Genomic DNA, 57,671 nt, shown 5'->3' on the forward strand with positions numbered 1-57,671 from the left:
ATTCCCGCCATTGATGTGCATCAGGTGTTGAATATTAGTAACGACTATTTTTTGTAACTGACGGCGCGAAAGCGCCGTTTTTACAAAAATAACAATAATGATCAACCAGGTAACCATAATGAATAACCAGAAATTATCGGTGGTAGAAAAAGTCGGCTTTGGTGCCGGCGACATGGCGATCAATATCATGATTGCCGCCATGTTTTACTTTATGCAGTATTTCTATACCGATATTTTCGGTTTGAAACCGGCGCACGTCGGTACGCTGTTTCTGGTTGCCCGGTTACTGGATGCCATCACCGATCCGGTGATGGGTTTGATCACCGATAAAGTGAAATTTCGCGGTGGTCGCTTCCGCCCCTGGTTTGCTTACATGGCAATTCCTTACGGCTTCGCGGTGTTCTTATTGTTTACCACACCGGATTTTTCCTACAACGCCAAACTGGTATGGGCGTATGTTACCTACCTGTTTGCGATGCTGATGTTTACCGGTATTGCGATTCCCTATATCTCCTACATCGGCGTGCTTACCTCTGATCCGCAAGAGCGCTTGTCTGCCAACGGCTACCGGATGTTTTTTGCCAAAATAGCCAACGTTGCCATTATTGCTTCCATTCCTACGCTGGCGGCCCTGTGGGGCGACGGTAATCCGGGCAAGGGTTATCAATTGGCGATGGGCTTTATGGCGTTTATTGGTGTGTTGCTGTTGTACTTTTGCTATTTCTCCACCCATGAACGCGTTGAGCATCAGGTGGATAAAAAACCTTTGTCGGTGCAGTTCCAGTTATTAATGAAAAATGATCAATGGCTGGTGCTCTGCGCGTGTTGTGTGCTGGGTACGCTGGGTTACGCGTTGCGTGGCAGCGTGGCTTTTTATTACGCCATTTATTATCTCGGCGGTACTGAATCGCTCGCCGCCAGTTTTACCAGCGCCGGTATTGCGGCGTCCATTGTTTCGATGGTGGCATCTACCTGGATTACCAAACGTTTTTGTAAGGTCAATTTATTCCGCTGGTCGCAGTTGCTGGTGGGCGTGCTCAGCGTGTTGATGTTTTTTGCGGTTGAGCCTGGCAATATTTTCCTCGCCTTCGCTATTTATATTCTGTTGTCTTTTGTGGTGGATTTGCATGCGCCGATTTTCTGGTCTGCTATTGCTGAAGCTGTGGACTACGGTGAAGTGAAAAATGGCAAACGTGTTTCCGGTTTGGCTTTCGGTGGTATTTCTTTTTGCCAGAAAGCCGGGGCCGGCCTGGCCGGTTTTATCACCGGTATGTTGTTAACCTGGTTTGGTTATCAGGCCGGTGAAAATCAAACGGAACTGGCGCTTACCGGTATTGCATTAATGCTGACCATTATTCCCGGTTTCTTCCACGCGCTGATGGGGCTGGTGATGTTCAAGTACCGCATTACCGACAAGTTTTACCACGACATGCAGGCGAAAAAAGTGGTGTAGCCACTACTGTTTTATGATGTACAAATCTGGAGATACCCAAGTGACGACTTTATTAACCCCGTTAATTGAACAGCGTGCTGATCCGTTCATCTACAAGCACACCGACGGTTACTATTATTTTACTGCTTCGGTACCTGCTTACGATCGTATCGAACTGCGTCGTGCAACAACCATTGCTGGCCTTGCAACCGCTGAAACCGTGGATGCCTGGCACAAACCGGATACCGGCCCTTACAGCGAGCTGGTATGGGCGCCGGAGATTCATTTCAATCAGGGTGCCTGGTACGTTTACTTTGCCGCTGCGCCCAGTCGCGAGATCAAATTCAACCTGTTCCAGCATCGCATGTATGCGATTCGCAACACCTCTGCCAACCCGCTGGACGGTGAATGGGAATTTATGGGGCAGGTGGATAGCGGTATTGATACCTTCTGTCTGGATGCCACCACCTTTACTCACAAAGGTGTTCTCTATTATTTGTGGGCGCAAAAAGACAATGCCATTGAGGGCAACTCCAACCTTTACATTGCTCCAATGAGCACGCCCTGGCAGTTGGCCGGCGAACCGGTCATGTTGACCAAACCGGAACTGGATTGGGAGATTCGCGGCTTTTGGGTGAATGAAGGACCGTCGGTATTGCAGAAAAATGGGCGTATTTTTATCAGCTATTCGGCCAGCGCCACTGACGAAAACTACGCAATGGGCTTGTTGTGGGCCGACGAAGATGCCGATGTGATGGACCCGGCAAGCTGGACCAAGTCACCGCAACCGGTGCTGCAAACCTGTTACGAGCACGGCATTTACGGCCCGGGCCATAACAGCTTCACCTACGGCGAAGACGGCGAGACGGTGATGCTGGTTTACCATGCCCGCACCTACACCGAAATTGAAGGCGACCCGCTGTGGAATCCGGACCGTCATACCTTCGTGAAACCTCTGAAATGGGACGACCAGGGGATGCCGGTATTCGGCAAACCTTCTCTCATTGACTGATCTTTACCAAATTATTGCTGTTTCCGGCTAAGGAGTTTTCTCGCGCCGCCGATACTGTTTACAGGAAGCGTAAACAGTATCGGAATCAACACCTCTCCCCTCGCTGTTTACCCCCCTTCGCTGCGCTACTTTCCGTCCCACTTTACGTGTGAAGGATAAGTCACGCTTATTTCTGTTTGTTTTTTGAACAATTTTATAGCGTATTGTCATGGAAAGTTGCAAAAAGGGACGACAAGTTATAAAAATATAAAAAATTCTCAATAGTTGAATAATACGCCATAAAAGGCGTGCAAAATATCATCGGTCTGCTAGGCTACTCACCAAGAATGCAATTTAATACGCCATAACGTATGGTTGCACGACAAAATAAAGAGGTTTGTGTGAACAATTTATCACTTAAATGGAAAATTCTTCTCAGCGTCACATTGACCTGTGTGGCTGCCGTCATCGTCACCACTATCGTGACTGTTCGCTCCGGTCTGGTAACAACCGAAGAAACCATTCTCAACGACACGCGCACTCTGGCGCAGGTATTGGGCGGTGCCAGTGTGGGCGCCATGACCTTTGATGACAGCGCTACCGTCACCGCTTCCCTCAGCGCGCTGGGCGTAAGCCCGCGGGTAATGAACGCGGTGATTTATAACGGCAGCACACCCTTCGCGTGGTATGTGCGCGGCAGCCAAAGTAGTGAGTTGCCGGCCGATATTCCATCAAGCCCCAGAGAGCCGGGGTTGGCAGTTGTGGGCGGTGCTGTGGTGGTAACCGAGGCGATTGAATCGGAAGGTACGCGCATCGGCACTATTTCCATGCGCCTGGATATGACCGAGCTGGCCACCATTGTTGATGAAGCCATTTTGCACGCTCTTATCGTGGTGTTGATTATCAGCATTATTGCCGCCTCACTGGCTTACGCAGTGCAGTTGAGTATTGTGCGGCCGGTAAAAAATGTCGTCGCGGCACTGCGTGATATTGCCGAAGGTGAGGGGGATTTGACCCGCCGTCTGCCGATTAGCGGTAACGATGAAATTGCCGAGTTGTCGCGCTGCTTCAACACCTTTGTGGAGCGCTTGCACACCATCATTACCAGTGTTGCCGGCACCGCTCAGGAAGTGAGCAGTAACGCCGCGATGTTGTCGCGTCTGTCTCAGGAAAACGAGCGCGAAATCAAAACCCAGCAAGCTGAAATTCAGCAGGTTGTGGTGGCCGTGAAAGAAATGGCCAGTGTGGTACAGGACGTGACTTACAGCGTGACTGAAACTGCTGAAAAATCCTTGCAGGCCGATGACGCCGCTACGTCCGGTAAAACCCTGGTAGTCAATACCATGGAGCAAATCAAAAGCCTCTCCGGTGAAATCAAAACGGCCGCTGATGTTATTGATCGCCTGCGTAAGGAAACCGTCAGCATCGGTTCGGTGCTGGATGTTATTCGCGGTATTGCCGAGCAAACCAACCTGCTGGCATTGAACGCGGCTATTGAAGCGGCACGCGCCGGTGAACAGGGTCGCGGTTTTGCGGTAGTTGCCGATGAAGTACGCACCCTGGCTTCAAAAACCCAGAGTTCTACCACTGAAATTCGCGAGATGATCGAGCGTCTGCAATCCGGCTCCCACGAAGCGGTGGAGATGATGTCTTCCGGTACCAGCCAGGCCAACAGCGCGGTGGTACAAGCCAGTGATGCCAGCAGCGCCATTGAGCATATTACCGGTGTGGTCAGCGTAATTCGCGACCGTACCAACCAGATTGCTGCCGCCTCGGAGCAGCAAAGCGCAGCAACCCGTCAAATTGAAAACAATATTGACCGTATCTCGTCCGTCGCTACCAATACCGCGGAGAGTTCAAGTCGTATCACCAGTAATACCGGCAACCTTGCGGACATGGCAGCACGCATGGCTGAGCTGGTTGGCCGTTTCAGAATTTAACCCCGTTTATTTTTTTGTTGGAGGATGTAACATGAAAAAATTAGTGATGGCAGTGGCGGTAAGTTCTGCATGTTTGTTTTCCGGTGCGGCAATGGCCTGTACCAAACCAGATAACAAGCCGGACATTCCGGATGCGGCAACGGTAGTTACCGCGCAAATGGTTAAAGCCAACAACGATATGAAAGCCTACGTAAAAGCGGTTGAAGAATACGTAAAGTGCGCCAAGTTATCTCGTGCTGATGAAAAGCGTGAAGTGGATGACCTGAAAAAATTCGCTGAAGATTTCAACGTAGTCGTTCGTGCATTTAAAGCCAGAAGTGCGGGCTGATTACCAAGCCGCCAATAATATCGCAATGGTGTTTTACACGCGGTTGTGTAGACAAACGCGTTAGAAAAAGATGTGTTGTGATGGTTAAATAAAAAACCGGCCTTCGAAAGAAGCGCCGGTTTTTTATGGTTTCAATAAGGTTCAGCTTGTACGCAGCGGGCGCAAAAAATGCAGGCGGTTGGCATTCATCACCACTGTTACTGACGACAGTGCCATGGCCGCACCGGCAAACACCGGGCTTAACAAACTGCCGGTAAAGGGATAAAGCAAACCGGCGGCGATGGGAATACCAATCACGTTATAAATAAAGGCACCGAACAAATTTTGTTTGATGTTGGTCATGGTTGCCCGGGATACGTGAATCGCCTCCAGCAGCCCTTGCAGTTTGGTGGTTAGAAGGGTGACATCGGCACTTTCAATCGCGATGGCGGTACCAGCACCGATGGCAATACCTACGTCTGCCTGTGCCAATGCCGGGGCATCGTTGATACCGTCGCCCACCATGGCGGTTAGTCCCTGTTGCTGGTAGTGGCGAATGATATCCAGCTTTTGTTGTGGCAAGGCATCGCCGTGCACTTCGGTAATCCCCAATTGGCTGGCGATGTGATTAACCGTCAAGCGGTTGTCGCCGCTCAGCATAACGACCTGAATGCCCTGTTGTTGCAATTGCTGTACGGTTGCGGCGGCATCGTCTTTCAGGGTATCGGCAATCACCATCCAGCCGAGCAACTCTACCGGTTGCGCTGCCGTTTGTGCGGCAATAAAAACAACCGTTGCGCCACCTTGTTGGATTGTTTCAATGTGGCTTTGTTGTTCGGCAGATAAGGTCACACCCGTCTCGGCCATAAAGCTGCGGTTGCCAATAATAATCAACTCGCCATGCAGTGTTGCGCTTACGCCCTTGCCGGAGACTTCATCAAAATTGCTAACCGCCGGTGCATCAATCGCACGGGCTTTGGCGGCTTCTGCAATAGCCCAGGCAATATGATGCGCTGAACCTTTTTCCAGCGCGTAAGCGATAGCGAGTAATTCGTCTTCGGTTTTTTGCGAAACGGAATGCAACGACTGTAACGCCGGTTTACCGCGAGTCAGGGTGCCGGTTTTATCAAACACAACAGTCTTCAAGGTGGCCAGATGCTGCAAGGCATCGCCGTTGCGAATCAGTAAACCCGCTTGCGCCGCTTTGCCAACGCCGACCATTACCGACATCGGTGTGGCCAGCCCCAGTGCGCAGGGGCAAGCAATAATCAGCACCGTCATACCGCTCACCAGGGTGTAAGCAATACGCGGCTCGGGGCCGACAAAAAACCACAGGGTTGCTGCCAGCAGGGCAATCACAATCACCGTTGGCACAAACCAGGCGGCGATATTGTCGGCCATGCGCGCAATGGGTAATTTTGCCCCTTGCGCGGTTTGCACGGATTGAATAATGGCTGCGAGTAATGTGTTTTCACCCACTTGTGTGGCGATGTACCAGCCGCTGCCATTCTGATTCAAAGTACCGGCACTCAGAGCACTTCCCGGTTGTTTTTTTACCGGCATTGGCTCGCCGGTTAACATGGATTCATCAACCAGGGTTTCGCCTTCCTGTAATTCACCATCCACGACAAAGGCCTCGCCCGGGCGAATACGAATCAGGTCGCCAGTCACCAGATGTTCAACCGGAATTTCCAATTCCTTGCCGTTGCGTTTCACCCAGGCATTCGCCGGTTGCAGTGCTAATAACTTTTCAATGGCCTGGCTGGTGTTGCCACGCGCGCGCACTTCCAAAAAACGGCCGAGGTTAACGAAGCCGATGATCATCAAACTCGCTTCGTAATAAACGTGTCTGGCCGCATGAGGAAAGAGATCAGGAACCAGCACCACGATGGAAGAATACAGCCAGGCCGCACCGGTACCCAATGCGATCAGGCTATCCATATTGGCGTCTTTGTTTTTTGCCAGGCGCCAGGCGTTGATAAAGAAATGTCGTCCGGCAACGACCATCAGTGCCAGAGTCACTATGCCGATGCCGCCCCAGATGATTCGGTCTTGCTGGTCATGAATCATCATGTCCGCTAACACCATGCCGTAAAGCATCACCAGTGCACCGGGAACCAGCGCTATCAGGGTTTGCTGCATCAGTTGACGCAGTTCCTGCTGGCGCAACTGCGCATTTTTTTTCTGTTGTGCTTTGAGATCGACAATGACGGTAGCGCCGTAACCGACATCCAGCACCGCTTTGACCAGTTGCTCACCGGTAACGCTGCCACTGACCTGCGCAGTGCGGTCGGCGAAGTTGACGTTGGCTTGTTCCACCCCGAGCACCTGGTTCAGCGCACCTTCCACTTTGCGAACACAACCGGCGCAGGTAATACCGGTCAATTGCAAACGTATGTCAGACATGAAAAAAACTCCGGATCGCGGGAAATAATCCCCGAGTCTACTCCCTGTTACAAGTTCGCTGTCAAGGTATGGCCGGGCCGGGTGGAATCGGTGCGGCGCCGGTTGCGCAGGGTGAAAAGAAGTGCAGGCCAGGTATTTGCTCGGTAGCGCGAACAGCATCGCCTTTTTCATATTTCGAAAAGCCAATGGCGCATGGTACTTCCTGGCAGACTTTACTCCCCGGGAAGAGTATGACAGTATTTGAAGATAGTATTATTGTATTACATATTAATTCGGTAATACCTATAACGGCAATGCTTCGGTACAGGCTCCTGTGATCAGGTGGTGGTTGTGCCGGTCGAGCCGGACTCTGCGAATAATTAATAACAATACTGAGGATACATTCACATGAACCTAGCGAGCCTTGCGCTTGCCATGGGTGGTCTGCTCATTTTGAGCGGCTGCGGTGGCAGTAGCGACAACAAACAATCGTCTTCTTTTTCATCGGCCCTGTCGTCTTCCTCTTCTTCATCGAATTCTTCATCGGAACCGCCGGTGCAAAGCCCGCCGGAATTATCAGAGACTATTCCCTTCGATGGCGAGGGGCGTATTGCCTGGCAGGACATTGGCGTACACGATCCCTCTGTGGTGAAAGCCGGTGACCATTATTATATTTTCGGTTCGCATCTGGCCGCGGCCAAATCGGCAGACTTGCTGAACTGGGAATATATTTCCGTACTGTCGGCCAACGACCGCGTTGACGAAAGCCCGCTGTTCAATACTTACACCACTGAAATTGCTGAAGGCATTGCCTGGACGGATGGTTTTACCGGTAACTGGGCGGCCGATGTTATTCAGGCTCCTGATGGAAAATTCCGTTTTTACTACAACCATTGCGCACAAACCGAAGCAGATAATGGCGGCTGCTGGAATCGCTCTTACCTCGGCCTGGCAGAAGCCGATTCGGTAGAAGGCCCTTATGTCAACAAAGGGGTATTTTTACGCAGCGGGTATCGCACACCTGCCGAATTTGTCGCGCATCCGTTGGATAACGGCCAGACAAGCTGGAATGGTGCGGTTGATCCCAATGCCATTGACCCGGCTGCATTTTTTGATAAAAGCGGTGAACAGTGGATGGTTTACGGCTCTTATTCCGGCGGCATTTTTGTGCTGGCGATGGATAAAAATACCGGCATGCCGCAGCCGGGGCAGGGTTACGGCACCCGACTTTTAGGTGGCGACTTCCGGGCCATTGAAGGGGCGTATGTCATCTACAGCCCGGTGAGTGACTATTACTACCTGTTCTATTCGGTTGCCGGTTTTGCGGCGAACGACGGCTACAACATTCGCATCGCCCGTTCCAAAACACCACAAGGGCCTTATTATGACCCGGCAGGTAATGATGTCGCCGGCATTGGCGGTTTGGAAATCGGCGGCAAGCTGATGGGCGGGTTTGAGTTCACCCGCGAAGTGGGCGAAACGTCACCCGCCTGGGGGTATCAGGCACCGGGGCACAACTCGGCCTATTACGATGCTGTTAATGGTCGGCACTTGCTGATTACTCACACCCGCTTTCCGGTAAGCGCCACGCCGTATCCGGGCAATGCCGAAGCGCATGCTGTGCGCACCCATGAAATGTTTGTGAATAATCAGGGGTGGCTGGTTGCATCCCCGCAGCGCTATGTGCCGCTTGACGGCGAAAATCGGGTCGCGGTTGATCAAATTCCCGGTTATTACAAATTTATCAACCACGGCAAAGGCGTTAACAACACCGCGATAAAATCCGGCCATATTGCGCTTAATACCAATCGCACCGTAACCGGCTCGGAAACGGGTTCGTGGACGAGTGAAAACGATGACGCCATCAAATTGGAATTGGAATCCGGTGTTTATCATGGCGTGGTCAAATGGCAGTGGGATGACGGTTCGAAATCTCTCGTGCCCACTTTCTCTGCCATGTCGATGGCCGGTGAAACCGTCTGGGGCTCACGCACAACGGCTGCCAGTGCCACTTCCGAATCGCTCGCTGCTGTGATGGATGCACTGGAGATCAAAACGGAATTAACCGTGCTCGATGAAGAATATTCGCTGCCCACCGTTGGTAAAGATGGCACCGTCATTAGCTGGCAAAGCAGTGATGAATATTTTATTGCCGAAGATGGTTCGATATTTATTCCCACCCCGGATCTTGGTGACCGCACTGTCACGCTGACCGCCAATCTCTCTCTGAATGGAGCCACCGCCAGCAAAACCTTTACCGTTACGTTGAAAGCGCGCCCGGCCTTTCGCAATGCGATAGCCCATTATCGTTTTGATGGATCACTGATCGACTCGCTGGGTAATCACGGGGTGGCATTACCTACTGATAATAATTTGCTGAACGTCAATGCAACCGCTCCGGTTTACACCGCGGGTTATGCTGGCCAGGCCTTTGATTTTACCGGCGCTAATGGTATTCGTTTGCCCAATGACATTATCAAGTCCGGCGAATACACTGTGGCTTTCTGGATGAAAGCCGAATCGCTGACCGGTTACACACCGGCATTTTTCAGTGCTGCTGCTACCGACCAGTGGATCAGTTATCTACCGGGTAGTGCACCTCACTTTACCTCCACCTCGCTGGTATGGAGCAATGTGGCGGAGAACTGGGGGCAAATTATTCACAGCGCAACCGCGCCGTTGAATCAGTGGCAACATGTGGCGATTACTTACAGCAATGGCACCATGCGCCTGTATGTTGATGGCGCGCTCTCCGGCTCCATGCCGCGCCCTGATCTGTTCAGTAATGCCGAAGGGGTGTTTGCGCTCGGGGTTAATTACGGTTGGGATGTGCCGTTCAATGGTCAGATTGACGAGTTTATTGTGTACGACTATGCGCTCGGCAATCTCGATATTAATGGTGCGGTCATCAATAATCTGACTGATCCTGCACACTTCTCAAGCTTTATCAAAAACGCGCTGCAGCTGGGCGATGTTTCTGCGGTGCGTGAAAACTTTACCCTGCCGCGCGTCGGGCCGTTTGTCTCCGGAATCAGCTGGAGTTCGGATAACGAAGCCGTCCTGAAACCGGTCAATGGTACGGCGGTCGTTACCCAGCCGAGTGCGCAGGACGGTGATCAGATCGTCACACTTACCGCGACTATCGTCTACCAGGGTGTGGTCGATACCAAAACCTTTGACGTAACCGTGCGATCACTGGCGCCGGTCGAGTACAGTTTTGAAGGCAACCTTGCAGAACTGAAAGACGCTTACGGTGCGGGCACTATCACCGGCAATCGTATTGTGAACACCGGCGGTCATGTGAGTTATGTAGACGGTATTAAAGGTCTGGCGGTTCATCTCGATGGTACATCGGGTGTTCGTTTGCCGAATAATCTGGTGACAACCAACAGTTACGCCATTTCGCTGTGGTTGAAGCCTGATGCCTTTACCGATTACAGCACGGCTTTTTTTGCCGGTGCCAGCGCCGATGCCTGGATCAGTCTGGTTCCCTCCATGGCGGGCAGTAACAGAACGCGTTTATGGGCAAACATGGGCGCGTTTTATGATAACGGCGAACTGGGTTATCGAATTGCACCGCAGCAATGGACGCATATCGTGATGACCGTCGACGCTGATGCCAACGACACGCTCAGGATCTATATCAACGGTGAGTTGGCGTTAACCGCCGCAGGCGTACCGCGTGTATTTACGGTGGCAGGTGAAACGAATGAATTTGCGCTGGGGGTGAATTACTGGGATACACCCTTTGCCGGTGCCATTGATGAACTGAAAATTTTCGGCAGTGTTATTAATGCGCAAACGATCAGCGATTTATACCAGGAAGGTGCTGCTCTGGTGGAATAAAATGCCGGATTTCACTTTCGGATGTTCAGTCATTGCATGGTAAAAAGCGAGCCTCCCTGGAGACTCGCTTTTTGGTTTTCATAATATGCTATTTAAAAAAGGTTGTATTCATCAGTTTCTGCAATTTCCCGCTTTGCGAAAGCCCTGTTGCTGGGCGGCTTTTTCGCTGTCAAATACAACAATATTGCTTTCTTTCATGCTGTTGTAACCGGGGCAACCTGTGGCCAGGTGGTAAACTTTCGAATTCTTGTTGCCGCGAATTTTTCCGGCAGAAACTGTCGCGGGTGAATCCTTTTTGGTCGCCGTTTGCTTTGGTGAGACGACCGTTTTCAAACCTTCGCCCGATGGTTTGTAATCGCGCTGCCAGACTTTTTTGCCACTCACAAAACCATTTTCAATACCGGTAATGGCCATAATTTTTTCATGGCGCTGATGCTCGGCTTCCGATACCGGGTACATTTTGTCCCATGCCATAAACAATTGTTCCTGTTGCCGGCTCAGGTTGATGTTGTAGCGGTCATACATGTAAAAATTGATGCGGGCAATTTCACCGCGGATGGCTTCGCGGGGCTGAATAGCGCGTTGCTGAAAGTCAATGCGTACATCACAGACGCCGTATTGCGAGGGAGTGTCGGGCAACATGGCAAAACGGAAATTGGAGCGGTCGCCATTCACTTCACCGATGCTGGGCACCAGGTTGTGCATATCCGCTTCCATGATACGAAACACCGGGTCATTGGCGGTGCAGTTGGAGCGTCCGCCACTGCGCCAGCAGGCGCGTTGCTGACCAAAGGTATGCGCGGGGACAACGTGCTCCCACTCAATACGATTGGCGCGCTCACTGTTTTTGCGCACCTGATAGCCGCATTGTTTTAATTGCGGTGTGCCGGCGCTACCGCTGCGCCAACTGATTGCACAGTCACAATAAAAAGTGCGGGCGTCGTGATCGTATACCTGGCGTAACAGCGACTTGGCGTGGTTAAAACTGTTAGGGGGTTGGGCAACCGCAAGACAGGAAAAAACAACAAAAAAACATAACAGCAGAGCGCGGCCAAAGCCGCTGCGACGAGCAAAAAACATACAGCGATATCACAATACAGCAGGTGCAATCAGCCGTTACCGGTCATTCCATAATTGATCGCAACACCATGTGTCAGATAATTTCCGTTAAACCCTCAGCGGAAATTCAAGCGGGCATATTGAACGTTCTTGATACCAACAAGCAACCCCGGCATTAAGAGATGCCGGAAAATTTGCATCGTGTTAGTCACATTTTGAAGAATCTGCCGCAGTCTTTCGTTAGCTGTCACCTTGCTGACCCGGTATATCCTGGCGACTTCCGCAGGCGTCTTGAATGCCGGGCCAATTAATATCACAGGTGTCCCGATCCGAGCTGCCATAAGCGGGTTACAGCCGCTATACCGACGAATAGCTTGTTCTCCTCCACCTATCAGGATACGCATCGGGCCTCATGTCGAGAGGTGGCTTGGAAAAATTCTACTTGCCAACATATATGAAAATACATATATTCGATAAATCATATATGCAGGTTGATTTAACTTATGTTTGAGTTCACGCCCGATTCCCTCTGTAAAAGCCTCGCTGACCCGACTCGCACGCGCATTGCACTGCTGGTTGCACTTGAGGCAGAGCTGTGTGTGTGCGAACTCACCTGCGCGCTTGATGAAACCCAACCGAAAATTTCCCGCCACCTGGCGCTGCTGCGCCAGTCAGGTTTATTGGCCGACTACCGTAAAGGGCAGTGGGTGTATTACCGTTTGCATCCGGAGCTGCCAGGGTGGGTGATAAAAATCCTGAAAGTTATGCTGGCGGCCAATCAGGATTGGTTGGCAGAAAATCAGCTGCGTTTGGCCAGGATGGAAGACCGGCCGAACCGCTGCTGTTAACCCTGAGGGTCGAACCGGAATTTTTATTTTTATGCACCAGCACCAACCCTATATCAAAAAACGCTGAAAATTAAGCGGAGCCTATCTTTATGAAAAAAATCAAAGTTGGAATCAACGGTTTTGGTCGTATCGGACGCCTGGCGTTGCGTGCAAGCTGGAGTTGGCCGGAATTGGAGTTTGTAAAGCTCAATGACCCCTCGGGCGATGCAGCCACTTTTGCACATTTGTTGAAATTTGATTCGGTTCAAGGCACCTGGATACATGCTGTAGCTGCCACTGAAAATACATTATTGATTGATGAAAGAGCGATTGCTTTTACAAGCAACAAAACCATTGCCGATACTGATTGGTCTGCCTGTGACGTGGTCATTGAAGCCAGCGGGAAAATGAAAACGGTCGCTCTTCTGCAAGCTTATCGTGATCAGGGTGTTAAACATGTAGTGGTGAGCGCGCCTGTCAAAGAGGCGGGGGCGCTGAATATTGTGATGGGTGTTAATCAGCATTTATTTGATCCTGCCGAGCACTTTATTGTAACCGCCGCATCTTGCACCACTAATTGTTTGGCGCCTGTGGTTAAAGTGATTCACGAGAAAATAGGCATTAAACACGGGGCTATTACCACGATTCATAACCTCACCAACACCCAGTCTATTTTGGACCATCCGCATAAGGATCTGCGTCGCGCGCGTTCGTCCGGCTCCAATTTAATCCCGACCTCAACCGGCTCGGCTACCGCTATTGCGGAAATTTTCCCGGAACTGCGTGGCAAACTGAATGGTCATGCTGTGCGGGTACCGCTCGCCAATGCATCACTCACTGATTGCGTATTTGAAGTAAGTCGCGCAACCAGCGTGCAAGAGGTGAACGCATTGTTAAAGGTTGCAAGTGAGAATGAGCTAAAAGATATTCTCGGTTATGAAGAGCGCCCATTGGTTTCCACTGATTATTGCGGAGACCCGCGTTCATCCATTATTGATGCGTTGTCTACCATGGTGATTAATAACACTCAGGTAAAAATTTACGCCTGGTATGACAACGAATGGGGTTATGCCAACCGCACGGTTGAGTTGGCGAAGCTGGTCGGTTCAGCTGATTAAGGAAAGGCATGATGACAACAAGCATTCCCCAGCAAGGGTTAAGCTCGGACATACAGCAATACCTCGTTGTTACGGGTAATTATTGGGCGTTTACCTTAACTGACGGGGCGTTACGTATGCTGGTGGTGCTGCATTTTCACCAGCTGGGTTATACGCCGCTGCAAATTGCCGGGCTGTTTTTGTTTTATGAAATTTTTGGCGTAATCACGAATTTGGTGGGTGGCTACCTGGGCGCGCGTATTGGCCTGAACCGCACCATGAATATTGGGCTTGCCTTGCAAATTGCGGCCCTGTTTATGTTAGCTGTACCCGCCGACATGTTGAGTGTCGTTTGGGTAATGGGCGCGCAAGCGCTTTCCGGTATCGCCAAAGATCTGAATAAAATGAGTGCTAAAAGCTCTATTAAATTACTGGTGCCCTCCGATCAGCAAGGTCAACTGTATAAATGGGTGGCGATACTTACCGGCTCAAAGAACGCTTTAAAAGGTGTCGGTTTTTTTCTTGGTGGTGTGCTACTTGCGTTGCTTGAGTTTAAAGGGGCAGTTATCGCGATGGGCGCTGCGCTAACAGTTATTTGGCTGGCGAGTTTATGGTTGCTAAAAAAAGATTTGGGAAAAGCTGAAAATAAACCAAAATTCAATGAGCTGCTTTCAAAAAGCCGGGCAATCAATGTTCTATCGGCAGCGCGCCTGTTCTTATTTGGTGCTCGTGATGTGTGGTTTGTCATTGCCTTACCGGTATTTTTACGTAGCCAGCTCGGCTGGGATTTCTGGACGGTAGGTAGTTTTTTGGCGGCATGGATAATTGCTTATGGTGTGATTCAATCCATAGCGCCACTTGTTACCGGTAAGAGCGTGAGCAGCGCGCCAGGCCGACAAACTTTTATCTGGGCGTCGCTGCTCACCGGTATTCCGGCAATTATCGCTCTCGGGATAAGTTCCGGTAGCTCTACAGCAACACCGGTGTTAATCGGCGGATTGCTGGTATTCGGGGCGGTCTTTGCAATCAATTCTTCGCTACACAGTTATTTGATAGTGCGTTATGCAAAGTCTGATGGGGTTTCACTTGATGTAGGTTTTTATTACATGGCCAATGCGATGGGACGCTTGATCGGAACATTGCTGTCGGGCTGGGTTTATCAGACGGCAGGGCTTGAAGCCTGCCTGTGGGTGTCGAGCACCTTTATTGCTGTAGCGGCGTTAATCTCTCTGCGGTTGACGAATCCTTCTGACAAACGCTGCTCGATTTAATGCCGCGTAGCTTTGGCACCGGCGCGTCGATAACGCCCCGGTGCGCTGCAAAAATATCAGGCGGGCAAGGGGGCGTTTTCGGCAATCAGGCCCTGGCGCACCGCTTCGGTCCAGAATTCACGGGGAACGGTTTTGCGCATCGATTCTGCGTTCTCAATAGACTGGCGGCGATTTCTTGCACCGGGAATAATCGCAGAAACTACATCCGGCGCGTTACAAAAGTGCAAGGCGGCAGTGCGTAAATCGGTTTTGTGCTGGTAAGCCAGCTGGCTCAATTTTGCCCGTTTTTCGATGGCTCCATCGGGAATGGTGCCGGAGTAATTGTAGCGATCGCGCCCCGCGAGAAAACCATTGTTCAGCGGTGATCCCACCAGTATTGAGGCGTTGCGCGCGCGACACAGTGGAAACAAACGATCAACCGTATCCTTGTGATCAATCAACGAATATTTACAGGCCTGCAACACAATATCCGGGTCGGCCACTTCAAATGCCTTGATCGACGGCTCCAGGGTATTCACGCCCATGCCCCAGGCTTTGATGATGCCTTCTTCGCGCATGCGGGTAAGTTCCGGCATGGCACCTTTGACGGCCTGCTCAAAATATTCCGTCCAGCGCTCTCCCATATCCCCATTATCCGGAGAGAGGTCATGGATAAAAACAACATCAATATGGGTTAGCCCGAGACGCTGCAAGCTCTCTTCAATGGAACGACGGGTGCCGGAGGCGCTGAAGTCGTATTCATGGCGAAATTGCGGCGCGTTTTCCCATGAGCGGGGTTTTATGCTGGCGTCCGGGTGTAGCAGGCGGCCAATTTTCGTGGAGAGCACAAAATCTTCTCGCGGCATACCGTGCAAGGCCACACCGAGACGGCGCTCGCCAAGCCCCAGGTTGTACCAGGGAGAGGTATCAAATAAACGCACACCGGATTGCCAGGCCGCTTCTACGGCGTCAATCACCTGAGCATTGGGGCGCGTGGGGCCAGCATGAGCGATGGGCGCACACCCCATCCCTACCCGAACCGGCGGGCGATAGCGGGAATAATTGCCGGTGTTGCGCGGCAAGCTGTCCGGCGCATGAAGATTAATCGGGCCGGGCAGTGACTCTTCCGCGTAACTGCGACTGGCGACCAGCGCACCTGCAGCAATCAATGCGGCAGACCCGGTGAGAAAACGGCGACGATCTGTCATAACAAAACTCCTTTCATGTTGTTGAAATGATGTAGTAAAAAGTTGAATAGGGTTGCGATTGTCAAAACGGACGTGAGTTCCTGAGGTTTTGCCCGAATACCCGGCGGGCTTTCCAGGTTGTGGCACCCGTAGCATTTTGTGATGGACTTCGAAGAAGTGAGCCCTTGCCGCAAGCGGGTTTGCGGTTGCAATCTGGCGGACAAGTAGAAAGAGCGGGGGAGAAAATAATTGCCGGGCAGGGCGCCCGGGTTGTACGTAAAAAGCCGACGCTTTGCAGGCGCCGGCTTTACCGGGAAGGAAAGAGTGCTACGGGGCTTCCGGTTGGTTTTTTAATATTTCATACGCCTTGCCTAAAAAGGTCGGGTACAAGGGATCGCGTTGGTACATGTTCAAGTAAAACAGAGCAATCATGTTGTTTTCAGGGTCAATAATAAAATCGGTTCCCATCATACCGCCCCAGGCGTAAGCCGTATTGGATACCGCGGGTGTCGGCTTTTTGCCATCATGATACAGCTCGAAGCCGAGGCCGAATTGTAGCTGGTCGCCATCCGGGCCGGCCGGTGGCAAGCGGTTGATGGTGGTCATCAACTCGACCGTTTCCGGCTTGAGAATAAGGTGGCCGTTAAAGGTGCCTTTGTTCAATAGCATCTGACAAAATTTTGCATAATCTTCAATCGGGCCGTTGAGGCCAATCGCGCCTTCTGCATAGGTCTGTTGTGCGCTGACTGTGCCCCGACTGTAAACATCGGAACCGGCAACCAGTTCACCGTCAACGAGGCTATAGGGTTTTACGAAACGGCTAAAGGCATCTGCTTCATAAAACCAATCGGTGTCATCCATGCCAAGCGGTTGCAGCACATTTTGTTTTACATAATCACGCAACGGTTGGCCGGAAATTCGCTCAATCAGGTAGGCCAGCATATTGGTGCTGATGTGATAATTCCATTGCGCACCCGGGTCAAACCCTAGCGGATATTTGGCAAGCGCCAACATTTCTTCTTCCAAATAGGCTGCGTGGTAATTACCGCCGCCCGTATGTTGGCCACTGGGTTGAATTTCCTGTTGCTGGCTGCCAAATCCCAGTGGCGTGCCACTGCCGGATTTTTTCCGACGCGCTTCACCGGCAAGACCGGCACCCAGGCCTGAGGTGTGCGCCATCAGGTGAACAAAGGTCATCGGGGTTTTCACCGGGCGGGTTTCATAACTGCCATCGTCGTTGATCTTGACCAATACCTGATCGGATATTTCCGGAAAGTATTTGGCAACCGGATCATTGATATCCACCAGCCCTTTTTCCACCAGCGTCATGAATGCAACGGTGGTTATCGCTTTGGTCTGGCTGAACAAAACATAGTAATCGTTCAGTGATGCAGGAATCTGATTTTCAATGTCTTTCCAGCCGAATGCATTGGCATACACAACCTTGCCATCTTTTGCGATAAACGCAGCAAGACTGGCTGCCTTTTTATCGTCTACAAAAGCTTTTAGTAATGTGTCCATTTGTGTCAATTGCTGCGGATCAACACCCGCGGCTTGAGGCCCACCTGAATAATCAAATGTTTGCGGTGTTGTATCTACTGCTTGTTGGGTAGTGCAGCTGACGGCGAGTAAGGCCAGGGCGATGGTGCTAATAAAACGTTTCATCAATGGAAGGCTCCTGCATTTTTTATGGTTTTTTGTATTTTTCGCATTATTATTTTCCTTCTTTGCATTTCCCATTTGCAACAAAAGCGGAATACCTTTCGATACTCCGCTTTTGTTTTTATGGCTCAAACTTTCTATCAGAAAGAGTAGCGAGCACCCAGGGCAAAGGTTCTGCTGTACAGCGATGAACCAAAGCTGTGAGTTCTTGCGTTACCTTCACCGTAATAACTCTGATAAATCTCTTCGGTCAGGTTGGTACCGTCGAGAGTAATCATGAGCGCGTCGTTAACCTGATAGCTGATCTGTAAATCAAGTGTTTGCTCAGGCGCTCTCCAAACCTCACGAGGGTTGGCAAACAAGGCCGCCTCATAATTGTTGAAGAACTCTTTACGCCAGGTATACGACAAACGAGCACCCAGTTTCTCTTTTTCGTAAGCCAGTACCACGGAGTAAGAGCTATCCGATACGCCACCCATATTGGTTTTGTTGTAACCAATAATATTGCCTTCGTCATCGGTATCAGGGGTGGTCAGTGATGAATCCAGCATGGTGTAGCTTGCCTGGATACCAAAGCCATCAAGAACTCTCGGTAAATTTTCCGGGAACCAGATGGCGCCGATTTCCAAACCTTCAAGATTGCCATCACTACCATTAGCCGGCTGGGTAAGAATGAAGGTGCCAGGAGTACCATCCAATTTTGGCCCGGTGATTTGACGGCGCATGTCGACAACCAGACCTTCGATGTCGCGCTTGAACAGGGTTCCGTAGAGTGAGCTGCCTTCCGCGAAGTACCACTCCAATGATAAGTCGTAGTTGACCGACTCTACCGGTGCCAGACTCGGGTTACCGCCTGTTGCAGTACCATAACCTACGCCGGAAACATCCTGGTTGTAGATAATTTGCGAATTAAGAGACGCAAATGCCGGACGGCGCAAGGTTTGTGTATAGGCGAAGCGCGCTAATAAATCGTCCGTTAACGCATAACGCAGTGTCAGGCTTGGTAATACCTTGGAGGTATCGGCTTTTGCGGTGTATCTATCCAGATTTGCAGAAGACGAATCAAAGAATGTCATATCGGTATCATAGGCCGCATAACGAAGACCTATTTCACCATCCAGTATCCGACCGGCAACCTCTGTCTCAAAGTTGGCACTAACATACAAGGCAGTAGACAGCTCGCTGATCTCGAACGAAGGATCGAGAGACAACCTGTCGAGATTATATAAACCTCTGTACTCGTCTATATTACCGCGCAAATAATGACCATCTGCAACCGCCCAGGTGGTTGGCACATCGGAATTTCCATCAAAGAAATTCCGATTGATATAGGTCATTTCCGGCGTAATGGCGATGGAATTATTAAAGCCTTCCTGACGGCTGAAATATTCAGCCGCTGAGCGATCATCAACGCGAATACCGGCCCGGAAAGTATTAAAAATGCCGATAGATTCCTCCCAGGTTAAATCCGAGGTGAAGGTTATCGAGTCGCCCGTGTTACGGTTTGCGTTGTCGTACAGTTGTGCGGTTGTCCAGTTTTTGATATCAGCTACGTTCGCTTCATCAAGATCCGCTGTGGCCGGGTTATCAATAAATCCGAAGGAAGGAAGACCACCTCCAGAGTTAAAGTCGACATTGACACCGTGGCGACCGCCTTCATAGCGCATAGCAACGAAGTCAGTGTTGTACTTACTGTCCTGATAAACAATCTCGGATTTAAGCTTCAGATTGTTAGCCAAATCCCACTCTCCGCCAAAGGCGTATAAGTAGCTATCGGTTTTTCCAGTGGCCAAATCGCCGCTGGTGAATGAGAAGTTATTACTGACACTGCGGGATTTAACAATATTTGTACCCGGGAACAGAACAACATTGGCATCCTGTACGGCAGTGGGGCTATTGGCGTAATCGCCCCACCAGTCTGCAAACGAAAACAGTAAGGAGTTAAATGACTCATTACGGTAGCTGTTATAGAAAGCTTCGAAGGTGTAAACAGACGCATCATTGGGCGCATATTGCAAAGACAGGTTTACACCATTTCTTTCACGCTCGCCGGTGAAGTCACTGGCGAAAATAGCGTCACGGCCCAGGATATATTCCATCGGCGTGCCGTTCACATCAAGCGTTGATCCTGGTGCTGACGGCAGCCCGGAGATCAACCCCGGTTGCCAGATGGGGTTTTCCGAAACACCGCCGCGATCCAGGAATATCCTTTCATAATTACCAAAGGGCGCAACCGGGTTTTCAGTCGCGAAAGGTACCATGGCACCGGCGGTTACGCTCTGGTCGCGGTAATTGGTTTTCGCCAGGGAGAAGTTTAAAAGCGCACCAAATTCGCCGCCGCCAACTTCCCAGCGATTGCTCAACAAGGCACTGAAATGAGGATCAGTTTTGTCAGCCTGCTCTTGATGGATCGCTCTTGCAGCGACTAAAACCTTGCTGCCATCAAAGTCGAGAGGGCGTTGGGTTTTAACGTCGATCGAACCGGCAATACCTGTTTCGATTTGAGACGCCGAGCGTGTTTTATACACGTCCACCTGTTTTAAAAGGCTGGCAGGAATGTCTTGCAAGGCGACAGACAGCCCGGAGGAGGTGAAGATACTTCTGCCGTTTACCGTGGTGGTCACATCGGTTAAACCACGAATCGACACACCGGCAATTTCGCCGGCACCACGGTTGGTAACCTGTACACCCGAAATGCGTTGCATGGCTTCCACAACGTTGTTGTCAGGGAACTTGCCAATGTCTTCCGCAACGATCGCATCAACGACGGAAAAGTTCTCCCGCTTGATATCAACGGATTTCGCCAAACTCGCACGGATACCGGTAACAACGATTTCCTCAATCGCTGCATCGTCATTTTCCTGGGCAAGAAGGGATTGGCTTGAAAGGGCCACGGCCAGCGCGATGCTGGTGCTTAACATGGAGCGAGTAAACATGTGATAACTCCCGCGAAGTTTGGATAGCAGTCTCGAGGGCATTTATTGTTAAGGCGGCCACATCGAAACTATTGTTTTTATTTAATGGAGCGAAAGCATAGTATTGTAATATAAAAAGATAATCAATCGCCGTCTGCTGTCTTTACGTTTCTGCCTGCTCGTCTCTTTTTGGCGGTCTATTCTCTCTGCTTATTTGTCTTATTAATAAGGTCGGTGCCTGTAATAGGTAAGTGCTTGAATGCTCATGTATGGCGGGTTTTCGGTGTTTTAACACCGCTTGCGCGCATTGACTCCTGTCGTAAAACCTTCTATTTTAGTCATATAATATGTGAATAATAGGAAGTTAAAGCCGGCCTTATTCAAGGCAGCGGGTCGCCGGAATTCAGCATATTTATAATATAAATTGATTCAGTCAAAGTGTACCAACCGTTTTTGGTTCCGGCAGAACCAAAGTTCTCGGGAGTTTCATCCATGTTGCAGAAAAAAATATTGAGCCTGTCTATCGCTCTGGCGGTGGGTGCTGTGGCCAATTATGGCTATGCCCAAAGCGAAAGCGCTGGTGTAGTAGAAGAGGTTTTGGTTCGTGGTGTGAAAAGCAGTGTGGCCGGTGCCATTGCTGTTAAACAGGAAGCCCAGCAAATTGTGGATTCCATCGTTTCGGAAGATATCGGCAAGTTGCCGGATAACAGTGTGGCGGCTGCCTTGCAACGGGTGACCGGTGTCCAGATTACCCGCTTGAATGGTGAAGCGTCAGGCGTGATGGTGCGCGGTTTGCCCAACGTTGTGACTACCCTGAATGGCCGCAATATATTTACTACCACGGGTCGTGGTATCTCCATGGCCGATATTCCTGCCGACCTGCTGCAACGTGTAGATGTTAAAAAATCCTCTACCGCCGACGACCTGGAAGGTGGCATCGCCGGTCTGGTCGATGTTCGTTTGCGTCGTCCTTTTGACTTTGATGAAGGTCTGACAGTTGCTGGCGCCGTGCGCGGTGAGTACAGCGACCGCGCCGAAAAAACCGACCCTGCCGGTAGCCTTACGGTGAACAATACCTGGAATACCGGTGCCGGTGAATTTGGCGCGATGTTCAGCCTGTCTTATCAGGATCGCCGTTTTATGGACCAGGTGAATTTCAACACCGCTCCCGGTGCTGAAATCATTAACCATCCGTTGTCGGTCGCGAACCCGGCCGGCACTGCCGAGTCGCTGATTCCCGGTGTTATCGGTTCCTACTATCGCTATGGCGATCGCAACCGCACCTCCGGTAACCTGGCTTTGCAATGGCGTCCGAATGACAGCGCCGAATATTATTTCGAAGGCTTCATGGTCGATTACGATCAGGACTCGGAAATGAATTTCTGGGTGCCGCTGCCCTCCTGGGGTGGTTTTGATGGGTATGTGACCGAGTACAAACCCGGCACCAACGTTGTGAAATCCTTTGTCAGAGACAATGCGCCCGGTACTATTTCCAGTAACCAGGCGTTTGCCAATGCCTCCAAAACCTCACAGTTTGCGATTGGCGGTAAGTGGGATTTGAGTAGCACTGTGCGCTTAAGCTCCGATTTGGCTTACACCAAAAGTGAGGCAAACAGCCGCGGCTTTATTCTCGATCTGGTTTTCTTTGCCCCGCGTGTTGCCTATGACTTCTCAAAAAATAACAGCGGTGTTTCGGACGTTACTATTACCAATGCCGATGGTTCTCCGTTTGATTTGTCGAACCCCGACCATTATTTGCTGAACCAATTCTTTGATCAGCGCAGTCAGCAGGAAGGTGATGAAGTTTCCTGGAATGCCGATGCGACTTTTGAATTGGCAGACACCGGTATTACCTCGCTGGATATAGGTGCGCGCACCAGTTGGCGCACGGCCTTTAACCAGGAAGCCGATACCGGTGGCCGTCCGAACATCAGTGGTCGTGATGTGCGCATGACTGAATTTCCCGGTATGGAAAGCATGACACCGAACAACTTCCTGGAAGGGGTCGCGTCATTAAATACCAAACAATGGCTGACGCCATCTCGCGATTATATTTACGCCAACCGCGTCGATATTCGTCAGACGATGGGTTATGGCCCGGAAGATCCATCCTTTATTCCCGCCCGTTTCTTCGATAACGATGAAGACAGCTATGCCGTTTATGCCAAGGCGAACTATGCACTGGAGCTGGCCGGTATGCCGTTGGATGGCCAATTCGGTGTGCGGGTGCTGCGCCTCGATTCAAGCCTGAGCGGTATCAATATTATTGATGGCTCGATTGAAGAACCGATCACCATTTCTTCATCGGATAACAAAGTGTTGCCAAGCCTCAGTGCACGCCTCGGCTTGCGCGATGATCTGTTCCTGCGTTTTGCCTACGGTGAAACTATTTCCCGCCCAGGCTTTGCTGACCTGAACCCGGCAACCGCTTACTTCCAGCCAACACCCACCATGCCGGATAACGGCACAGGTACCGGTGGTAACCCATCGCTCAAAGCGATTGAATCGTCCAGCTTTGACGTATCGCTGGAATGGTATTTCAGTGATGTAAGTTCGCTTACCGGTACACTTTTCTACCGCGATATTGACGGCTATATTCAATTTTACGCCGCCGAAGAAATGCGTGATGGCGTTCCTTATCGGGTAACCCGTCCGCAAAATACCGGTTCCGGTTCGCTGGAAGGTGTTGAATTGGCGTATACCCATTTCTTCGACTTCCTGCCGGGTATCTGGTCCGGGTTTGGTGTGCAGTTAAACGGTACCTATATTGATGGTGAAGCCTTATCGCCTACCGGTGTTATGCAGCCACTGCAAAACGTTTCCGACAAGTCATACAACGCGGTGCTGTTGTATGAATACAACAAGTTGTCGGCGCGTTTGGCTTACAACTGGCGTAGCGAATACTACGGCAGCTTTAATGAAGGCGGTGCGCAGCCAGGTAAATCGCTGGTGGTGAAAGACTCCGACTCGTTGGACTTGTCGGTCAGCTATGACATCAACGACAACCTGACGTTGTCTTTCGATGCCACCAACCTCACCGACTCGGTTTACGGCGATTACTTCGGTGGTCACTCATCGGCGGATGCCTATCTCTACCCGCGCGATACTTATGCGCGTGACAAGACTTACGCGGTGGGTGTGCGTTTCCGTTATTAATGGGCGAATGTTCATCGAATTTTCTTCTGTACCTCCCGTTATCGGGAGGTTTTTTTATCAGGAGAGCGTGTTTTTAAACAGGAGAATAAAATGCATAAAACCTGGATCTGTACCTTGTTGTTGCTAATGCCGCTCGCGGTTTTCGCGGCAAAAAAAGATGCACCTATTGAGTTGTTTCCACTGGCGGATGTTCGCTTGCTGGACAGCCCTTTCAAAAAAGCAGAACAGAAAAACCTGCAATATCTGCTATCGCTTAACCCGGATCGTTTATTGGCGCCTTACTGGCGTGAAGCCGGCTTGCCGGTAAAAACACCGAGCTACGGTAACTGGGAATCGACCGGCCTCGATGGTCATATTGGTGGACACTATGTGAGTGCGCTGGCGTTAATGGTTGCCGCGACCGGTAATGAAGAGGTTAGCTACCGCCTGAACTACATGATGGCCGAATGGAAAAAAGTTCAGGAAAAAAACGGTAATGGTTACATCGGCGGTATTCCCGACGGCGATGAAGCCTGGCAAGCCCTGGCAAAAGGCGTAATTGATGTTGATAATTTTTCGCTGAATGGAAAGTGGGTGCCCTGGTACAACATTCATAAAGTCTACAGCGGCCTGCGCGATGCGCACCTTTATGCCCATCACCCGGATGCTTTACCGATGTTGGTTAAATTGTCCGAATGGGCCTTGCGTACCACGGGTAATTTGACCGATGCACAAATGGAAACCATGTTGCGCGGTGAATACGGCGGTATGAATGAAATCTTTGTCGATGTGGCCGAGCTCACCGGAGATGATAAATATTTAACCCTGGCGCGCCGCTTCTCCCATCATCTGCTGCTCGACCCCTTGCTGGAAAAGCGCGATGTGCTAACCGGCATGCATGCCAATACCCAAATTCCCAAAGTGATTGGCTACAAGCGCATCGCCGATGTGACCGGTGATAAACAGTGGGACGAAGCCTCCCGTTTTTTCTGGGAAACGCTGGTAGAAAATCGCAGTGTCTCCATTGGTGGCAACAGTGTGCGTGAGCACTTTCATGAGTTGAATAACTTTGAAACCATGATCTCCGATATCGAAGGGCCGGAAACCTGCAACACCTATAATATGTTGAAGCTTTCCAACCTGTTTTATCAGTCAACGGGGGAGCTGAAGTTTATCGATTTTTACGAGCGCGGAATGTACAACCACATTCTCTCGTCGCAGCACCCGCAAACCGGTGGCCTGGTGTACTTCACACCCATGCGCCCCAACCACTACCGGGTTTACTCCCAGGTGCACGACGGCATGTGGTGTTGTGTGGGTTCAGGGCTGGAGAACCACGGTAAGTACGCGGAACTGATTTACGCGCACCGTAAAGACCAGTTATTTGTGAATCTCTATATTCCTTCTACCTTGCAATGGAAAGAAAAAAATATTGCGATCACCCAGCAAACCGCATTTCCCGATGAAGGGCGTAGCGTTATTCGTATCGATAGCAAAGGCCGCTTTGGCTTGAACTTGCGTTACCCTTCCTGGGTTGCCGCTGGTGCGATGAAAGTAAGCGTTAATGGCAAGGCGATAAACATCAAATCCTCTCCCGGTGAATATGTGACCATAAAACGCCGCTGGAACGCGGGTGATGAAGTGCGCGTGGAATTGCCAATGACCACACGGCTGGAGTCGCTGCCGGATAAAAGCCACTTCTATTCTGTTGTGCATGGCCCGATTGTGCTGGCCGCAAAAACATCCCCGATTGCCAACGAAACACTGAAACAATTTGGTGACGACAGCCGCATGGGGCATATCGCCAGTGGTGCACTCTGTCCTATTGATCAGGCGCCGGTGTTTGTTACCGAAGATGATGAGTTTGCATCCAAAATCCAGGCGGTCAGCGGCAAATCGCTAACATTCTCTGCGCCCGTTGTAGAGAATGGCAAAGCAAAAACCGTTGAGCTGATTCCATTTTTTCGCCTGCATGACTCGCGCTATATGATCTATTGGCCAATGTCCTCCCGCCAGCAACTGCAAGACATGCAGCAAAAAACAGCACTGGAAGAAGCTGCCCGGCTGGCACTGGCTAAACGCACTATTGATCAAATCAACCCGGGCCAACAACAACCCGAGTCGGATCATTTTCTGAAGTTTGGCAACAGTGAAATGGGAATTCATCAAGGACGGCATTGGCGTCATGCCAGCGACTGGTTCAGCTATTTAATGAATGATCCGCAACAAAAAGCGGTTGCCTTGCAGCTCACTTTCTTTGCTGGCGATGCCGGACGTGAATTCGAGTTGTGGGTAAATGGCAAGAAAACAACCGACATCAAATTGCAGCCACAATCCAATGACAGTTTCTACTCCATGGATTATAAAATTCCGGCAGATGTACTGGCGTTACATAAAGACGGTAAACACGAAGTGAAGTTTGTTGCCAAACCGGGTTCTGTTGCGGGCGGGCTTTACTATGTGAGATTGCTTAATTCGTTGTAGTAAATATTTTTTCAGAACGGAAAACCAATCCCGCAATGGATTGGCTTTCTGCGTTCAGGTTCCGGAATTTTTATCACAAGCGCTTTAAAAAATGGATCGAACGGTTGATATCCCGGAGGTAGTAAACCAGGTCTTTCCGACTGACTGAAAAACCCCGGATCGGCACAATGGGAGTTTGGCGTTAGGGGTCTTTGTTCTAAAACTGTCGAGTCATGGACGACTCGACAGAGCTACATGGATGTATTTATGCGTTTTTGGAACAAAGACCCCTAATGACGAACGCGCAGAGTGGCACTTGCTTGCTTTATTTGAAAAAAATTATTCCACCCGCTTGCTAACAAATGTATCCAGCTCCTGCGGATCTACAACCGGCCAACCCTCTTTATTCCAGGTCATCTCCAGCATTTTAAACTTCTGCTTGTAATTATCAGCCGCTTCATAAGCATGCACCACCAGATAATCCTTGCCCTTAAAGGTATAAGCACTGTTATGACCAACGCCCGGCCATCTCTCATTGCCCTCAATTAAAAGGCTGCCGCCGCCGTGGTTAAGATCAACGCCTTCCTTATCCAAATAAGGGCCGGTCACCGTTTTCGCGCGACCCACCACAACCTTGTAATCGCTATCCTTGCCCTGGCAGCACTTATCCCAGGACACAAACAAATAATAAAACTCACCCTTTTTAAAAATAAACGGTGCTTCCAGCGCGGCAGGTGCTGCAGAAGCATCCGCTGCGGTAAAGGGGCGCTCGCGCTTGGCAATGGAATACCACTCTTCGGGTTGGGCAATGCTGAGCATATCCGCAGACAGTTTGAATATTTTCAAACCGGACCAGAAAGAACCGAAGCTCATCCAGGGCGTACCGTCTTCATCAATAATCACCGCCGGGTCAATGGCGTTCCACAAATCGCGGCCCGGTACTGATTGCACCACAATGCCCTTATCTTCCCAGGCGTAATCCGGCGAGGATGAATCCAGCGTTTTATTAACCGTTACGCCAATTGCAGAGGTATTTTTACCGAAGGCCGAAACGGAATAGTAAAGATAGTAGAGGCCATTGTGGTGAACGATATCCGGCGCCCACAAATGACCATTGAAAGTCGCAGATACCGATTTTGCCCATTCCGGTTCGGTAGCAAAGGCGCGGCCATCGGGCGTCCAGTTCACCAGGTCGGGTGACGAATAAATAGTGATGCCGGGGCCGGTGCTGAACAGATACCAGGTATCGCCTTGTTGTGCCATTACCGGATCGTGTACATCCACCTGGCGAGCGTCAGCGGTGCAAGCCGTCAGGATGACGCCGCTTACAAGGGCGACCAGCGGTTTCATAAAAGTACGCATGGGGTTCTCCATCAGTTTTTATTGATCGTTTTCGGGCGAGCCATCGCTACAGGCGGACGGGTAGCGTCATAATGAGAATAATTGTATTATAATAATACTCGTATTTTAAATAAAAATAACACGACCGGCCCGGCAGGTGTTGGTTTTTGAGGTCACTTGTTATGCACATTCACCGGCCAGGGTTATTTGGCGGAAACATGAAGGCCGCCCCTTAAGCATTAGTATCCGGGCGCCAGCGTTACATTACACTGGCTGAAGATGGCGAAACCGTGTTAATGATTTATCATGCCCGCGACTATAAAGGTTTGCAGGGCACGCCGTTAACCGACCCCAATCGCCATATCTATGTAAGAAGGTTGCATGGGACGGCCGATGGTATGCCGGACTCCGGCAGCATCACAGTGACAGAAACACCTTTCCGGATTAATTGACCCGATCCGCTTATCAGGGCGGATTTCTTTTTGGAATTTTTATGGCTACAGCATCGGTAACCCAGCGTTATTTTGATACCACCCCGACAGGGGAGGTGGTCACCCTATTTTGTCTCGACAACGGCAAGGGTATGTCGGTTGATATAATTAACTTTGGCGGCATTATCACCTCCATCCGCGTGCCGGATCGGGATGGCCAGCTGGCGGATGTCGCGCTGGGTTTTGACACGCTTGAACCCTACCTTGGCGCGGCGCCTTATTTCGGCGCCCTGATTGGTCGTTTTGGTAATCGTATTGCTGATGGCCGTTTTGAGCTGGATGGCCAGGTGTTTCAGCTGGACGTAAATAACGCACCCAATCATTTGCATGGCGGTGTGACCGGTTTCGATAAGGTGATCTGGTATCCCACGCCTTTTGTTACCGAAGACGATGCCGGTTTGAAATTGTTTTATTTCAGTCGCAATGGCGATCAGGGCTATCCCGGCAACTTGCAGGTTACCGTTACCTACCGGTTAAGCCGCAATAACGAATTGCTGGTCGACTACCATGCAACGACCGACGCCGCCACGCCGATCAACCTTACCCAGCACAGTTATTTCAATTTGTCTGGCGCTGGCGACATTCTCGGTCATGAAATGTGGATTGATGCGGATGCGATTACTCCGGTGAACGCCAACCTGATTCCTACCGGCGAACTGATGCCGGTAGCGGGCAGCGTTTTCGATTTCAAATCGCCCAAACCGGTAGGGCAGGATATTGATGCCGATCACGAACAGCTGGCGTTTGCCGGCGGTTATGACCACAACTATGTGTTGAAAAAGCCGCAACACGGTCTTTTAACTCTGGCGGCGCGCGTTACTGAACCGGTATCCGGCCGCGTGTTGGAAGTGCTGACGGAAGAGCCTGCGGTACAGTTTTATGCCGGTAATTTTCTGGATGGTTCGCTGGCTGCTCGCGGCAATGTGTATTCACGCCGCAGCGGTTTGTGCCTGGAACCGCAACACTTTCCGGATTCACCCAATCAGCCGAATTTCCCGTCGGTTATTTTGCAACCGGGCGATGAATATACCACCCGCACTATTTTCCGCTTCTCCGTAGACGCCTGATGTTTGCTGCGGCGCCATTATCCCGGTAATGGCGCTTTTATCACTGTTAACCTCCCCGGATTCTTAATTTCGCCATAGGTTTTCCTGCCTGACGCGGTTATTATTTGTTCGTCTTTTTGTAAGACAATATTACTTAATAATAACGTTAATAACAGGTGATTCTATGTTGCATTCCGTTCGGGCCCGTGCGGCCAAATGTTGCTCCCTGCTGTTGTTGGGCTTCTCTCTGACCAGTGTCTTGCCAGCCACGGCGCTGGACTTGACCGGCCTGGTAAATTCTCATGATCCCGGCGCCATTGTGCGCGATGGCGATACCTTGTTTCATTTCACCACCGGCCACGGGGTGTGGTATTCCACGTCTACCAACCTTACGCATTGGACCGGCGCTCCCTCCACGGTATTCGGTAGCAGTTGGCCGTCCTGGATCAACAGCGCCGTTCCCGGGTTTGACGGCCACTTCTGGGCGCCCGATGTGATTCAGATGGGCAATTATTACTATCTGTATTATTCGGCCTCTACCTTTGGTTCATCCACCTCGGCCATCGGCGTGGCGCGTTCGCCATCGCTGAAAAATCCCGCCTGGCAGGATTTGGGTGTGGTGGTGCAGTCCTACGGTGGTTTTACCGAAATGAATGCGATTGACCCGGCCTTGTTCCGCGATTACGACGGCAAGGTGTACATGAGTTACGGGTCGTTCTTTGGCGGTATTGGTATTGCCGAAATCAACCAGAGCACCGGTAAGTTGGCCAGCAGCGTCAGCCATATTTATGGCGGTGGTCACCAGGATATTGAAGCGCCTTACATTACCCGCGATGGTGATTACTACTACCTGTTTGTGAACCGGGGTAGCTGTTGTCAGGGCGCAAACAGCAGTTATTACGTGCAGGTATCACGCTCCACCAGTATTTACGGGCCCTGGTCGGGCACGCGCACCATCCTTGGTAATGTCAGCGGTAAATACAAAGGGCCGGGGCATATTGGTTTGCTGAAAGAAAATGGCTGTAACTATGTCTCGACCCATTACTACGACCTGAATGACAACGGCAATGCCAAGCTGGATATTCTGCGCATGACCTATTCCGGCGGCTGGCCGGTACTGACGCGCAATTTTTCTTCTGTCAGCAGTTGCGGTGGTGTAAGTGACGGCATTTATTCGTTAACGGCTCGCCACAGCAACCGCGCCCTTGCGGTCGATAACGCCTCCACCGCCAATGGGGCTTTTGTTGAGCAATACGGTTATTCCGGTGCGGCTAATCAGAAGTGGTACGTCATTGGCCAGAACGCCGGCAATTACAGCCTGATTAACGTTAACAGCCTGAAGAGTCTGGATGTGTGGGAGCTTTCAACTGCGCCGGGTGCGCGCATTGCCCAGTGGGATTATTGGGGGGGCGATGGGCAGAAATGGAAGCTGGACGCGTCTGGCAGTCACTTTGTGGTTCGCTCTGTGTTGAGCGGCCTGGCGCTGGATGTACTCAATATGAGCACTGCCAATGATGCCCAGGTTATTCAATGGAATCTTACCGGCGCAACCAACCAGCAATGGTCGATGATTCGCCGTTAATCATAAAGCCCTTCGCCGACAACCGGTGAAGGGCTTTTTCGCCTCCGGCTTGTGCGGGTAAACCCCGGGTTTCGGCTGCCAGGGTGAGCGCTGATTTACCCCGGGGTGGCTGGTATTGTCCGGGCAATCCTTATAGACTATAAAATATAATATGATAAATAGGGCCTCTCATGAAAATTCTACTTGCTTGTCTGCTGGTATTGGCATTGACGGGTTGTACGCGTCAGGATGATATCGAAATATCCAGCCCCGATAGCCGCATTAAAGTCAGCGTATCGCTGGATAAACAAAACACAGCGCACTACACCCTTTCGATAGATAACCAAACGGTCTTGCAATCCTCCCGGTTGGGGATTGCGCTGAATGATGCCGATTTTTTGCAAGGTCTTTCTGTTCAATCGGTATCGGCAATAACACCGGTTCAGGAAAGTTACGAATTATGGACCGGTAAAAAAAGCCACATTACCTATGCCGCCAATGAGCAATCGATGGTTTTTCATAACCGCGAAAAGCAGCCTCTGCAAATAGACTTTCGCGTTTCCAATGATGGCCTTGCGTTTCGCTATGTATTTCCGGGTAGCTCCACTGACATAAAAACCGTGACCCACGAAGCAACGTCTTTCAAATTTCCTGCTGATGCCAAAGCCTGGTTACAGCAAGTGGCTGTTGCGCAAACCGGCTGGAAAAATACCAACCCTTCTTACGAAGAGTTTTATGAAACGGAAATTCCGGTGGGGCAATCATCACCGACAGAAGCCGGTTGGGTTTTTCCAGCCCTGTTTCAAAGCAATAACCATTGGTTGCTGATTACCGAAGCTGGCATGGATGGCAAATTTCATGCGTCCCGCCTGCAGCAACACGCAGAAGGTGGCGAATATAAAATCGGCTTTCCCATGGCGGCAGAAGTCTATACCGATGGTGCTTTGATGGCGCAATCGGCACTGCCATTTGCATCACCCTGGCGAGTCATTGCCGCGGGGTCGCTGGCGACCATTATTGAATCTACCCTGGGTACCGATCTGGCTGCCCCGGCGATTGAAATGGATACCGACTTTATCAAGCCGGGCATTGCATCGTGGAGTTGGGGGTTATTAAAAGACGAATCAATTGTTTACGACATACAAAAAGCGTTTATTGATTATTCCGCTGATATGCAATGGCCCTATACGCTGATCGATGTTAACTGGGATCAGAATATCGGTTACGACCGCTTGCAGGAACTGGTGGCTTACGCGGCAGAAAAAAATGTCGGCATTCTGGTTTGGTATAACTCATCAGGTGCATGGAACGAAACCGAGTATAGTCCCAAAAATGCGTTGCTCACCCGCGATCAGCGCTTGCAGGAGTTTGCGCGTCTGAAAGACATCGGTGTTAAAGGATTGAAGATTGATTTCTTCTCCGGTGACGGCCAGTCGATGATGGCTTATTACAACGATATTCTGATCGACGCTGCACAATTTGATCTGTTAATCAATTATCACGGCTCATCGCTGCCGCGCGGTTTGCAGCGCACCTATCCACACATGATGACGATGGAATCGGTAAAAGGTTTTGAGATGATTTCTTTCGACCAAAAAGTGGCGGATCAGGAAGGTGAACACGTCAATATGTTGCCTTACACCCGTAACGCTTTTGATCCGATGGATTTCACCCCGACAGTGTTTTTTGAAATCCCCAATATTGAACGAAAAACCAGTAACGGTTTTCAGCTGGCGCTGCCGATTATTATGCTTTCCGGTATTCAACATATTGTAGAAACGCCGGATGGTATGGCCAGCGTGCCTTATTTTGTTAAAGATTTTATGCGCAAGGTTCCCGCTCGCTGGGATGCGGTGAAATTTATTGACGGCTATCCAGGCAAATACACCATCATCGCCAGAAAAGCGGGTGATCATTGGTATGTTGCCGGTATCAACGGTGAGCAGAATGAAAAATCACTGCAACTGGATTTAAGTTTTATCGGTGATAGCCAGGGTTTCATTATTGAAGATGGCCCTACGCCCTTGTCTTTTGTAAAAAGCCCGCTGCGCGCCACCGCTAACACCGATGTTCGTGTCGCAGCGAATAGCGGTTTTGTTATGGTTTTCAGCGTTGAGTAAAAACCTGCTAACCACTGCCATCTGTTGGACAGTGGTTCACATAGCCTGGCAGCAAGAAAAAATTGATTGCTGCGCATGAGAAGGTAACGCTGTTTTCGAGGCGGTTCATCGTGCGCAGGTGCTGTTTTAAATCCGAGGAAATTTTCATGAAACGATTGAGTCAGAAATGGGCACGGCAACTTGCGGTGCCTGTAATCGGTTTGTGCGCTGTATTGAGCGGCTGTGCAACCACAGAAAACACGGTTAACGCTGGCAATATTGACCCCACCAAGCCTACCCATTTTACCAATCCATTATTTGAAAATGGTGCCGATCCCTGGCTGGAATTTCACGAGGGTAATTATTACCTGACGACCACGACCTGGACATCCCAGCTGGTGATGCGCAAATCGCCTACGCTTGCCGGGTTATCAACGGCGACGCCGGTGAATATCTGGTCGTTCAGTGAATTTGAACGCTGCTGCAATTTTTGGGCATTTGAGTTTCATCGCTTAAATGGCCCTAACGGCTGGCGCTGGTATTTGATGTTTACGTCCGGCCGTGAAGGCACGCTGGATCATCAGCATCTCAGTGTGGTTGAAAGTGCCGGTGATGATCCTATGGGACCCTACGAATACAAAGGTTCCATGATGCCTGACACCTGGAATATTGACGGCACTTATCTTGAGCACAATGGCAAACTTTATTTGTTGTGGTCTGAATGGGTGGGTGATGAGCAACGTAATTTTATTTCAGAAATGAGCAATCCCTGGACGCTGGTCGGTGAAAGAATGTTATTGACCCGTCCGGTGCTGGAATGGGAAACCAGCGGTCGCAAAGTGACAGAGGCACCGCAAATTCTCAAGCGCGATGGCCGCACCTTTATGATTTATTCTGCCAGCTATTGCGATACACCGGACTACAAACTCGGGCAACTGGAGCTGGTTGGTAATGATCCGATGAAAGCTGAATCCTGGCTGAAAAATCCCGAGCCGGTTTTCCAGCGTGGTAATGGTGTTTTTGCGCCTGGCCACAATGGCTTTTTTGTATCACCGGACGGTCAGGAAAACTGGCTGGTGTATCACGGCAATTCATCCGAGCAACACGGTTGCGGTGCAACCCGCTCGGTGCGTGCGCAAAAATTTACCTGGCATGACGATGGCACGCCCAACTTCGGCGTTCCTGTTCCTGAAGGTACACCGGTGGCTTTACCTTCCGGCGAAAATGGTCCGTTGCAAACATCTATCATGGGTGCAGCCTATCAATTGGTTAATCGCAATACCTCACAATGCCTGGCTCGCAATCAGGGCGGTAATTTGAATGGGCGCTGTGAAGGTGATGCGGCTGCCTGGGTGGTTGATTACACCACAGACGGCTATTTCCGTTTTGCCAACAATGCCAGTGGCCAATTCCTGGGCACCTGTGAGGCAGGCGCGCTGGCACAAACGCCGTGGATCAATCATTCCTGCCAGGAGTGGAAGCCGGTTCATACTGAAAACGGCTGGTGGTCATGGCAGAACCGTCAAACCGGAAAGCTGCTCGGCGCCGAACAATGTCAGGGCGCCAACTGCGACCAGTGGCGAGTGCAGCCGGTAGGACCTTTGGCAATTACCAGTGTGCAAAGTGGCAAGGTGTTAGCCGCTGATCATTGTGCAGTGGGCGGTAATGTGGAGCAGCAGGAATGGAAAAACACCGCCTGTCAGGCGTGGAATTTCAAATCGGTTGAAGATGGCTTTTTCCATATCACGCCGACCGGGCAAGATAATCTCTGCCTGACCGTAGAGGCGTCTTCCATTGTTACCGGCGCGAATATGTTATTGGGTGCCTGCGAGGGCAACAACAGCCAATGGCGTATCAGCCATCTGGCGGACGGTACGCAACAGCTGGTAGCGAGACACAGCAGCAAAGTCGCTGATCTTGCGCATTGTGGTTTGGATAATGGTACCAACATTGCCCAGTCAGAAAATCTCAATACTATCTGCCAGAAATTCCAGTTGCGGAATATTCGTTAAGGAAAAACAGCTGCTGGCGAGCAGCTGTTTCGAGCGCAATAAAAAAGGCCACATCTTCTGTGGCCTTTTTCGTAGTTGACAAGCAAATAATGGATTACAAAGTAATCCGTTAACATCAGGACTGCTCTTTTGCGGTCAACTCTTCTTCAATAAAGTTTAACGCTTCATCGATAATCAACAGCATGGAGTGCTTGGCGCGTTCCGGGTTGCGATTTTTAATAGCGTTAAAGATTTTCGCGTGATCTTCTACTACCGCTTCGTGGTTGGCTTTTATCGGGCTGGTGTAGCGAATACTGACATGCAACGCTGTTTCGATAAAATCGCGCAAGCGAATATAAAAACGGTTGTTGCTGGCATAGAGAATACTTACGTGAAATGCGATATCCGCTTCCAGTTCTGCTTCGAGATTGTCGCCAGCGGCGCGCATGCGCTCCAGTGCGGCCTCAATGGCATCAATTTTTTCCGGTGTGGCATTGCGTGCAGCCAGTGCCGCGGCTTCCGGCTCAATAGCAATACGCATTTGTAAGAATTCTTTCAGCACCTTCATGGACGGATTGCTTTCGAGTGACCAGCGCAGCAGGTCGGTATCAAAAATATTCCATTGTTCGCGTGGCAGGATACGAATGCCCTGGCGTGGCTTGCTGGAAATCAACCCTTTGGCAGAAAGCATTTTGACGGCTTCACGAACTGCACTGCGACTGACTCCGAATTTTTCACACAATTCTGCTTCGGTAGGCAGGCTGGCATCCTTGTCAAAAACCCCACACACGATTTGCCGACCCAGCTCCTGGGTCATACGTTGTGACAGGTTAAAATTGCGGTCGAGCAGTGGCATACAGTTTGTGTCCGGAAATTGCGTAAGAATTGCGCAAGCATATCGCCTTGGATTATTGATTACAATCTTATTATTGCCAGAAACAGCCTGCATAATCCGGCAATTTCAACGAAAAACAGGATAATTATTTTCATCGCTCCGGCTGCTGCGGATTGAAATTTCAAAAGAGCAGGGCAGCTTTTGATCAATCGGTAATATCCTGATTTATAATTTTTTTGGCGCAGTAAGATAACGACGTCTCGATATGTTCAGGATATTCATGCGCGCGCAAATCTTCCTTCTATAATAATGTTCCTGATGACGACACCCTGACCTCTGCGCGAGGCGGGAAGCAATGGGTTGGCCGCTGCGGCGGCGAGTAATGCTGAACAGTGGCGGCCATCTGTTATATAGTGGCGCCTGCCCACCGCGTCATAACCGTATTTATCGGTACTTTTTTGAGCCTCCATTATGATGACTTACCCCAATATTGATCCTGTAGCCTTTTCCCTCGGCTCTTTTCAGGTGCATTGGTACGGCATTATGTACCTGTTCGCATTCGCCAGCGCCTGGTTGCTGGGGATGTACCGCGCTGGCCAGCCCGGTGCCCTTATTAACCGGGTGCAGGTTGAAAATTTAATCACCTGGGCCGCCTTTGGGGTGATCCTGGGGGGGCGCGTCGGTTATGTGTTTTTCTATCACCTCGACTACTGGCTGGAAGACCCGCTGTGGTTGTTCCGCATCTGGGAAGGCGGCATGTCTTTCCATGGCGGTTTGCTGGGCGTAACCGTGGCGATGTTCCTTTATGCCCGTCGCCTCGGTGTGTCCTACCTTGGCTTGATGGATTTTGTTGCACCGCTGGTGCCGCTGGGGCTTGGCTTTGGTCGGCTCGGCAACTTTATTGGTCAGGAGCTTTGGGGGCGCGCTACCGATTCCCGCTGGGGAATGGTATTCCCGCGTGATCCGGAAGCCTTGTCGCGCTATCCATCGCAGCTTTACCAGGCCGCTCTTGAGGGGCTGCTTCTATTTATTATTGTTTTTTGGTTTTCTGCAAAACCACGCCCTCGCGGCGCAGTCTGTGGCCTGTTCCTGGTGTTTTATGCCTGCTTCCGCTTCCTCGTAGAGTTTGTGCGCGAACCGGACGGTCACATAGGTTTTGATTTGTTGGGGTGGGTAACCCGTGGTCAGTTGCTATCACTGCCCTTGTTGGCATTGGGTATAGCTTTGCTGGCTTACGCTTACGGTGTTGGCAAGAAAAAAGCGGCTTCCCGGCCTGCAGCTTGAAGAGAGTTATAAATGAAGCAATATCTGGATTTAATACAGGACATCATTGATAACGGTGTAGATCGCGGTGATCGCACCGGCACCGGCACCCGCTCGGTATTCGGGCGGCAGTTGCGGTTTGATCTTTCCGAAGGGTTTCCGCTGGTAACCACCAAGACCGTACACCTGAAAAGCGTCATCGTTGAATTGCTGTGGTTTTTGCAAGGGCGTACCGATGTTGCCTGGCTGAAAGAGCGCGGTTGCAATATCTGGAATGAATGGGCCGATGAGCAGGGCGATCTGGGGCCGGTTTACGGCAAGCAATGGCGCAGCTGGGCTTGTCCGGACGGGTCAACTATTGATCAGATTGCCGAGGTGGTTGAGCAAATTAAACAGCGGCCGCACTCCCGCCGGCTGATTGTCAGTGCCTGGAACCCGGCCGACTTGCCGGACGAAAAAATATCCCCGCAGCAAAACGTTGCCAATGGCCGTATGGCGCTGGCGGCCTGTCATACCCTGTTTCAATTTTATGTGGCCAACGGGCGGCTGTCCTGCCAGCTCTATCAGCGCAGTGCCGATGTGTTTCTCGGTGTGCCGTTTAATATCGCCAGCTACGCTTTGTTAACCCATATGATTGCGCAACAGTGTGAACTTCTGCCAGGTGACTTTGTCCATACGTTCGGTGATTGTCATCTCTACCATAACCATTTAACCGATGAGATCGTTTACGAACAGCTACGACGCCAACCACGGGAACTTCCCCGACTGGAAATCAGGCGAAAACCGGACTCCATATTCTCCTATCAACTGGATGATTTCGACTTTGTCGGGTATCAACCGCATCCGCGCATTGTCGCGCCTGTTTCGGTATAAGGACAGATTGTGAAGCTGGCTTTAATTGTTGCAGCAGGTAACGGAAATGTTATCGGCAAGGCCAATACCTTGCCCTGGCGTTTGCCGGAAGACCTGAAATATTTCAAGGCGACCACACTGGGTAAACCGGTAATCATGGGTCGCAAAACGTTTGAATCTATCGGTCGGGTGTTACCGGGGCGTGCCAATATCGTGGTAACACGCCAGCCGGACTGGGCAGCACCGCCAGGTGTCATTGTTGTAGCCTCTGTCGAAGCGGCATTACAGCGCGCGGCCGCCCTGGTGGCGGCAGGTCAAACAGATGCAGATGAAGCAATGATCATCGGCGGAGCCGAAATTTATCAATATGCGCTACCGCTGGCGGAGCGGATATATTTCACCCGGATTGAAGTGGATGTGCCTGATGGTGATGCATTTTTTCCGGAATTATCGCCACAGCAGTGGTATTTGGTTTCTGATGAGCCGGGATCGGCGACGGCAAGTTACCGCCATCGTTTTCAGGTCTATCAGCGAGCTGGTTGAAAAGTAACCTTTAATAACCAGTGATTCTTAAAAAAGGAAGGAATAGTGTGCCATTGGGGGGTGAAAATTTCCTGGTGTTACCTGTTTTCCAGGGATGTTCAGGGGGCTGTTACCCTGCTGATACTTTTATACACACGTAAAAAGGCTTTTGGATAAAACATTGAATGTGGGCGAACGCTCTTATTACAATGCGGCGTTCTTAGCTGCCTCACCGAGGCTACGTGGATACGCATCTGTGGCAGCTTACTGTCGCAAACTCATTTGATGAAGCACCCGAGTTGGGGGAAATATGAAAAATCAGCGATTGAAAGCCGTGGCGCTGTCCACTGTGCTTTCTGCCGGCGCGCTAATGGGTAGCGTTGCTCAGGCAGATCAAACCTTGGACGCTATTCTCAAGGTTGGCCAAACCAAAACTACCGTGGCCCAGGAATCTCAAAAAAGAATAGACAGGCTGGCTCAGGAAACTGACGACCTGGTTCAGCAATTCAAGCATCAGAATCGTTTGATCGCCGATTTGCGTATGTACAATTCCCAACTGGAAAAACAAGTTGCCGCACAGACCCAGGTTCTGCAAGAACTGGAAGGATCTGTTGACCAGGTAACTGTTATCGAGCGTCAAATTCAGCCGCTGATCGTGCGTATGCTGGATGGTCTTGAGCAGTTCGTGAAACTGGACAAGCCTTTCCGTCTGAGCGAGCGTAATGAGCGTCTGGAAATGCTGCGCGCCAACCAGGACCGTGCTGATATCTCTGTATCAGAGAAATTCCGTCAGGTACTGGAAGCGTACAAAATCGAATCCGAATACGGTCGTTTCCTCGACACTTACAACGATACTCTGAGCATTGATGGTCAGGATCGTGAAGTGAGCGTGCTGCAAGTAGGTCGTCTGGCTCTGATTTACCAGACCAGTGACGCAAACACAGCTGGTGTTTGGGATGCTACCCAAAACCAGTGGGTTTCTCTGGATGGTTCCTACCGCACCGCCATTCTCAAAGGTTTCCGTATTGCACGTAAACAAGTCTCGCTGGATACCATCGTGGTTCCTGTTCAGGCTCCGGAGGCAGCAAGATGAAAATGAAGTTTGTTAAGAGCTGCATGGCTGTAATTGCAGCAGGTTTGTTAAGCAGCAGTTTTGCAATGGCTCAGGAAGAAAAAGCAGCTTCTCTGGACCAGTTGCTCGATATGGTTAAAAAGTCACAAGTTGCTGAAACCGCGGAATTCCGTCAGCGTGAAGCAGAATTTGCTCGTGACAAAGCCAACCAGGCCAATGTACTGAACCAGGCTAAAGCTACCCGTCAGGCTGAAGAAAACCGTTCTGACACGCTGGAAAAAGCTTTTGCCGACCAGGAGCTGCTGGTAAACCAGAAACGCGCCCAGTTGAATGAGCGTCTGGGTTCCATGAAAGAATTGTTCGGTCACCTGACTTCTACCGCTGGCGACCTGCGTGTTACTACCCAGAACTCTCTGGTTAGTGCCCAGATCCCGAACCGCGGTGACTTCCTGAGCGAGCTCATCGAAAAAATGAACAGCAATACCCGTCTGCCATCAATCGCCGAGATTGAGCGTCTGTGGTACGAAGTTCAGCGCGAACTGGTTGAAAGTGGCCGTGTGGTCAAGTTCAACGCCGAGGTTATTAAAACCAACGGTGAAGCGCATGAGCAGGAAGTTGTTCGTGTTGGTGTATGGAACCTGATTTCTGATGGTAAATACCTGCGCTATATTCCGGACACCGGCAAAATCGAAGAGCTGTCCCGTCAGCCGGATAGTGCTTTGCTGAAAACTGCTCGTGATCTGCAAGCTGCAAGCTCAGGTTATGTTGCTTTCAGTATTGACCCGACTGGCCCGAGCGGCGGTACACTGCTGGCTGCCTTGGTTAACAAAGCTACTTTGGTTGAGCAGTTCCACCAGGGTCAAACGGTTGGTTACGTAATTACTGTAGTAGGTATTGTTGGTCTGCTTATCGCCCTGTGGAAATCCTTGGTAATTTTCAGCATCAACCGTGGTGTATCCGTACAGCTGAAGTCTAACAAGCCAAACATCAACAACCCGCTGGGTCGTGTGTTAAAAGTGGCTGAAGACAACCCGAACGTAGATACCGAAACGTTGGAGCTGAAACTTGAAGAAGCGGTTCTGAAAGAGCGTCCGCGTATCGAGTCCGGTCTGAACGTAATCAAGATCATCGCCGCTATTGCTCCGCTGATCGGTCTGTTGGGTACCGTAACCGGTATGATCCAGACCTTCCAGGCAATCACCATGTTTGGTGCCGGTGATCCGAAGAACATGGCCGATGGTATCTCTGCAGCATTGGTTACTACTGTACAGGGTCTGTGTGTGGCCATTCCTATGGTTATTCTGCACACCATCCTCAACGGTCGTGCCAAGCGCATCATTCACGTACTGGATGAGCAGAGCACCGGTATTATCGCCGAAAATGCAGAACGCACTCATAAGTAGGAGATAGTCACATGCAGGCAATAATGGACGCATTTGCAGCCATTCTCGCCTTTATGGAGCTGGGTGGCTTTCTGATGCCATGGATCGCCGCCCTGACCTTTGTAATGTGGACTCTGGCTTTCGAGCGGATCTGGTATTTCAAAGGCGCTCTAAAAGGTGATGTACAGAAATCTCTCGATCAGTGGGAGTCTCGTCCGGAGCGCAAGTCATGGTACGCGCATCAAATCCGGCAAGGCATGGTTTCGAAAATGTCTGACAAAATTTATCAGAACATGGACCTGATTGCTGCGTTGGTAGCAATCTGTCCTCTGATGGGATTGCTGGGCACCGTAACCGGGATGATCGAAGTATTCAGTGTTTTGGCCAATACTGGTGGCGGTGACGCGAAACAAATGGCGGGCGGGGTGTCTAAAGCTACAATCCCGACAATGGCTGGCATGGTTGCGGCGCTTTCAGGGGTGTTTGTAAACATCTATCTGGAGCGTCTGGCCCAAAGCGAAAACCGTTTGTTTGCAAGTCATCTGACTATGGATCACTAAGGTTGATACCTTGATGGTATAGCCGGTATTAAAGAGATCTCTCATGAGCACAAATAATGCAAATCCTCAGGATGAAGAAGCCCAGGCCATCGACTTGACGCCGATGCTGGACGTAGTCTTCATCATGTTGATCTTCTTTATTGTTACTGCCTCATTTGTGAAAGAAGCTGGTATCGAAGTTGATCGTCCCGAGGCTACCACCTGGGACGAGAAAAAGAGTGCCAGCATTCTGATTGCAGTGGGTGCTAACAATGAAATATGGGTCGACAAGAACAAAGTGGATCCTCGCGGAATTCGTCAGGCGGTTGAGCGTTTGCTGGCTGAGAACCCCAAAGGCACTGTTGTCATACAGGCCGATAGCGCAGCGCATGTTGAGCTGCTGGTCGAAGTGACCAATGCTGCACGCGAGGCTGGTGTTGACAATATAGCTGTCTCAACTGACAAGAAATAGGCCACTATGAACTTCGCAAGAGTAGGTATAGCTGCAGCATTGGGAGTGGTAGTCACTCTCTTGCTTCTATTTTTAATGCACTCGTTGGTGAATACAAAGTTTGTTCCTCCGGATGAGACTACGGAAATCAAGATCGCTGATATTCGCATGCCGAAGCACGAGATTGAAACCCGTATGAACGAGGCCAAACCGGAAAAGCCACCGGAGGCTGAATTGCCTCCGCCGGATATTCCCGAGCCAACATTTGATGCGCCTTCAACGACGATGAGTGGCCTGAACATGGCTGCACCGACATTCCAGGCTGAAATCGCTGTCAATATTGGTACCGGGTTCTCTGGAGACGGGGAATACCTGCCGATCGTGAAAGTTGCTCCGGAATACCCCAACAACGCAGCATCGCGTGGTATTGAAGGTTTCTGTGTGGTTGAGTTTACGGTAACTACTACGGGTACAACACGCGATGTTCGCGCTATTGATACCGACTGTATTACCAAAGACGGTAGACCTACGACAGTGTTCAATCGCGCTTCTATTCGTGCGGCAGAACGTTTCAAATACCGCCCGAAAGTTGTTGATGGTGAGCCGATTGAAGTTCCTGGCGTTCGCAACCGCTTCGTTTACGAACTGGCGAAGTAAGGGGTAAATGACATGAAAAATATTAAAACGGCTGTTTTGGGCAATGTAAACAAAGCGCTGTTGGCAGGTATGCTTGCCGTTGCGCCTGTATTGTCCACCCTCGTTGTCGACGTTGTTGCTCCAAACCAGACTTTTATCAATCTGGGGCAGGCGCAAGCTCAGGTCGTCAAGGCGAAGAACAAGCAGTTTGAATCCCGTCGTTTGCCGGGTGTAAGCCAGTCTTTCGCCAAAGACCTGACTGAGGTTGCCAACTTCCTGCAGCCTGAAGAAGGTTCAGGTGCCGAGCCCAATCCTCGCCAGGCTATCCAGGTTCTGGATCGCGTGGCAAGAGGTCAGGACAAGCTGAATCCGTACGAAGTGGCTCAGTTACACCAGTATTATGCTTACGCATATTATGGTATAGAGGATATGCGCAAGGCTCGTGAACACTTTGAAAAAGTGTTGGCACAAAGCCCCAACATTCCGGTGTCACTTGAAGCTTCTACTACTTTGACTCTGGGGCAACTCTACGGTCAGGAAGAGAACTACAAGAAAGCACTTGAGTTCATGCTGAAGTGGACTGACTACGTTGCTGAGATCAAGCCTGATCAGTATTACGTATTCGCCTCCTTGTACTATCAGGTTAATGACATGAACAGCTCGTTGGCTAACATCAACGAAGCCGTGAGAGTTGTTGAAGCTGAGGGCAAGGTTGCTAATGAGTCCTGGTACACCTTCCAGCGTAGTATTTACTTCGAACGTGAAGACTACAAAAACGGTGTGCTGGTGGTTGAGAAGCTGGCTCGTCATTATCCGAAAGCATCTTACTGGCGTCAGCTGGCTCAGATTTACGCTATGCTGGATCGTAACCAGGATAAAGTTTCTGCACTGGAAACTGCTTATCTGATGGGTGGCGTAACCGCTGAGCGTGATCTGGTTGTTCTTGCGCAATACTTCCTTGAAGCTGAGGTGCCTTACAAGGCCGCCAAAGTTCTCGATAAAGGTATTAACAAGGATAAAACCATTGAAGCTTCTGCAAAAAACCTGGAGCTGTTAGCTAACTCCTGGCGTGCAGCTGCCGAGTCTTCCAAATCTCTGGTAGAGATGGAAAAGGCAGCTCAGAAGTCTGATGATGGTAACCTGTTGCATACACTGGCTACTCTTTACAGTCTGAATGATCGTAACGAAGATGCTATTAAAGTGGGCAGACAAGGTCTTTCAAAAGGCGGCTTGAAGCGTCCGGATCAGTTGCAGATGACCATTGGTAACGCCCAGCTTGGTTTGGGAAGATTTGATGATGCCGTCAAATCTTTCCGTGAAGCAGCAAAAGATTCACGCAGTAAAGGTTTGGCTGAGCAATACATCAACTTTGCTGAGCGCGAAAAACAACGTTTGGCAGCATTGGAAAGTTAATGCTTTCATAAGTTTGTAAAAAAGCCGGCTGATGCCGGCTTTTTTATGCCTGCATTTTGGCGACGAAATACGAAATACGAAATACGAAATACGAAATACGAAATACGAAATACGAAATACGAAATACGAAATACGAAATACGAAATACGAAATACGAAATACGAAATACGAAATACGAAATACGAAATACCAGAGCTTTATAAAAGAAAAAGCCCGCACATGGCGGGCTTTTTCTTTTAACGCATAGCGCAGTCGCGATTAATAATCTTCCAGCAGAGTGAGATCTCTCACTGCGCCTTTGTCCGCACTGGTGGCCAGCATGGCGTAGGCTTTCAGGGATGCGGTAACTTTGCGTGGGCGCGGGTGAGCCGGGCGCAAGCCGGCAAGACCTTTGGCTTCACGAATTTTGCGGCGCGATTCCAGTTGGTGATCTTCCAACAGCACATTGATGCTTCGGTTGGGGATGTCGATACGAATAATATCGCCATTCTCAATCAAGCCAATGGCACCGCCCGCAGCGGCTTCCGGAGATACGTGGCCGATAGAAAGGCCGGAAGTGCCACCGGAAAAGCGTCCGTCAGTTAACAGTGCACAAGACTGCCCCAATCCTTTGGATTTGAGGTAGCTGGTTGGATACAGCATTTCCTGCATACCCGGGCCGCCGCGTGGGCCTTCGTAGCGAATTACTACCACTTCACCAGCAACTACCTTGCCGTTGAGAATGTGTTCAACCGCCTGATCCTGGCTTTCAACCACGTGTGCAGGGCCTTCAAATACCCAGCAGCTTTCATCAACGCCCGAGGTTTTAACCACACAGCCGTCTATCGCAATATTGCCTTTCAGAACAGCGAGGCCGCCCTCTTTGCTGTACGCGTGCTCAAAAGAGCGGATGCAGCCTTCCTGACGGTCAATATCCAGCGTTGGCCAGCGTGTGCTCTGACTAAAGGCGGTTTGCGTCGGGATACCGGCCGGGCCGGCGCGGTAGAAAGTTCTTACGTCTTCGGATTTGGTAGAGATGACGTCCCATTTATCCAGCGCTTCCTGGAAGGTGCTGCTGTGAACGGTCGGGATATCGTTATGCAGCAAGCCGGCACGGTTCAGCTCGGCAAGAATTGCCATTACGCCGCCAGCACGGTGTACATCTTCCATGTGGTATTTGGGCGTGTTGGGGGCAACTTTGGCCAGCTGCGGAATATTGCGCGACAAGCGGTCAATATCGGCCATGGTAAATGGCACCTCACCTTCCTGGGCTGCTGCCAGCAGGTGCAGGATGGTGTTGGTTGATCCGCCCATGGCGATGTCCAGAGCCATAGCATTTTCAAAAGCTTCGAAATTGGCAATGGAGCGGGGCAGAACGCGATCATCATCCTGTTCGTAGTAGCGGCGGGTGATGTCTACGATGCGACGACCGGCTTCGAGGAACAGCTCTTCGCGGTCTGCATGGGTTGCCAGCAGTGAACCGTTGCCTGGCAAGGAGAGACCAAGTGCTTCGGTCAGGCAGTTCATCGAGTTGGCGGTAAACATACCGGAACAGGAACCGCAGGTAGGGCAAGCGGAGCGCTCGTAAGCATCCACTTTTTGATCGGATGCGGTGTCATCGGTACCAATAATAATGGCATCCACAAGGTCAAGCTTGTGGTCGGCGAGGCGGGTTTTACCGGCTTCCATCGGGCCGCCGGAAACAAATACCACCGGAATATTCAGGCGCATGGCGGCCATCAGCATGCCGGGGGTAATTTTGTCGCAGTTGGAGATACATACCAGCGCGTCGGCGCAGTGTGCATTCACCATGTACTCGACCGAGTCGGCAATGATGTCGCGTGAGGGCAGGCTGTAGAGCATGCCGTCGTGACCCATGGCGATACCATCGTCAACGGCGATGGTGTTGAATTCTTTGGCTACACCGCCAGCGCGCTCAATCTCGCGAGCCACCAGTTGCCCCATATCTTTCAGGTGCACGTGACCCGGTACAAACTGGGTAAAGGAGTTGGCGACGGCAATGATGGGTTTGTCGAAATCACCATCCTTCATACCGGTGGCGCGCCAGAGCGCACGGGCACCAGCCATATTGCGGCCAGCAGTGGTAGTTTTGGAACGATAAACGGGCATAGCCAACCTCGGTGCGGAACAATTGCTAATAGTTGTCGGGGTGTGAAAAGAGCTCAATCATAGCAGAAAGCAGCTGTGTTGACGTGCTTTGACGGCTAAAGATCAGGCTGTTTCGAAGAGTAACTTTAGACAACAGGGCAGCTGGAAATACTCCCTGCTGGAGGGCCGCCCGGCGTATGGCAAGTGGTGGCGTGATAACACGCGGATAGCTGCCCCGCCAGCTGAGAGCGGCTCAGCGGCGGGGTTACTACCGAAAACGATAGCCTTTACTGCTAAAGATTTTTAACAAAAATCTTGGAGTTACGCTGGTAGTTGTAAAGGTTTTTCCTCGCGGTAGGCAGGTCTTCCAGATTACCCGGCGCAAACCCCTGCTCGATAAACCAGTGGGCGGTGCGGGTGGTCAGCAGGAATAATTGGCGAATTTGCTGTTTGCGCGCATGTTGTTCCATTTGCTGTAAAAGAGCAGCAGCCCGGCCACCTTTACGGTAATCCTGATGCGTGGCGACACAGGCAATTTCGGCCATATCCCCGTAAGGATAAAGTGCCGCACAGGCGATGATGGTGCCATCCTTTTCCATAACAAAAAACTTGTCGATCTCGGTTTCCAGCACTTCTCTGGAGCGGCGTACCAGCGTGCCGTCGTTTTCCAATGGCGTGATCAGTTCAATAATACCGCCCACATCATCAATGGTTGCCGAGCGCAGCTGCTCGTATTGGCCCGAGTAAACCATGGTGCCCAGTCCGTCGCGGGTAAACAGTTCGGTAAGCAGTGCGCCATCGGTTGCGTAGCTGACCAGTTGTGCGCGGCTGACACCTTGCAAGCAGGCGAGGTAGCAGGCATGAAGCGCCTGATGAATGTCGTTGTTCAGCGTAGTGCTGGCGCTTTCGAGGGTTTCCTTGCATTCCTGCAGGGAGAGTTGTTTCAGCAATTTGCCGTCGGTGTCGGTCACCCCGTCACCGTCAATAAAGGCGATCAGTTTGTCGGCCTTAATGGCGGTGGCCACGTGGGTGGCAACGTCGCTGAACGACAAGTTGAAAATTTCTCCGGTGGGGGAATAGCCCAGGGGTGAAAGCAGCGCGATGGCTCGGGAGTCGAGCGCTGCTTGCAAGGGCGTGATGTTTACTTTGCGCACTTTGCCGGTGTGCTGCAAATCTACCCCATCAATAACACCGTGGGGTTGTGCAACGGCGAAATTGCCGGACAGCACTTGCATATGCGCGCCGTGCATCGGCGAGTTGGGCAGCCCGGTAGACAGCGCTGCCTCTACGGTGATTCGCGCCTCGCCAATTGCCTGGATTACCGGTGCCAGATTGCTGCTGTCGGTGATGCGCAAGTTGTGGTGAAAGCGGCTCGGTGTGCCGGCCTGTTGCAGGCGGCTGTCAATTTGCGGGCGGGCGCCGTGCACCAGCACCAGCCTTACGCCAAGGCTGCTCAGCAGGGCAATGTCATGAATAATATTACTGAAATTATCATGATTCAGCGCTTCGCCGGGCAGCATAAGTACAAAGGTTTTACCCCGGTGTGAATTGATATAGGGGGAGGAATGACGAAACCATTTGACGTAATCCTGAGTATCAATAGGCAAGATGGCAACTCTCTCAAAAGTGGTTGAAGGCAAGCTTAGCGGGCGTTCGCCTGAGATGGCAAACAGAACTGACGAATCAGCCCCTGGATAATTTCGACTGCCGGTGCGAGCTGTGCCGTATCAATAAACTCGTCAGGCTGGTGAGCCTGATCAATAGAGCCTGGTCCCAATACAACCGTTTGCATGCCGAGTTGTTGCATAAACGGGGCTTCGGTCGCGAAGGCGACACTTTCACTGCGTTTGCCGGTCAGGTGCTCGCAGGCGCGAATCAATTCGGCGTGTTCGTCCTCGGCAAAGGCATCAACGCCCTCGAACAGCGAAGACAGAATAATATCCGTGCCGCTCTTTTCGGCGATAGGCGTCAGTCGCTGCCGAATGGCGGCGCGCAGCGCTTCGTTATCCATGCCGGGCAGAGTGCGCAAATCGAAATGCAATTCGCAATCGGCGCAAATGCGGTTGGCGCCATCGCCGCCGTGAATGCAGCCGAGATTCAGGGTGGGCACGCTGACCGCAAACCCGGGGTTGTTGTAACGTTGTTGCAGATCCTGGCGCAGATCCATCAGTTCATTCATCACCTGCGCCATCGGCTCCAGCGCATTTCTGCCCAGCGCCGGGTTTGAGGAGTGGCCGCTTTGCCCCTGCACACGAATCGCCTCCATCATAATGCCCTTGTGCATGCGTATGGGCGTTAGCGCGGTGGGTTCACCAATAACTGCATAGCGCGCTTTCGGGGCGCCATTGGCCACCAGCGCCCGGGCGCCGCTCATGCTGCTTTCTTCATCGGCCGTGGCCAGGATAATAATCGGTTGTTCCAGTGGGGTGTTCAGAAAGGGCCGAACGGCTTCCAGCACCACCGGGAAAAAACCTTTCATATCGGTAGCGCCCAATCCGAAAAGTTTGCCGTCTTTTTCCGTGAGGCGAAACGGATCGGTCTGCCAGCGGTTTTGGTCGTAGGGCACGGTATCGCTGTGTCCTGCGAGAACCAGGCCGCCATCACCTTCGCCCAGGGTGGCGATCAAATTGGCTTTGCCCTGTTGCGGGAGCGACATAATTTGCGTACGAAACCCCAGATCTTCCAGCCACTCGGCCAGTAACTCAATAACCGGTAAATTGGGCATATCCCATTCCGGTACGGCACAGCTGACGGAGGGAATCGCGACCAGTTGCCGCAACTGCTTCTGATAGCGCTTTGCATCAAAACTCATAACCGGTACCTGTTGCTGGCGTGGTGAACGCCCGGATTTTAAGCGATGGATAACCTGAAAGTTCCACGCACTTATCGTAAATAGGACGGCGGCCTCCTGTGTGAACAGCGGATTGCGGTTGGCAATTTCTGTTAACGGACGCGTGCCGGGAATCGGATAAAGATAAGGCAAATACCCGTTAATGGCAAAGCTGGCGATATGTGGCGTAAATTTTGCCTTTTTAAGGCGGTTAATTGATAACCACCGTTAGGTGCGCGCAATTAGCGTTCAGGTTGTGGCTTTGCAACACGTGTCATTGTTATGCAGAGATGTTGCGGTGCAGCGGGCGCGAAATCAGTGCATAAATATTGAATTTATTGCTACAGGCAGGCGGTGAATTTTTTAAAGGTTTGCCAGGTAAAAATGGGTTTTTGTTCTGTTAATAATCCGGTTCGGCTGGTAATTTCTATTACAGGTTTTAAAAATTTTCACGCAGCTGGAAATCTGTAAATTATCAAGAGGTAGGCGAGTGAAAGGTTCAGACATTAACAATATTGTGATTGTGGGTGGCGGCACAGCAGGGTGGATGGCCGCGGCAAGTTTGTCGCGATTTTTTGAAGGAAAATCATCGGTTATTACGTTGGTGGAGTCGGAACAAATTGGCACGGTGGGTGTTGGTGAGGCGACCATTCCGGGTATTCGTCAATTCAATTACTCGTTGGGAATTGATGAAATTGATTTCATTAAAAAAACCAATGCCAGTTTCAAACTGGGCATTGAGTTTCGCGATTGGTACAAGCCGGGCCGCCGGTTTTTTCATCCCTTTTCAGATTATGGCGTGTCTTTGCAAGGCGTCGATTTTCATCACTATGTTGCCCGCCTGCGTGAAGCAGGCGCGATGATTGACTTGGCGGATTTCAGTTTTTCCACACAAATGGCCCAGCTAAACCGTTTCGCCCAACCGCATGAGCAACCGCCGTCGTCGCTTGCTGATTTTAATTACGCGTATCATTTTGATGCAGGTTTATATGCCGCCTATTTGAAAAAATACGCGATGAACCGTGGCGTTGTTCGCAAAGAAGGCAAAGTAATCGATGTCAACCTGCGCGATGATGATGGTTTTATTGCATCGGTTGTGCTGGATTCCGGCGAGACCATTGCCGGACAGCTTTTTATTGATTGCTCGGGCTTTCGCGGTTTACTTATAGAAGGTGCGTTGCAAACCGGCTACGAAGACTGGCGTTGCTGGCTGCCCTGCGACAGTGCTGTAGCGGTGCAAACGGATTTGTTTGGCGAGCCTTCACCTTTCACGCGTACCACTGCACGGGATGCCGGCTGGCAGTGGCAAATTCCCCTGCAGCATCGCACCGGTAATGGTTATGTTTATGCCAGCCGATTTGTCGATCACGATATAGCAGCAACCACTTTGCTCAGTCATCTTGATACGGAACCAATTAATAACCCCAAACGGTTCGATTTCGTCACCGGTTTGCGCAAGAAAATATGGAATAAAAACTGTTTTGCGTTGGGATTGGCGTCAGGTTTTCTGGAGCCGCTGGAGTCCACCAGTATTTCCCTGATTCAAACAGGTTTGAGCAAGTTAATGCAGTTTTTTCCGGACAGCCATTTTAATCAATGCGATATCGATGAGGTCAACCGGTTGCACCGTATCGAGTTTGAACGCATTCGCGATTTTATTATTTTGCATTACAAAGCAACCGCAAGGAACGACACTGATTTCTGGCGGTTTTGCCGTGGCATGGAAATACCCGAGTCGCTTGCTCATAAAATAAAGCTGTTTGAAAGCCGTGGACATATTGTTATGTATGACCATGAGGCCTTTAAAAAGGAAAGTTGGCTATCCATTTATAATGGCTTTCATTGCCAGCCGCAGCGCTACGACAGCAGGGCTGACCGCATGAGTATGGCTGAACTGAAATCTCACCTGGAAAAAATGCAAGCGGCTATTGCGCAGGCTGCCCGGCAAACCATGTCGCACGGCGACTTTATTGCCCGCCATTGTCAGGCGTGATATCGAGCTTTATATAAGCCTGGTTTGTTCATATAAAAAACCACCATCGTTCATCGCGATGGTGGTTTTCTTGTGCGCTATTTTACGGATTTTTCGTCCAGGCTATTAAAAAGCTACCCTTGCACCCAATGACCAGCGCGCCTCATAAATATTCTGGAAGGCTTTTTGGTCTTTGTGTTCGAGATAGGTTTGCTGGAATTCCTCAGTGATATTGGCTCCATTCAGATAAAGATCCAGATTGTCGGTCACGCTCCAGGTCACGTTCAAATCCAGTTGGCCGTAATCGTCCTGATACAAACTCTGGTAGCCGGTGTCGAAACGTCCTGCGGTAATCAGGCGCGGCGAACGGAAGTTGTAGGCCAGGCGCGCAGAGAGGAAATCATTTTCATACCAGCCCACAATGTTGTAGGTGTTTTTGGAGTTGTTTACAAAAGGCATTTCCTTACCGCCAAAACCCACCGCATCCTGTGAACTGTCGGAGTAGGTGTAGTTCACATCAAAACCGAAATTGGAAATGATGCTGTCAGTAAAATCACGGAAAGCAATTTTCGCGGCCAGTTCAATACCCTGTACCTTGCCGCCTTTTCCTTGCACCGGTGAAGAGAAAGGATGTGGCCCACGATTAACACCGTCATCGTCCGGTTCATCCATCATGATGCGGCCCGATTGGATAAAGCTGTCGATGTCGATATGGAAAAGTGCTGCACCCAATACTGATGCGCTGCCCACATACCATTCAATGGAAACGTCGGTGTTACTGGCGCGCGTCGGATCAAGATCCGGATTGCCTTGCAGGCTGCCGTTCAGCACGCGCATACACTGACACTCTTCGTTGAAAGTGCGCCCGATCGTTTTGCCGCCGCCCCAGCTCAACAGGCTTAATGGCTGCATGGTTTCGCCGTAAGAAAAACGTACTTTCAAATCGTCTGTCAGGTCATAGGCCAGGTTCAATGCCGGTAATACGTCGGTGTATTTACGGTTTCTGGTTTCAGTGCCCACCGCGTAGTTGGCGCCTGAGTGAGGCACTGCACCGCCTACCAGATTTTGCAAAACGGTCAGCTCGGTATCAATGACCTTCACGCCGAGATTACCGCTCAGATCTCCTGCGGCAAAATTAACCTGTGCAAAGTAATGCCACTCATCGAGATTCACTTTATAAGTTCTACCCGGGTGAATGACTTCATATTGCGGGCCAAATATTTTTTCCTGATAGGCAACCACATCATCAAAAATACGCGGGTCAGCTACCCATACGCCAGGAATGCCGGACGCGCCGCCAAAATTATCTACCCAGATAACGTCGTTGTATTGATCGCTGCGGATTGGTGGAATCAGGGTGTAGTTGACGAACTCGCCATTGACCATTTCGCCCTGCGGCAAGTTGGGGTCACATTCCGGTGTGCCGGCAAACTGGTCAACGGCTTTATAAAGCGCCGAGCAGCCGGTGTCATCGAAGGTGCTGAACAGGTCGTAAACGGTATGATCAACTTCGCGCTCGCTGCGGCGAATCCCAAAATCGACACTGGTAACAAAAGGAACCGTTTCAAATGCATAGTTCCACCTGGTGCTGTAGGTGTTCAGCTCACCTTTGTCGCGGGTGTTGCCTTCGGAGGCGATAGCGCCCACATGGTAGGAGTCGATACTTCTCATGTAATCGGCAACCGACATTTGCCCCTGGCCGCCATCAACAATTTGATCGAATCCGGAAAAAACCGGATGCTTGCCGGACGCGTCATAGGTGAGAATAAAATCGCTGTCTTCAATGGCGCCCGGTGAGTAAGCCACGTAGCAGCCACCGTTATCACCTACTGGTACATCGTTCTCGCCGCAATATTCTGCCGGCATCAAGCCACCCGGGCCGGTAATGCGCGTGCCTTTATCAATGCTCAGGATATCGCCTTCGGTGTAACCATGGCGCATGTTGGAATTTGCCGTTGCCCGGGTTAGCCGCACCTGCCCGGTGAGCGCGCCGCCGTTGTCGAAATTCAGCTCAAGGTTGGCGTTTTCCGATTTTTCCAGGTTGTAGTTGGTTTGCGAAAAAGACTGCAAGCGGTTGGGGAAAACATTGAAGGTGTTGGCGGTGCGCCAGTTTTGAATGTTGCCGTTACTGTCTTGTACGGTGAATTCCTTATCGAGAAATTTACCTTCCGGTACGTAAAGGTAATCACTGAACGACTGCCAGCGGTTGTTCATGGAGAAGCCGGCACGGCGGTTGTAACGCTCCTGTTTGCTGTAGAAATAATCAGCAACCAGCTCAATGCCATCGGTCAGCTGCGCCTGAAATGAAGCATTCAGGCCATCGCGATTACGTTCTTCCGCTTTGTGAAATGCACCGAAACCCTGGGGAGAAACGTGGTAAATGCCCGGGTTTATCTCGGGTACATTGTTGTAGTGGTTGTTGTAGGTGGCACCGATGCCACCATTTTCAGATGAGTCAAAGTAACCGTTGTAATCGGAGGCGAGATTTTTTTCGGTGGTAACCGCGCTGATCACGAAACCGTAGGTGTCGTTATTCCAGCCGACCAGAGCGTTAACCGACGGGTCGGTTTCCTTGCTGATGGAGCCCCGGTCAAATTCTGCAGCACCGGCAAAGGTCCAGCCTTCGTCCAGATCAAAAGGGCGGCGGGTTTTCAGGTTGATGCTGCCGGAAATACCCTGCGCATTCAGCGAGGCGAGTGGTGATTTGTAGACGTCGGCACCGGAAAATAGCTGCGAAGGCAAATCGCCAAAATCGGCGCCCGAGCTATCAATGGTAGTGGCGCTGAGGAAAGTTTCGCCATTCAATGAGGTGGCGACATTGGACAGGCCGCGAATTTGCACCGGGCCACCCTCACCGGCGGTACGCTCGATTTGAATGCCGGGGATGCGCTGCAAGGAGTCGGAAATGGTCGAGTCGGGCAGTTTGCCAATGTCTTCTGCCGAGATGGCGTCGACCACCGAGGCTGCATCGCGTTTGATGTTAACGGCGTTCAGCTGGGATGCATAAACCCCGGTAACCACCAGCTCTTCGACCGGTTGCTCCTGCGCCTGTGAATAACCCGAGGTGAGCAGGCAGGCCGAAATGGCGGAGGTCAGAATTTTTTTGTGTAACGCCCTGGGAGTAGCGTTCATAGGTAATCCTCTTGATAGTCATAGGTACTGCTTGAAAATTCACAAATCAGCTACCGGCAATAAGGCTTTTTATTGAATGCTGCCCAGGAAACCCCTTGAGGTTTCACCGCTGTTTTTTTCGAAGTACTGAAAATACAGCCTGTTCTGGTGCAGCATTTTTTAGGATTTGTTCAGCCGCGTATTTTTTACGCCGACCAGACAACGTTGTCAATTTGGTGTGTTGTTTCGCGGAGATTAATGTGCCATTTGCTGAGGCATATAAGCACCGTATATTTTTATCTTATTGTTTTTTATATAAATTTATTTTTATATTCTTTTTGTAAAGTATTGATAACGAAATGACAACGTTGTTGTTGTGGTCTGATTTTTAACCGTTCAGGTGCTGCTCCTGAAAAGAGCAGGCGAGCATGATGTTGGTGCACAGGGTGGGGGTTATGAGGTTGGTTGGTCACTGGCGGGAGGCGCAGCGGCGGGCATTCGGGTGGAAAAACATACCAGAGTGAAGTGATCGCGATAATCAGGCGGTTTAACGGTTTAACGGTTTAACGGTGTTGTGGGCGATGATCGGGTGGCAGGAGATGCTGTGCAAGGAAAACCGGGCGGCTGCAAATCTCTGCAGCCGCCCGTTGGGCGTATCAGGTGAAAACGCCTTTGAAGAAAAAGAAAAACAGAATGGAAAGTCCGGCACCGGCGGGCAGGGTAATAATCCATGACAGGAAGATTTTGCCAATAACACCCAGGTTCAAGGCGCCAATACCGCGCGCCAGGCCAACACCCAGTACCGCGCCCACCAGGGTGTGCGTGGTAGACAACGGCATACCGGTTCCCGAGGCGACAATCACCGTGGCTGCGGCTGCCATCTCTGCGGCAAAGCCGCGGCTCGGCGTCAGTTCGGTGATTTTTTTGCCGATGGTCATGATCACTTTCCAGCCGTAGGTCAGCAGGCCAATCACGATACCGACTGCGCCCAGTAATAATACCCACGAGGGCACGGGGGAGGACGCGTGTACTTCTCCGGAATTAATAATGTCGATTACCGCCGCCATAGGGCCAACAGCGTTCGATACATCGTTGGAGCCGTGTGCAAACGCCATGGCACAGGCAGTAAAAATCATCAGAATGCCAAACACGCGCTCAACGCTGGCATAGCGGTTTTCAGCGTCGGCAGCGGCATCTCGGGTAACTCGACGCAATAGCATAACGCCAACACCGGTAACTATTCCCGCAACCACTAATGCAATAAGCGTGCTTTGGCCAAAAGTGAATTGTATGCCCGAGTCCTTCAGAACATGGCTTAACCCTTTCAGTATTGTCACCATGGAAATCAGGAAGCCAACCGCAAACATATAAAAAGGGATGTAACGTTTGGCGTTGGTAAACGGATCTTCGGTATCAAGAATGAGATGTTGCACCGAGCGGAAAATCCAGAATGCTATAAAGCCTGCAATGACTGGAGATATAACCCAGCTGGACACAATGGAGGTTACCGAGCTCCAGGCAACGGCATCCATCGATATACCTACCGCCGCAAAACCGATAATTGCTCCTACCAGTGAGTGGGTAGTAGACACCGGCCAGCCCATGATACTGGCCAGTAGTAGCCAGCAGCCGGCAGCCAGCAAGGACGATAGCATCCCGAACACCAGCAAATCGGGTTTGTCATTCATGAACTCGGAGTTGACGATACCGCTGCGAATCGTTGCGGTTACTTCACCGCCGGCCAGGTAAGCACCGAGAAATTCAAACACCATGGCCACACAGATGGCTTGGCGCATGGTCAGAGCACGGGAGCCCACGGAGGTGCCCATAGCGTTGGCGACGTCATTGGCGCCGATACCCCACGCCATAAACACGCCAAAGACACAGGCCAGAATAAGTAAAATGTGGCCGTATTCAGCAATCACGGACATTGGTTGTATTCCTCTGGAGGGAAGGGAAGGTTATCGCGCCAGCAGCAGTTGAAAGCGGCCGCCCACGTCGTGGGAGCGATTGGAGAGATCCCCGATCCAGTCAATGACGCTGTACAGGAACATGACTTCGACAGGAGGGAGGTTGTTTTCCAGTTTAAAAAGAGATGAACGCAGGCTGATTTCCAGTTTATCTGCCTGTTGTTCGAGGTTGTCGAGGTCTTGAATCATTCGCTCTACAACCGTTAGTTCGCGATCGCTGAAGCCTGTTTCCAGCAGACTGTCGAGTTCGTTGATCGCTTTCAATGCCTGTTCCGCTGTACGTACACCTGACTGGACGAATTCCAGGGTTTGCTGGTGCATGACATCGGGAATTACCATTCTGCGCCCCAGCACAATACCGGCGATATCCTTGGCGCGGTTGGCGATGCGGTCTTGCATGGTGAGCAATTCGAGTAAATCAGTACGGGGGACGGGCAGGAAGAGACTTTTGGGGAGTTGCAGGCGGAGCTGCTTTTTAAGGTCGTCGGCTTTGTGTTCCCAGTCAATAATTCGCTGTTGCACACTGGTGGCCTTCTCCCAGTCGCCTGCCATCACTGCTTCGAAGAAGTCCGGCAGTTCAATCACCGCCTTGACGGCAGTCGCCATGTGCGCTTGCAGCGGTTTGATAGGAGAGCGGCCAAACAGGTTGGAAAACGGGTTGGAAATAGGCATGGTAATCAATCCCCTTCAGGAAACGCCGTAAAGTAGTGCCCGCGAAAATGTGCGCAGTATAAAAACATCATTGGCGAAGGTCACGCAGGATTTTTACATATTTATGACACTGGCAGGGTGTTCAAGCCGGGTGATGTCTGCTAAAGACACCAACCGGGAGTGTTATGCGCGCCGGTGAGCAGATACAATCCTGTCAATCCAATGTAGCTGCTGTTTGGCGGTAGCTTGCAGGGGCGCGATTGATTTTGGCGCGGCTCTCCTTAATGACTCGGGAATCGTTAGTAATGACACAGGTGGTGGCTTTTCAGGGAGTGCTGGATTTACGGCGTTTGATCACCGATCTGGTGGCGGATCACCGCCTCCGGTCGGAGGATGCCAATTTGCTGCTGGGCGCCTCGCGCACCCGCGAGCAGGCGGTAATGAACCCGCTGGCGTATATCGCCAGCCAGAATCTTGATGACCAGGCTAACCCCGGTCGCACGCTGAACGACGATGTATTGACCGCGTGGCTGGCCGAAAAAGCCGGTTTGCCGGTGTTTCATATCGACCCGCTGAAAATAGATGTGGGTGCGGTTACTTCGGTCATGTCTTACGCCTATGCCAAGCGCCATGAAATCCTCTGCGTGCAAGTTACCAATGAGCATGTAGTCATCGCCTGCGCCCAGCCCTTTGTGGGTGGCTGGGAGCCGCAAATCGAGCACATTGCTCGCAAACCGGTGCGCCGGGTGTTTGCCAACCCGGCGGATATCGTCCGTCATACCATCGAATTTTATACGCTTGCCCGTTCAGTCAGTCGCGCCAGTGGTGGGCAATCTGCCTCGGCGGTCACCAACTTTGAGCAGCTGGTCGAACTGGGGCAAGCCACCGACCCGGACGCCAATGATCAGCACATCGTCAAGATTGTGGATTGGTTGCTGCAATATGCGTACGACCAGCGTGCCAGCGACATTCATATTGAGCCGCGCCGTCAGGTGGGCCGCATTCGCTTTCGCATCGATGGCGTGTTGCACAATGTGTACGAGCTGCCAGCCAATGTTT

41 protein-coding genes (2 of these 41 running past the window's edge) are annotated in these 57,671 nt (G+C 51.0%); 27 read left to right on the plus strand and 14 right to left on the minus strand.

The window, feature by feature from the left end; all coding sequences use genetic code 11:
- From C4F51_RS03135 to C4F51_RS03155, 5 genes are all read left to right on the plus strand, one after another.
- Positions 1-57, plus strand: partial view of a beta-phosphoglucomutase family hydrolase gene (locus C4F51_RS03135; RefSeq protein WP_193907071.1) — the 3' portion only. It extends 543 nt beyond the left edge of the window; only the last 57 of its 600 coding nucleotides appear in the window; its start codon lies off the left edge, out of view; the stop codon is at positions 55-57.
- 61 nt (positions 58-118) lie between these two features.
- Positions 119-1,453, plus strand: a complete 1,335-nt coding sequence (locus C4F51_RS03140; protein WP_193907073.1) for an MFS transporter — start codon at positions 119-121, stop codon at positions 1,451-1,453.
- 40 nt (positions 1,454-1,493) lie between these two features.
- A complete protein-coding gene (locus C4F51_RS03145) occupies positions 1,494-2,444 on the plus strand; it encodes a glycoside hydrolase family 43 protein (protein WP_328701300.1) in 951 nt (316 codons plus the stop codon).
- A 380-nt stretch (positions 2,445-2,824) separates the two neighbouring features.
- Positions 2,825-4,363: a methyl-accepting chemotaxis protein gene (locus tag C4F51_RS03150; RefSeq protein ID WP_193907075.1), complete on the plus strand. Its 1,539-nt coding sequence runs from the start codon at positions 2,825-2,827 to the stop codon at positions 4,361-4,363.
- A gap of 31 nt (positions 4,364-4,394) precedes the next feature.
- Positions 4,395-4,691, plus strand: a complete 297-nt coding sequence (locus C4F51_RS03155) for a hypothetical protein (protein ID WP_193907077.1) — start codon at positions 4,395-4,397, stop codon at positions 4,689-4,691.
- A 141-nt stretch (positions 4,692-4,832) separates the two neighbouring features.
- Here C4F51_RS03155 and C4F51_RS03160 read toward each other — a convergent pair whose 3' ends face one another.
- A complete protein-coding gene (locus C4F51_RS03160; protein ID WP_193907079.1) occupies positions 4,833-7,076 on the minus strand; it encodes a heavy metal translocating P-type ATPase in 2,244 nt (747 codons plus the stop codon).
- A 387-nt stretch (positions 7,077-7,463) separates the two neighbouring features.
- Here C4F51_RS03160 and C4F51_RS03165 point away from each other — a divergent pair, with 387 nt between their 5' ends.
- Complete coding sequence (locus C4F51_RS03165) at positions 7,464-10,901, plus strand: LamG-like jellyroll fold domain-containing protein (protein WP_193907081.1); 3,438 nt, start codon at positions 7,464-7,466, stop codon at positions 10,899-10,901.
- A 111-nt stretch (positions 10,902-11,012) separates the two neighbouring features.
- Here C4F51_RS03165 and C4F51_RS03170 read toward each other — a convergent pair whose 3' ends face one another.
- Positions 11,013-11,981, minus strand: coding sequence for an endonuclease (locus tag C4F51_RS03170; protein WP_193907083.1), 969 nt, complete (start codon positions 11,979-11,981; stop codon positions 11,013-11,015).
- A 95-nt stretch (positions 11,982-12,076) separates the two neighbouring features.
- A complete protein-coding gene (locus tag C4F51_RS03175; RefSeq protein ID WP_193907085.1) occupies positions 12,077-12,364 on the minus strand; it encodes a hypothetical protein in 288 nt (95 codons plus the stop codon).
- Between the two features lie 99 nt (positions 12,365-12,463).
- Between C4F51_RS03175 and C4F51_RS03180 the strand changes: the two genes are divergently transcribed.
- From C4F51_RS03180 to arsJ, 3 genes are all read left to right on the plus strand, one after another.
- Positions 12,464-12,808, plus strand: a complete 345-nt coding sequence (locus C4F51_RS03180) for a metalloregulator ArsR/SmtB family transcription factor (RefSeq protein WP_193907087.1) — start codon at positions 12,464-12,466, stop codon at positions 12,806-12,808.
- Between the two features lie 89 nt (positions 12,809-12,897).
- On the plus strand, positions 12,898-13,905 hold the full coding sequence (locus C4F51_RS03185; RefSeq protein WP_193907090.1) for an ArsJ-associated glyceraldehyde-3-phosphate dehydrogenase: 1,008 nt from the start codon (positions 12,898-12,900) through the stop codon (positions 13,903-13,905).
- 8 nt (positions 13,906-13,913) lie between these two features.
- Entirely contained in the window at positions 13,914-15,155 is a 1,242-nt protein-coding gene (arsJ, locus tag C4F51_RS03190; protein ID WP_235992265.1) for an organoarsenical effux MFS transporter ArsJ, read from the plus strand.
- Between the two features lie 56 nt (positions 15,156-15,211).
- Here arsJ and C4F51_RS03195 read toward each other — a convergent pair whose 3' ends face one another.
- The 3 genes from C4F51_RS03195 to C4F51_RS03205 all read right to left on the minus strand — a co-directional run bounded on the left by C4F51_RS03195 (position 15,212) and on the right by C4F51_RS03205 (position 20,919).
- Positions 15,212-16,342, minus strand: coding sequence for an aldo/keto reductase (locus C4F51_RS03195; RefSeq protein WP_193907091.1), 1,131 nt, complete (start codon positions 16,340-16,342; stop codon positions 15,212-15,214).
- Between the two features lie 306 nt (positions 16,343-16,648).
- A complete protein-coding gene (locus tag C4F51_RS03200) occupies positions 16,649-17,986 on the minus strand; it encodes a serine hydrolase domain-containing protein (protein ID WP_193907093.1) in 1,338 nt (445 codons plus the stop codon).
- A gap of 137 nt (positions 17,987-18,123) precedes the next feature.
- Positions 18,124-20,919, minus strand: a complete 2,796-nt coding sequence (locus C4F51_RS03205) for a TonB-dependent receptor (protein WP_193907095.1) — start codon at positions 20,917-20,919, stop codon at positions 18,124-18,126.
- Positions 20,920-21,390: 471 nt separating this feature from the next.
- Here C4F51_RS03205 and C4F51_RS03210 point away from each other — a divergent pair, with 471 nt between their 5' ends.
- Positions 21,391-24,054, plus strand: a complete 2,664-nt coding sequence (locus C4F51_RS03210; RefSeq protein WP_193907097.1) for a TonB-dependent receptor — start codon at positions 21,391-21,393, stop codon at positions 24,052-24,054.
- 90 nt (positions 24,055-24,144) lie between these two features.
- Positions 24,145-26,517 (plus strand): glycoside hydrolase family 127 protein, encoded by a 2,373-nt coding sequence (locus C4F51_RS03215; protein ID WP_193907099.1) that lies wholly within the window; start codon positions 24,145-24,147, stop codon positions 26,515-26,517.
- Positions 26,518-26,835: 318 nt separating this feature from the next.
- Here the strand turns inward: C4F51_RS03215 and C4F51_RS03220 are convergent, their stop codons facing one another.
- A complete protein-coding gene (locus C4F51_RS03220) occupies positions 26,836-27,858 on the minus strand; it encodes an arabinan endo-1,5-alpha-L-arabinosidase (protein WP_235992266.1) in 1,023 nt (340 codons plus the stop codon).
- A gap of 269 nt (positions 27,859-28,127) precedes the next feature.
- Between C4F51_RS03220 and C4F51_RS03225 the strand changes: the two genes are divergently transcribed.
- The 5 genes from C4F51_RS03225 to C4F51_RS03245 all read left to right on the plus strand — a co-directional run bounded on the left by C4F51_RS03225 (position 28,128) and on the right by C4F51_RS03245 (position 35,046).
- Positions 28,128-28,289, plus strand: coding sequence for a hypothetical protein (locus C4F51_RS03225; protein WP_193907101.1), 162 nt, complete (start codon positions 28,128-28,130; stop codon positions 28,287-28,289).
- 41 nt (positions 28,290-28,330) lie between these two features.
- Positions 28,331-29,395, plus strand: a complete 1,065-nt coding sequence (locus C4F51_RS03230) for an aldose epimerase family protein (RefSeq protein ID WP_193907103.1) — start codon at positions 28,331-28,333, stop codon at positions 29,393-29,395.
- A 163-nt stretch (positions 29,396-29,558) separates the two neighbouring features.
- A complete protein-coding gene (locus C4F51_RS03235) occupies positions 29,559-30,956 on the plus strand; it encodes a family 43 glycosylhydrolase (RefSeq protein ID WP_193907105.1) in 1,398 nt (465 codons plus the stop codon).
- Between the two features lie 170 nt (positions 30,957-31,126).
- Positions 31,127-33,055 carry a glycoside hydrolase family 97 protein gene (locus tag C4F51_RS03240; protein WP_202987601.1) on the plus strand — a complete coding sequence of 643 codons (1,929 nt, stop codon included), beginning with the start codon at positions 31,127-31,129 and terminating at the stop codon, positions 33,053-33,055.
- Positions 33,056-33,201: 146 nt separating this feature from the next.
- Complete coding sequence (locus C4F51_RS03245) at positions 33,202-35,046, plus strand: family 43 glycosylhydrolase (RefSeq protein WP_193907107.1); 1,845 nt, start codon at positions 33,202-33,204, stop codon at positions 35,044-35,046.
- A 115-nt stretch (positions 35,047-35,161) separates the two neighbouring features.
- On the opposite strand, the gene C4F51_RS03250 is transcribed toward C4F51_RS03245, so the two are convergent.
- Positions 35,162-35,881 carry a FadR/GntR family transcriptional regulator gene (locus C4F51_RS03250; RefSeq protein WP_193907109.1) on the minus strand — a complete coding sequence of 240 codons (720 nt, stop codon included), beginning with the start codon at positions 35,879-35,881 and terminating at the stop codon, positions 35,162-35,164.
- A gap of 450 nt (positions 35,882-36,331) precedes the next feature.
- On the opposite strand from C4F51_RS03250, the gene lgt reads away from it, so the two are divergent.
- The 9 genes from lgt to C4F51_RS03295 all read left to right on the plus strand — a co-directional run bounded on the left by lgt (position 36,332) and on the right by C4F51_RS03295 (position 43,990).
- On the plus strand, positions 36,332-37,144 hold the full coding sequence (lgt, locus tag C4F51_RS03255; RefSeq protein ID WP_193907111.1) for a prolipoprotein diacylglyceryl transferase: 813 nt from the start codon (positions 36,332-36,334) through the stop codon (positions 37,142-37,144).
- A 12-nt stretch (positions 37,145-37,156) separates the two neighbouring features.
- The gene (locus C4F51_RS03260) at positions 37,157-37,996 is read left to right on the plus strand and encodes a thymidylate synthase (RefSeq protein ID WP_193907113.1); all 840 of its coding nucleotides are present in this window, start codon (positions 37,157-37,159) and stop codon (positions 37,994-37,996) included.
- Positions 37,997-38,005: 9 nt separating this feature from the next.
- A complete protein-coding gene (locus C4F51_RS03265; RefSeq protein WP_193907115.1) occupies positions 38,006-38,518 on the plus strand; it encodes a dihydrofolate reductase in 513 nt (170 codons plus the stop codon).
- 289 nt (positions 38,519-38,807) lie between these two features.
- Complete coding sequence (locus tag C4F51_RS03270) at positions 38,808-39,590, plus strand: DUF3450 domain-containing protein (RefSeq protein WP_193907117.1); 783 nt, start codon at positions 38,808-38,810, stop codon at positions 39,588-39,590.
- Complete coding sequence (locus C4F51_RS03275) at positions 39,587-40,972, plus strand: MotA/TolQ/ExbB proton channel family protein (protein ID WP_193907119.1); 1,386 nt, start codon at positions 39,587-39,589, stop codon at positions 40,970-40,972. Before C4F51_RS03270 ends, C4F51_RS03275 begins: the two co-directional genes overlap by 4 nt.
- 11 nt (positions 40,973-40,983) lie before the next feature.
- Positions 40,984-41,511, plus strand: a complete 528-nt coding sequence (locus tag C4F51_RS03280) for a MotA/TolQ/ExbB proton channel family protein (RefSeq protein WP_193907121.1) — start codon at positions 40,984-40,986, stop codon at positions 41,509-41,511.
- A gap of 43 nt (positions 41,512-41,554) precedes the next feature.
- Positions 41,555-41,962 (plus strand): ExbD/TolR family protein, encoded by a 408-nt coding sequence (locus C4F51_RS03285; RefSeq protein ID WP_193907123.1) that lies wholly within the window; start codon positions 41,555-41,557, stop codon positions 41,960-41,962.
- A 6-nt stretch (positions 41,963-41,968) separates the two neighbouring features.
- Positions 41,969-42,598: a TonB family protein gene (locus tag C4F51_RS03290; RefSeq protein WP_193907125.1), complete on the plus strand. Its 630-nt coding sequence runs from the start codon at positions 41,969-41,971 to the stop codon at positions 42,596-42,598.
- Positions 42,599-42,610: 12 nt separating this feature from the next.
- Positions 42,611-43,990: a tetratricopeptide repeat protein gene (locus C4F51_RS03295; protein ID WP_193907127.1), complete on the plus strand. Its 1,380-nt coding sequence runs from the start codon at positions 42,611-42,613 to the stop codon at positions 43,988-43,990.
- 258 nt (positions 43,991-44,248) lie between these two features.
- Here C4F51_RS03295 and ilvD read toward each other — a convergent pair whose 3' ends face one another.
- The 3 genes from ilvD to argE form a co-directional block, all read right to left on the minus strand.
- Positions 44,249-46,099 carry a dihydroxy-acid dehydratase gene (gene ilvD, locus C4F51_RS03300; RefSeq protein ID WP_193907129.1) on the minus strand — a complete coding sequence of 617 codons (1,851 nt, stop codon included), beginning with the start codon at positions 46,097-46,099 and terminating at the stop codon, positions 44,249-44,251.
- Positions 46,100-46,371: 272 nt separating this feature from the next.
- Positions 46,372-47,685 (minus strand): amino-acid N-acetyltransferase, encoded by a 1,314-nt coding sequence (gene argA, locus C4F51_RS03305; protein ID WP_193907131.1) that lies wholly within the window; start codon positions 47,683-47,685, stop codon positions 46,372-46,374.
- Positions 47,686-47,720: 35 nt separating this feature from the next.
- Positions 47,721-48,890, minus strand: coding sequence for an acetylornithine deacetylase (gene argE, locus C4F51_RS03310; protein WP_193907133.1), 1,170 nt, complete (start codon positions 48,888-48,890; stop codon positions 47,721-47,723).
- A 508-nt stretch (positions 48,891-49,398) separates the two neighbouring features.
- On the opposite strand from argE, the gene C4F51_RS03315 reads away from it, so the two are divergent.
- Complete coding sequence (locus tag C4F51_RS03315) at positions 49,399-50,901, plus strand: tryptophan halogenase family protein (protein WP_193907135.1); 1,503 nt, start codon at positions 49,399-49,401, stop codon at positions 50,899-50,901.
- A gap of 105 nt (positions 50,902-51,006) precedes the next feature.
- Here the strand turns inward: C4F51_RS03315 and C4F51_RS03320 are convergent, their stop codons facing one another.
- The 3 genes from C4F51_RS03320 to C4F51_RS03330 all read right to left on the minus strand — a co-directional run bounded on the left by C4F51_RS03320 (position 51,007) and on the right by C4F51_RS03330 (position 56,633).
- Positions 51,007-54,012, minus strand: a complete 3,006-nt coding sequence (locus C4F51_RS03320; protein ID WP_193907137.1) for a TonB-dependent receptor — start codon at positions 54,010-54,012, stop codon at positions 51,007-51,009.
- A gap of 635 nt (positions 54,013-54,647) precedes the next feature.
- The gene (locus C4F51_RS03325; protein ID WP_193907139.1) at positions 54,648-55,922 is read right to left on the minus strand and encodes an inorganic phosphate transporter; all 1,275 of its coding nucleotides are present in this window, start codon (positions 55,920-55,922) and stop codon (positions 54,648-54,650) included.
- A gap of 30 nt (positions 55,923-55,952) precedes the next feature.
- Positions 55,953-56,633 (minus strand): TIGR00153 family protein, encoded by a 681-nt coding sequence (locus tag C4F51_RS03330; RefSeq protein ID WP_193907142.1) that lies wholly within the window; start codon positions 56,631-56,633, stop codon positions 55,953-55,955.
- Positions 56,634-56,917: 284 nt separating this feature from the next.
- Between C4F51_RS03330 and C4F51_RS03335 the strand changes: the two genes are divergently transcribed.
- A protein-coding gene (locus tag C4F51_RS03335) for a GspE/PulE family protein (RefSeq protein WP_193907144.1) crosses the window boundary here: on the plus strand, positions 56,918-57,671 show its 5' portion. 1,022 nt of this gene lie beyond the right edge of the window; 754 of the gene's 1,776 nt are visible here — the first part of the coding sequence; it begins with the start codon at positions 56,918-56,920; the stop codon falls past the right edge of the window.

Origin of the sequence: Cellvibrio polysaccharolyticus, from assembly GCF_015182315.1 — a bacterium.
Lineage (GTDB): Bacteria > Pseudomonadota > Gammaproteobacteria > Pseudomonadales > Cellvibrionaceae > Cellvibrio > Cellvibrio polysaccharolyticus.

Excerpts from the sequence above, each read along its gene's own strand:
- C4F51_RS03170 (WP_193907083.1), bottom strand. The coding sequence starts at position 11,981 with ATGTTTTTTGCTCGTCGCAGCGGCTTTGGCCGCGCTCTGCTGTTATGT.
- C4F51_RS03200 (WP_193907093.1), bottom strand. The coding sequence starts at position 17,986 with ATGAAACGTTTTATTAGCACCATCGCCCTGGCCTTACTCGCCGTCAGC.
- C4F51_RS03210 (WP_193907097.1), top strand. The coding sequence starts at position 21,391 with ATGTTGCAGAAAAAAATATTGAGCCTGTCTATCGCTCTGGCGGTGGGT.
- C4F51_RS03185 (WP_193907090.1), top strand. The coding sequence starts at position 12,898 with ATGAAAAAAATCAAAGTTGGAATCAACGGTTTTGGTCGTATCGGACGC.
- C4F51_RS03140 (WP_193907073.1), top strand. The coding sequence starts at position 119 with ATGAATAACCAGAAATTATCGGTGGTAGAAAAAGTCGGCTTTGGTGCC.
- arsJ (WP_235992265.1), top strand. The coding sequence starts at position 13,914 with ATGATGACAACAAGCATTCCCCAGCAAGGGTTAAGCTCGGACATACAG.
- C4F51_RS03280 (WP_193907121.1), top strand. The coding sequence starts at position 40,984 with ATGCAGGCAATAATGGACGCATTTGCAGCCATTCTCGCCTTTATGGAG.
- C4F51_RS03295 (WP_193907127.1), top strand. The coding sequence starts at position 42,611 with ATGAAAAATATTAAAACGGCTGTTTTGGGCAATGTAAACAAAGCGCTG.
- C4F51_RS03320 (WP_193907137.1), bottom strand. The coding sequence starts at position 54,012 with ATGAACGCTACTCCCAGGGCGTTACACAAAAAAATTCTGACCTCCGCC.
- C4F51_RS03165 (WP_193907081.1), top strand. The coding sequence starts at position 7,464 with ATGAACCTAGCGAGCCTTGCGCTTGCCATGGGTGGTCTGCTCATTTTG.
- C4F51_RS03250 (WP_193907109.1), bottom strand. The coding sequence starts at position 35,881 with ATGCCACTGCTCGACCGCAATTTTAACCTGTCACAACGTATGACCCAG.
- C4F51_RS03205 (WP_193907095.1), bottom strand. The coding sequence starts at position 20,919 with ATGTTTACTCGCTCCATGTTAAGCACCAGCATCGCGCTGGCCGTGGCC.
- ilvD (WP_193907129.1), bottom strand. The coding sequence starts at position 46,099 with ATGCCCGTTTATCGTTCCAAAACTACCACTGCTGGCCGCAATATGGCT.
- C4F51_RS03275 (WP_193907119.1), top strand. The coding sequence starts at position 39,587 with ATGAAAATGAAGTTTGTTAAGAGCTGCATGGCTGTAATTGCAGCAGGT.
- C4F51_RS03270 (WP_193907117.1), top strand. The coding sequence starts at position 38,808 with ATGAAAAATCAGCGATTGAAAGCCGTGGCGCTGTCCACTGTGCTTTCT.
- C4F51_RS03215 (WP_193907099.1), top strand. The coding sequence starts at position 24,145 with ATGCATAAAACCTGGATCTGTACCTTGTTGTTGCTAATGCCGCTCGCG.
- lgt (WP_193907111.1), top strand. The coding sequence starts at position 36,332 with ATGATGACTTACCCCAATATTGATCCTGTAGCCTTTTCCCTCGGCTCT.
- C4F51_RS03245 (WP_193907107.1), top strand. The coding sequence starts at position 33,202 with ATGAAACGATTGAGTCAGAAATGGGCACGGCAACTTGCGGTGCCTGTA.
- C4F51_RS03230 (WP_193907103.1), top strand. The coding sequence starts at position 28,331 with ATGGCTACAGCATCGGTAACCCAGCGTTATTTTGATACCACCCCGACA.
- C4F51_RS03155 (WP_193907077.1), top strand. The coding sequence starts at position 4,395 with ATGAAAAAATTAGTGATGGCAGTGGCGGTAAGTTCTGCATGTTTGTTT.
- C4F51_RS03235 (WP_193907105.1), top strand. The coding sequence starts at position 29,559 with ATGTTGCATTCCGTTCGGGCCCGTGCGGCCAAATGTTGCTCCCTGCTG.
- C4F51_RS03220 (WP_235992266.1), bottom strand. The coding sequence starts at position 27,858 with ATGCGTACTTTTATGAAACCGCTGGTCGCCCTTGTAAGCGGCGTCATC.
- C4F51_RS03195 (WP_193907091.1), bottom strand. The coding sequence starts at position 16,342 with ATGACAGATCGTCGCCGTTTTCTCACCGGGTCTGCCGCATTGATTGCT.
- C4F51_RS03160 (WP_193907079.1), bottom strand. The coding sequence starts at position 7,076 with ATGTCTGACATACGTTTGCAATTGACCGGTATTACCTGCGCCGGTTGT.
- C4F51_RS03240 (WP_202987601.1), top strand. The coding sequence starts at position 31,127 with ATGAAAATTCTACTTGCTTGTCTGCTGGTATTGGCATTGACGGGTTGT.
- C4F51_RS03285 (WP_193907123.1), top strand. The coding sequence starts at position 41,555 with ATGAGCACAAATAATGCAAATCCTCAGGATGAAGAAGCCCAGGCCATC.
- C4F51_RS03180 (WP_193907087.1), top strand. The coding sequence starts at position 12,464 with ATGTTTGAGTTCACGCCCGATTCCCTCTGTAAAAGCCTCGCTGACCCG.
- C4F51_RS03290 (WP_193907125.1), top strand. The coding sequence starts at position 41,969 with ATGAACTTCGCAAGAGTAGGTATAGCTGCAGCATTGGGAGTGGTAGTC.
- C4F51_RS03175 (WP_193907085.1), bottom strand. The coding sequence starts at position 12,364 with ATGCGTATCCTGATAGGTGGAGGAGAACAAGCTATTCGTCGGTATAGC.
- C4F51_RS03260 (WP_193907113.1), top strand. The coding sequence starts at position 37,157 with ATGAAGCAATATCTGGATTTAATACAGGACATCATTGATAACGGTGTA.
- argE (WP_193907133.1), bottom strand. The coding sequence starts at position 48,890 with ATGAGTTTTGATGCAAAGCGCTATCAGAAGCAGTTGCGGCAACTGGTC.
- C4F51_RS03330 (WP_193907142.1), bottom strand. The coding sequence starts at position 56,633 with ATGCCTATTTCCAACCCGTTTTCCAACCTGTTTGGCCGCTCTCCTATC.
- C4F51_RS03325 (WP_193907139.1), bottom strand. The coding sequence starts at position 55,922 with ATGTCCGTGATTGCTGAATACGGCCACATTTTACTTATTCTGGCCTGT.